This window comes from Pseudomonas sp. SDO52101_S400, assembly GCF_054071635.1.
Genome location: NZ_JBSVWF010000007.1, coordinates 115,344 through 173,014 on the forward strand (window position 1 = coordinate 115,344; position 57,671 = coordinate 173,014).

The 57,671-nt window shown below is 60.9% G+C and carries 45 protein-coding genes and 1 pseudogene (1 of these 46 only partly in view); 21 read left to right on the forward strand and 25 right to left on the reverse strand.

Going from position 1 to position 57,671, the window contains the following annotated elements; all coding sequences use genetic code 11:
* On the reverse strand, positions 1-143 hold the 5' end (the start) of the coding sequence (locus ACW9HX_RS05410; protein ID WP_457379781.1) for a DUF2780 domain-containing protein. 415 nt of this gene lie to the left of the window's left edge; the window shows 143 of its 558 coding nt (coding positions 1-143); its start codon is at positions 141-143; the stop codon falls past the left edge of the window.
* 148 nt (positions 144-291) lie between these two features.
* On the opposite strand from ACW9HX_RS05410, the gene ACW9HX_RS05415 reads away from it, so the two are divergent.
* The 3 genes from ACW9HX_RS05415 to ACW9HX_RS05425 all read left to right on the forward strand — a co-directional run bounded on the left by ACW9HX_RS05415 (position 292) and on the right by ACW9HX_RS05425 (position 2,224).
* The gene (locus tag ACW9HX_RS05415; protein WP_457379810.1) at positions 292-918 is read left to right on the forward strand and encodes a sigma-70 family RNA polymerase sigma factor; all 627 of its coding nucleotides are present in this window, start codon (positions 292-294) and stop codon (positions 916-918) included.
* Positions 915-1,589: an anti-sigma factor gene (locus ACW9HX_RS05420; RefSeq protein WP_457379782.1), complete on the forward strand. Its 675-nt coding sequence runs from the start codon at positions 915-917 to the stop codon at positions 1,587-1,589. The genes ACW9HX_RS05415 and ACW9HX_RS05420 overlap by 4 nt, the downstream gene beginning before the upstream one ends.
* A gap of 128 nt (positions 1,590-1,717) precedes the next feature.
* Entirely contained in the window at positions 1,718-2,224 is a 507-nt protein-coding gene (locus ACW9HX_RS05425) for a hypothetical protein (protein ID WP_457379783.1), read from the forward strand.
* Positions 2,225-2,281: 57 nt separating this feature from the next.
* Here ACW9HX_RS05425 and fdhA read toward each other — a convergent pair whose 3' ends face one another.
* The 8 genes from fdhA to ACW9HX_RS05465 form a co-directional block, all read right to left on the reverse strand.
* On the reverse strand, positions 2,282-3,481 hold the full coding sequence (fdhA, locus tag ACW9HX_RS05430; RefSeq protein ID WP_085688554.1) for a formaldehyde dehydrogenase, glutathione-independent: 1,200 nt from the start codon (positions 3,479-3,481) through the stop codon (positions 2,282-2,284).
* 205 nt (positions 3,482-3,686) lie between these two features.
* Positions 3,687-4,544, reverse strand: coding sequence for a formyltetrahydrofolate deformylase (gene purU, locus ACW9HX_RS05435; protein WP_103521270.1), 858 nt, complete (start codon positions 4,542-4,544; stop codon positions 3,687-3,689).
* Positions 4,545-4,794: 250 nt separating this feature from the next.
* Positions 4,795-5,427, reverse strand: a complete 633-nt coding sequence (locus tag ACW9HX_RS05440) for a sarcosine oxidase subunit gamma (protein ID WP_096817792.1) — start codon at positions 5,425-5,427, stop codon at positions 4,795-4,797.
* A gap of 55 nt (positions 5,428-5,482) precedes the next feature.
* Complete coding sequence (locus ACW9HX_RS05445; RefSeq protein WP_457379784.1) at positions 5,483-8,500, reverse strand: sarcosine oxidase subunit alpha; 3,018 nt, start codon at positions 8,498-8,500, stop codon at positions 5,483-5,485.
* Positions 8,497-8,826, reverse strand: a complete 330-nt coding sequence (locus ACW9HX_RS05450; RefSeq protein WP_011336273.1) for a sarcosine oxidase subunit delta — start codon at positions 8,824-8,826, stop codon at positions 8,497-8,499. Before ACW9HX_RS05450 ends, ACW9HX_RS05445 begins: the two co-directional genes overlap by 4 nt.
* Positions 8,827-8,839: 13 nt before the next feature.
* Positions 8,840-10,090 (reverse strand): sarcosine oxidase subunit beta, encoded by a 1,251-nt coding sequence (locus ACW9HX_RS05455; RefSeq protein ID WP_003206307.1) that lies wholly within the window; start codon positions 10,088-10,090, stop codon positions 8,840-8,842.
* Positions 10,091-10,110: 20 nt separating this feature from the next.
* A complete protein-coding gene (glyA, locus tag ACW9HX_RS05460) occupies positions 10,111-11,364 on the reverse strand; it encodes a serine hydroxymethyltransferase (RefSeq protein ID WP_457379785.1) in 1,254 nt (417 codons plus the stop codon).
* Positions 11,365-11,649: 285 nt separating this feature from the next.
* Positions 11,650-12,360, reverse strand: a complete 711-nt coding sequence (locus ACW9HX_RS05465) for a TraX family protein (protein WP_457379786.1) — start codon at positions 12,358-12,360, stop codon at positions 11,650-11,652.
* A 128-nt stretch (positions 12,361-12,488) separates the two neighbouring features.
* On the opposite strand from ACW9HX_RS05465, the gene ACW9HX_RS05470 reads away from it, so the two are divergent.
* Together ACW9HX_RS05470 and ACW9HX_RS05475 are read left to right on the forward strand one after the other, a co-directional pair.
* The gene (locus tag ACW9HX_RS05470; protein WP_457379787.1) at positions 12,489-13,529 is read left to right on the forward strand and encodes a threonine aldolase family protein; all 1,041 of its coding nucleotides are present in this window, start codon (positions 12,489-12,491) and stop codon (positions 13,527-13,529) included.
* 124 nt (positions 13,530-13,653) lie between these two features.
* Entirely contained in the window at positions 13,654-14,478 is an 825-nt protein-coding gene (locus tag ACW9HX_RS05475) for an SDR family oxidoreductase (RefSeq protein ID WP_457379788.1), read from the forward strand.
* A gap of 229 nt (positions 14,479-14,707) precedes the next feature.
* Here ACW9HX_RS05475 and gbcB read toward each other — a convergent pair whose 3' ends face one another.
* Positions 14,708-15,808: a glycine-betaine demethylase subunit GbcB gene (gbcB, locus tag ACW9HX_RS05480; protein ID WP_457379789.1), complete on the reverse strand. Its 1,101-nt coding sequence runs from the start codon at positions 15,806-15,808 to the stop codon at positions 14,708-14,710.
* A 301-nt stretch (positions 15,809-16,109) separates the two neighbouring features.
* Here gbcB and gbcA point away from each other — a divergent pair, with 301 nt between their 5' ends.
* Positions 16,110-17,402 carry a glycine-betaine demethylase subunit GbcA gene (gene gbcA, locus ACW9HX_RS05485; protein WP_457379790.1) on the forward strand — a complete coding sequence of 431 codons (1,293 nt, stop codon included), beginning with the start codon at positions 16,110-16,112 and terminating at the stop codon, positions 17,400-17,402.
* 63 nt (positions 17,403-17,465) lie between these two features.
* On the opposite strand, the gene ACW9HX_RS05490 is transcribed toward gbcA, so the two are convergent.
* The 10 genes from ACW9HX_RS05490 to ACW9HX_RS05535 all read right to left on the reverse strand — a co-directional run bounded on the left by ACW9HX_RS05490 (position 17,466) and on the right by ACW9HX_RS05535 (position 35,010).
* Positions 17,466-19,136 (reverse strand): hypothetical protein, encoded by a 1,671-nt coding sequence (locus tag ACW9HX_RS05490; protein ID WP_457379791.1) that lies wholly within the window; start codon positions 19,134-19,136, stop codon positions 17,466-17,468.
* Between the two features lie 146 nt (positions 19,137-19,282).
* On the reverse strand, positions 19,283-20,527 hold the full coding sequence (locus ACW9HX_RS05495) for a metallophosphoesterase family protein (protein WP_457379792.1): 1,245 nt from the start codon (positions 20,525-20,527) through the stop codon (positions 19,283-19,285).
* A gap of 25 nt (positions 20,528-20,552) precedes the next feature.
* Complete coding sequence (locus ACW9HX_RS05500) at positions 20,553-22,421, reverse strand: c-type cytochrome (RefSeq protein ID WP_457379793.1); 1,869 nt, start codon at positions 22,419-22,421, stop codon at positions 20,553-20,555.
* A 165-nt stretch (positions 22,422-22,586) separates the two neighbouring features.
* Positions 22,587-26,039, reverse strand: coding sequence for an alpha/beta fold hydrolase (locus tag ACW9HX_RS05505; protein ID WP_457379794.1), 3,453 nt, complete (start codon positions 26,037-26,039; stop codon positions 22,587-22,589).
* Between the two features lie 1,197 nt (positions 26,040-27,236).
* Positions 27,237-28,007 carry an electron transfer flavoprotein subunit beta gene (gene etfB, locus ACW9HX_RS05510; RefSeq protein WP_457379795.1) on the reverse strand — a complete coding sequence of 257 codons (771 nt, stop codon included), beginning with the start codon at positions 28,005-28,007 and terminating at the stop codon, positions 27,237-27,239.
* Positions 28,008-28,016: 9 nt separating this feature from the next.
* Positions 28,017-29,237, reverse strand: coding sequence for an electron transfer flavoprotein subunit alpha (gene etfA / locus ACW9HX_RS05515; RefSeq protein WP_114885994.1), 1,221 nt, complete (start codon positions 29,235-29,237; stop codon positions 28,017-28,019).
* Positions 29,237-31,186, reverse strand: coding sequence for a dimethylglycine demethylation protein DgcB (dgcB, locus tag ACW9HX_RS05520; RefSeq protein ID WP_457379796.1), 1,950 nt, complete (start codon positions 31,184-31,186; stop codon positions 29,237-29,239). The genes etfA and dgcB overlap by 1 nt, the downstream gene beginning before the upstream one ends.
* Before the next feature lie 162 nt (positions 31,187-31,348).
* Complete coding sequence (gene dgcA / locus ACW9HX_RS05525; protein ID WP_007959780.1) at positions 31,349-33,409, reverse strand: dimethylglycine demethylation protein DgcA; 2,061 nt, start codon at positions 33,407-33,409, stop codon at positions 31,349-31,351.
* Between the two features lie 15 nt (positions 33,410-33,424).
* The gene (locus tag ACW9HX_RS05530; RefSeq protein ID WP_007926354.1) at positions 33,425-33,955 is read right to left on the reverse strand and encodes a DUF5943 domain-containing protein; all 531 of its coding nucleotides are present in this window, start codon (positions 33,953-33,955) and stop codon (positions 33,425-33,427) included.
* Positions 33,956-34,032: 77 nt separating this feature from the next.
* Positions 34,033-35,010 (reverse strand): dipeptidase, encoded by a 978-nt coding sequence (locus ACW9HX_RS05535; RefSeq protein WP_007959776.1) that lies wholly within the window; start codon positions 35,008-35,010, stop codon positions 34,033-34,035.
* Positions 35,011-35,244: 234 nt separating this feature from the next.
* Between ACW9HX_RS05535 and ACW9HX_RS05540 the strand changes: the two genes are divergently transcribed.
* The 3 genes and pseudogenes from ACW9HX_RS05540 (at position 35,245) to ACW9HX_RS05550 (ending at position 36,330) form a co-directional block, all read left to right on the forward strand.
* Positions 35,245-35,646, forward strand: a complete 402-nt coding sequence (locus tag ACW9HX_RS05540) for a lysozyme inhibitor LprI family protein (RefSeq protein WP_457379797.1) — start codon at positions 35,245-35,247, stop codon at positions 35,644-35,646.
* A gap of 16 nt (positions 35,647-35,662) precedes the next feature.
* Positions 35,663-35,881 (forward strand): annotated as a pseudogene (locus ACW9HX_RS05545) (helix-turn-helix domain-containing protein); the annotation flags it as partial.
* Between the two features lie 32 nt (positions 35,882-35,913).
* Positions 35,914-36,330 (forward strand): DUF3010 family protein, encoded by a 417-nt coding sequence (locus ACW9HX_RS05550; protein ID WP_457379798.1) that lies wholly within the window; start codon positions 35,914-35,916, stop codon positions 36,328-36,330.
* On the opposite strand, the gene ACW9HX_RS05555 is transcribed toward ACW9HX_RS05550, so the two are convergent.
* Positions 36,331-37,503, reverse strand: coding sequence for a hypothetical protein (locus tag ACW9HX_RS05555; RefSeq protein ID WP_457379799.1), 1,173 nt, complete (start codon positions 37,501-37,503; stop codon positions 36,331-36,333).
* 68 nt (positions 37,504-37,571) lie between these two features.
* The gene (locus tag ACW9HX_RS05560; protein ID WP_457379800.1) at positions 37,572-38,516 is read right to left on the reverse strand and encodes a GlxA family transcriptional regulator; all 945 of its coding nucleotides are present in this window, start codon (positions 38,514-38,516) and stop codon (positions 37,572-37,574) included.
* 192 nt (positions 38,517-38,708) lie between these two features.
* On the opposite strand from ACW9HX_RS05560, the gene ACW9HX_RS05565 reads away from it, so the two are divergent.
* The 6 genes from ACW9HX_RS05565 to ACW9HX_RS05590 all read left to right on the forward strand — a co-directional run bounded on the left by ACW9HX_RS05565 (position 38,709) and on the right by ACW9HX_RS05590 (position 44,252).
* Positions 38,709-39,653 (forward strand): choline ABC transporter substrate-binding protein, encoded by a 945-nt coding sequence (locus tag ACW9HX_RS05565; RefSeq protein ID WP_457379801.1) that lies wholly within the window; start codon positions 38,709-38,711, stop codon positions 39,651-39,653.
* Positions 39,654-39,771: 118 nt separating this feature from the next.
* Positions 39,772-40,659, forward strand: coding sequence for a BKACE family enzyme (locus ACW9HX_RS05570; RefSeq protein WP_011336296.1), 888 nt, complete (start codon positions 39,772-39,774; stop codon positions 40,657-40,659).
* A 70-nt stretch (positions 40,660-40,729) separates the two neighbouring features.
* Positions 40,730-41,695: an L-carnitine dehydrogenase gene (locus ACW9HX_RS05575; protein WP_007959763.1), complete on the forward strand. Its 966-nt coding sequence runs from the start codon at positions 40,730-40,732 to the stop codon at positions 41,693-41,695.
* A 227-nt stretch (positions 41,696-41,922) separates the two neighbouring features.
* Positions 41,923-42,399, forward strand: a complete 477-nt coding sequence (locus ACW9HX_RS05580; protein WP_457379802.1) for a thioesterase family protein — start codon at positions 41,923-41,925, stop codon at positions 42,397-42,399.
* A gap of 24 nt (positions 42,400-42,423) precedes the next feature.
* Entirely contained in the window at positions 42,424-43,587 is a 1,164-nt protein-coding gene (locus ACW9HX_RS05585; RefSeq protein WP_457379803.1) for a gamma-butyrobetaine dioxygenase, read from the forward strand.
* Between the two features lie 401 nt (positions 43,588-43,988).
* Positions 43,989-44,252, forward strand: coding sequence for a hypothetical protein (locus tag ACW9HX_RS05590; RefSeq protein ID WP_457379804.1), 264 nt, complete (start codon positions 43,989-43,991; stop codon positions 44,250-44,252).
* Between the two features lie 77 nt (positions 44,253-44,329).
* Here ACW9HX_RS05590 and gbdR read toward each other — a convergent pair whose 3' ends face one another.
* Together gbdR and ACW9HX_RS05600 are read right to left on the reverse strand one after the other, a co-directional pair.
* The gene (gbdR, locus tag ACW9HX_RS05595) at positions 44,330-45,433 is read right to left on the reverse strand and encodes a choline metabolism transcriptional regulator GbdR (protein ID WP_065260190.1); all 1,104 of its coding nucleotides are present in this window, start codon (positions 45,431-45,433) and stop codon (positions 44,330-44,332) included.
* A 445-nt stretch (positions 45,434-45,878) separates the two neighbouring features.
* Positions 45,879-47,255 (reverse strand): L-serine ammonia-lyase, encoded by a 1,377-nt coding sequence (locus ACW9HX_RS05600; RefSeq protein ID WP_102619740.1) that lies wholly within the window; start codon positions 47,253-47,255, stop codon positions 45,879-45,881.
* A gap of 433 nt (positions 47,256-47,688) precedes the next feature.
* Here ACW9HX_RS05600 and ACW9HX_RS05605 point away from each other — a divergent pair, with 433 nt between their 5' ends.
* The 3 genes from ACW9HX_RS05605 to choV all read left to right on the forward strand — a co-directional run bounded on the left by ACW9HX_RS05605 (position 47,689) and on the right by choV (position 50,737).
* Positions 47,689-48,639, forward strand: a complete 951-nt coding sequence (locus tag ACW9HX_RS05605; protein ID WP_305835769.1) for a choline ABC transporter substrate-binding protein — start codon at positions 47,689-47,691, stop codon at positions 48,637-48,639.
* A 77-nt stretch (positions 48,640-48,716) separates the two neighbouring features.
* Complete coding sequence (choW, locus tag ACW9HX_RS05610) at positions 48,717-49,562, forward strand: choline ABC transporter permease subunit (RefSeq protein ID WP_104450084.1); 846 nt, start codon at positions 48,717-48,719, stop codon at positions 49,560-49,562.
* Entirely contained in the window at positions 49,559-50,737 is a 1,179-nt protein-coding gene (gene choV, locus ACW9HX_RS05615) for a choline ABC transporter ATP-binding protein (RefSeq protein WP_096817748.1), read from the forward strand. Before choW ends, choV begins: the two co-directional genes overlap by 4 nt.
* A gap of 265 nt (positions 50,738-51,002) precedes the next feature.
* On the opposite strand, the gene betT is transcribed toward choV, so the two are convergent.
* Positions 51,003-53,000, reverse strand: a complete 1,998-nt coding sequence (gene betT, locus ACW9HX_RS05620) for a choline BCCT transporter BetT (protein WP_457379805.1) — start codon at positions 52,998-53,000, stop codon at positions 51,003-51,005.
* Between the two features lie 426 nt (positions 53,001-53,426).
* On the opposite strand from betT, the gene betI reads away from it, so the two are divergent.
* The 3 genes from betI (at position 53,427) to betA (ending at position 57,465) form a co-directional block, all read left to right on the forward strand.
* The gene (gene betI, locus ACW9HX_RS05625) at positions 53,427-54,020 is read left to right on the forward strand and encodes a transcriptional regulator BetI (RefSeq protein WP_085688616.1); all 594 of its coding nucleotides are present in this window, start codon (positions 53,427-53,429) and stop codon (positions 54,018-54,020) included.
* An 88-nt stretch (positions 54,021-54,108) separates the two neighbouring features.
* Positions 54,109-55,581, forward strand: a complete 1,473-nt coding sequence (betB, locus tag ACW9HX_RS05630) for a betaine-aldehyde dehydrogenase (RefSeq protein ID WP_457379806.1) — start codon at positions 54,109-54,111, stop codon at positions 55,579-55,581.
* A 180-nt stretch (positions 55,582-55,761) separates the two neighbouring features.
* Positions 55,762-57,465, forward strand: coding sequence for a choline dehydrogenase (gene betA, locus ACW9HX_RS05635; RefSeq protein ID WP_457379807.1), 1,704 nt, complete (start codon positions 55,762-55,764; stop codon positions 57,463-57,465).
* Positions 57,466-57,671 lie beyond the last annotated feature (206 nt).

Consider the following 57,671-nt stretch of genomic DNA (forward strand, 5'->3'; position numbering starts at 1 on the left):
GTCGGCGCCGCTGCCGCTGCCTTGTCGCCACCCTGCATGCCCGATACCGCACCGGCGACATCGTTCAGGCTGAAACCGGCAAACACCGGGCCTGCCGCCAGGGTCAGGAGCGATGCCAGGGCAAAACCGCGTGAAATCTTCATTCAGACATCCTCTTGTGGCATGAAACCCTTCGTCGACGAAGGGGAAAACTGCCGGTTTGACCGAGTATCCGCCGGCATGTTCCGAGCGTAGCGCATCCATTCTGAACCCGGCCGCGTATATGAAACGTGAAACCCCGGATACCCCATGATGAATGGCACGAGCGCTGTAGCTGAACTAGCCTGTGAACTACCCGAAACCAGCGCCTGCCCTGTCTGGAGACTTGTCATTACCCTCGCCGACACCGATCAGCTCCGGCAACTGCTGGCCCAGTGCTCACTGGGCGACCGCCGTGCCTTCGAAACGCTGTACCGCAGCGCTGGCCCGCGCTTGCACGGTGTTGCCCTGCGATTCATGGGGCGCCCGGATCTGGCCGAGGAAGTGTTGCAGGAAAGCTTCGTGCGGATCTGGAACAACGCCTCGCGCTACGAATCGCACCTGTCGGCGCCAATGACCTGGATGATCAACATCACCCGCAATCAGGCCATCGACCAGTTGCGCAAGCACCGCGACCGGCCCTTGAGTGATTTCGAGCAGGAAGCCTTGGTGGATGAAAATCCCTCGGCCCACGACCAATTGAACAGCGCCCGTGAAGCCAGTGCATTGAACCGCTGCCTGGAAACCCTCGAAGGCATGCAGCGTCAGTCGATTACCGTGGCGTACTTTCAGGGGTTGTCTTGCTCCGAGCTGGCCGAACATCTGGCGGCGCCGCTGGGCTCGGTCAAATCATGGATTCGCCGGGGCATGGAACGCCTGCGCCGGTGCCTTGAATCATGAACTACCAGACCCCAGCCCTGCGCCGCGCCCTCGCCGCCGATTACGCCATCGGCTTGATGGCTGCGCCGGCCCGTCGGCGCTTCGAGCAGTTGCTGCTGGAAGACGCAGCCCTGCGCGCCGAACTGGCGCACTGGCAGGAAAGCCTCGCCAGCCTTACCGAAACATTGCCGGAGGTTCAGGTGCCGGAGCGCGTGTGGCACGGCGTTACCGCACGGATCGAACCGCAGGTCCTGCATGTGCCCGAGAAGCGTCCGTTCTGGAACTGGCTGCGGGTAACGGCGGCACTGGCTTCAATCGTGGTGCTGGTGTTCCTCGGCTCGCTGTACACCCACGACGATGCCCGCTACCGCGCCACCCTGCTGAGCGCCGACGCGCAACCGGCGCTGAAGGTCGAGGCGCATGATGATTACCTGCAAGTCGAGCCGCTGACACTGGCGGCTGTCGATCCTCAGCGCAGTCTGGAGCTGTGGGCGATTCCGGCTGATGGCAAACCGATCTCGCTGGGTGTGATCCCGGCGGGCGGTAAAGGCAAGGTTGAATTGAGCGCTGCGCAGAAAGCGTTGATCGGCAAGCCGATTGCCTTGGCAGTCAGTCTTGAGCCGAAGGGTGGATCGCCGACCGGGCAGCCGACGGGGCCGGTGCTTTATCAAGGGGCGTTGGCGGCGTTGTAATTCCAATCAGTATTAAGAAAAGGTAGAACCATATTGAAGTAACATAAACAACTGTCACTTATGACAGGTGTCAAAATAACTACCGAGTCATAGCATGGGCACTCCAATTACTAAACAAGGAGCTTCCCATGCAAATTTCCAACAAAAAAACCAGCGCATTGAAAGTCATATCGCTAAGCGTCTTCACCATGTTCACAATGATGGCTGGCACTTATACACTTGCGGAGAATTGCCCCCCATTAAGCTCGGTATCATCACAGGATATTAATGGTACCTTTCACTACTCTGCTGGTGCATTCAAGGGGTCCAATGCGGATACAGGTGTGGAACCAGAGAATGTCGACTACTCAAAGAAAAGTGGAGTCAAGTTCACAACTGCAACCCTCGCACAGCGTAAAGTAGGATCAGAGGGTGAAGATCCAGCAGATAAGCCTGGCAGCATTATCAGCTATGTAAAATGTGATTACGAAGGTTCGGGGGCCGATGACCGCGTACGTCTTTCCCAAAGAACGAAAGCATTTGCTACCGAAGGCAAAGGCACTTGGGAAAAAGACAAAAATGAAAACAGTGCTAAAACTCATAACAAGAAGTGCAGTGCATCCAATGTAACCGACTGCGAGTTCAATCTTCCTTAATCACCACTAGAAATAAAAGCGGCGCCTTACCAGGCGCCGCTTTTTTAGTTTTGAGTCTTACGCCGCACTAAACAACTTATGCGGATCAATCACAAACTTCTTCGGCACACCGGCATCGAACTCGCCGTAACCTTCCGGCGCCTGGTCGAGGCTGATGACCTGCACGCCCACCACTTCGGCGATGTTGATGCGGTCCCACATGATCGCCTGCATCAGCTGGCGGTTGTACTTCATCACCGGGGTTTGCCCTGTGTGGAAGCTGTGGGATTTGGCCCAACCGAGACCGAAGCGGATGCTCAGGCTGCCCATTTTCGCGGCAGCATCCACAGCGCCCGGATCTTCGGTCACGTACAGGCCCGGGATACCGATCTTGCCGGCGACGCGCACCACACCCATCAGCGAGTTGAGCACGGTGGCCGGGGCTTCGGATTTGACGCCGTCATGGCCATGACCACGGGCTTCGAAGCCGACGCAGTCGACCGCGCAATCCACTTCAGGCTCGCCCAGCAACGCGGCGATCTGTTCATGCAGCGGAGTGTCTTTCGACAGGTCGACGATTTCGAAACCCTGAGCCTTGGCGTGGGCCAGACGGATGGTGTTGACGTCACCGACGATAACCACCGCAGCGCCCAGCAGACGGGCGGATGCCGCAGCGGCCAGACCGACCGGGCCGGCGCCGGCAATGTAAACGGTGCTGCCCGGACCAACGCCAGCGGTAACTGCGCCGTGGTACCCGGTCGGCAGGATGTCGGAGAGGCAGGTCAGGTCACGGATTTTCTCCATGGCCTTGTCGCGGTCCGGCAGTTTCAGCAGGTTGAAGTCGGCGTATGGCACCAGCACGTATTCGGCCTGGCCACCGGTCCAGTCGCCCATGTCGACGTAACCGTAGGCGCCGCCGGCGCGGGCCGGGTTGACGGTCAGGCAGACGCCGGTGTGTTGCTCTTTGCAGGAACGGCAGCGCCCGCAAGCCACGTTGAACGGAACGGACACCAGGTCGCCGATCTTCAGGTTCTCGACGTCGGAGCCTTTTTCGATCACTTCACCAGTGATCTCGTGGCCCAGCACCAAACCGACCTGGGCAGTGGTACGGCCGCGCACCATGTGCTGGTCGGAGCCGCAGATGTTGGTTGAAACCACACGCAGGATGACACCGTGCTCGATCTTCCTGCCGCGCGGATCCTGCATTTTCGGATAGTCGATTTTCTGTACTTCGACCTTGCCAGCGCCGAGATACACCACACCACGATTGCCAGACATGCTTTCACCTCGCTGTTGTTTTTATGGAACCGCGCCGCCCAGGCAGGCAGCGCGTTAAGTGCTCGGGTTATTGCTTGTTGGTTTTGCGTTGTCAGTTATGGCCCCTTCGCGGGCAAGCCCGCTCCCACATTGGCTCTCCTGTGTGCATGCCATTTTGCTCACACCACAAATCCTCTGTGGGAGCGGGCTTGCCCGCGAAAGCGATCTAGAGAACGACCGTGCGATTGGCGTTCAAAAACACCCTCCGCTCAATGTGATACCCGACGGCCCGGGCCAGCGTCAGACCTTCGATGTCACGGCCCTTGGCGATCAGGTCTTCAGGGTAATGACTGTGATCCACCGCCTCGACGCCTTGAGCGATGATCGGCCCCTCGTCGAGATCGTTGTTGATGTAGTGCGCCGTGGCCCCCACCAGTTTCACGCCCTTGTTGTAGGCCTGGTGATACGGCTTGGCGCCCTTGAAGCCCGGCAGCAACGAGTGATGAATGTTGATCGCCTTGCCATCGAGCTTGCGGCACAGCTCCGGCGACAGCACCTGCATGTAGCGGGCGAGGATCACCAGTTCGGCGCCGGACTCTTCGATCACCTGCCACACCTGCCGCTCCTGGGCCGGCTTGTCGTTGGGATCGAGCGGGAAATGGTAGTAGGGAATCTGGTGCCAGTCGGCCAGCGGCTTGAGATCCGGGTGGTTCGACACCACCGCCGCCACGTCCATCGACAACTGACCGATGCGCTGGCGGTAGAGCAAGTCGTTGAGGCAGTGATCGGCCTTGGAAACCATGATCACCACTTTTGGTCGGTAGTTCGGCGCCGTCAGTTCGAAGATCATGCCGAATGCCTGACCGCGTTCGGCGAGGCCGGCGCGGAAGGATTGCTCGTCAAAACCGTCGGGCTGACGGAATTCCACACGAATGAAGAACCGGCCCGAGAGCCGGTCATCGAACGAGTGGTGCTCGGTAACGTAGCAGCCCTGCTCGAACAGAAAACGCGTCACCGCGTCCACGGTGCCGAGAACGCTGGGGCAGTCGGCGGTCAGAATCCATGTGTCTGGGGCGCGGCTCATGGTGCGGTGACTCCTGTTCTTTGTGCGGGGTGTCAGGGGGTTTTCCCCTCACCCTAGCCCTCTCCCGGAGGGAGAGGGGACTGACCGAAGTGTCTGCAGAGCTACATCGACCTGAAATTTCGCGGGTGAATGTAGATCGCAAGAACAACCGAGATCGGCTCCCTTTCCCCCTCTCCCCCCTGGGGGAGAGGGTTGGGGTGAGGGGGTAGGATCTCGAGCCCTCCTCACAAGCCGTTGCAACTCAACTTGTTTAGGCCTGAACACTAAGGCCGTATTCGGCGGACGCATCCTGCAACCACAACCACCAGTAATCCGAGAAGCTGCGACGGATCAGCAGTTCCCAGGTGTCTTCGGCGGTGTGGCGAATCATCAGCTGCGACTTGGCGAACACCGTGCCGACGGCCTTGCCGACCGGGAAGTTGTTCGGGTGCACGTCGTAGCTGGTGGACTTCATCAGCACCTGGCGCACGTTCGGGCCGCTCAGTTCGAGCACCTGTTGGCCGCCGCTGACGTTGACGATTGCGATGTGCAGATCGCCCAGCGCCTCGCGCAGCTTCTGCTCGGCGGCGAACTCTTCACCACTCGGCACAATCAGCAGCCACTCGTCCGGGCCCATCCATTGCAGGCTGGTTTCGCCTTTGACGATCACGCTCAGGGCACCCGGCAACTCGATACCCAGGGCTTTGTGCACGCCGGCGGCAAACGCGGCATCGTGACCGTCGCCACGAATGGTCAGATGGCCGAGAAGTTTCTTCTCGCGCACGGTCACGCCGGCGCTTTTGCGGCCCTTGCCCACCAAGCTGGCGAGGTCGGCGTGATGCAGCGACGACTCGGCCTTGGCCCCGGTGGTCGGGCGTTGTTGGTAAACGTTGGCTGCGGTCATAAAGCACCCTTCCTGAATTCTGTGCCGCCCCCGCGCCAGGCGCGGGGGCGATCAATTAGATGTTCTGGCGATCGCCTTTCGGATCGAAGAACACCGAAGAAACGATTTCCGCCTCGATCACGCTGCCGTCAGCCAGCGGTGCGAACACCCGCTCGCCCAGACGCTTCAGACCGCCCTTCACTACGCCCATGGCAAACGAATAACCGAGGGAGTTGTGCGCGTAGCTGGAGGTCACGTGGCCGACCATGGTCATCGGGATCGACTGCTTGGTGTTGAACACCAGCTGTGCACCTTCCGGCAGCCATACGTTCGGATCGATCGGCTTCAGGCCGACCAGCTGTTTACGCTGGTCACGCACGCAGTCTTCACGGTTCATGCCGCGCTGGCCGATCCACGAGAACGGTTTGGTGCGACCGACGCACCAGCCCATATTCAGGTCGTCCGGGGTCATCGAGCCGTCGGTGTCCTGGCCGACGATGATGAAGCCCTTCTCGGCCCGCAGCACGTGCATGGTTTCAGTGCCGTACGGCGTCAGGTTGTACTGCTTGCCGGCCTCGACGATCTTCTCCAGCACGCCCATCGCGTAGTCAGCCTGGACGTTGACTTCGTACGACAGCTCACCGGTGAACGAGATGCGGAACACCCGCGCCGGAACACCGCCGACCAGACCTTCTTTCCAGGTCATGAACGGGAACGCTTCGTTGGCCAGGTCGATGTCGGTCACGGCGCTGAGCAGCTTGCGGCTGTTCGGGCCGGACAGGGTCATGGTCGCCCAGTGGTCGGTGACGGAAGTGAAGTAGACCTTCATTTCCGGCCATTCGGTCTGGTGGTACAGCTCCAGCCACTGCAGTACGCGAGCCGCGCCGCCGGTGGTGGTGGTCATGACGAAGTGGTTGTCGGCCAGACACGCCGTCACACCGTCGTCGAAGACCATGCCGTCTTCCTTGCACATCAGGCCGTAACGGGCCTTGCCCACGTCAAGCTTGGTCCAGGCGTTGGTGTACACGCGGTTGAGGAACTCGCGGGCGTCCGGGCCCTGGATGTCGATCTTGCCCAGGGTCGAAGCGTCCAGCAGGCCAACGCTGTCGCGCACAGCCTTGCATTCGCGCTTGACGGCGGCGTGCATGTCTTCGCCGTTTTTCGGGAAATACCACGGACGTTTCCACTGACCGACGTCTTCGAACTCGGCGCCGTTTTTCAGGTGCCATTGATGCAGTGCGGTGTAGCGCACGGGTTCGAAGATGTGCCCGCAGTGACGGCCCGCTACTGCGCCGAAAGTGACCGGCGTGTAGTTCGGACGGAACATCGTGGTGCCCATCTGCGGGATGGTCACGTTCAGCGAACGGGCGGCGATCGCCAGACCGTTGACGTTGCCGAGCTTGCCCTGATCGGTGCCGAAGCCCAGCGCGGTGTAGCGTTTGACGTGCTCGACCGACTCGAAACCTTCGCGGGTCGCCAGTTCGATGGCGGCGGCGGTCACGTCGTTCTGCAGGTCGACGAATTGCTTCGGCGCCCGTGCGGTGGCTTTTTCGTGCGGCACCTGGAACAGCGCCAGGGTCGGTTCTTCGTGACGGCTCAAGGCTTTCGGCAACACGCCTTCAACGGTCTGGAACCCGGCTTCGGACGCAGCGCGCACGCCGCCTTCAAAACCGTCGGCCAGGGAATCGCCGAGACCGTAGACGCCGTTGATGCCACCGACACACACGCGTTTCTGCGGCGCTTCGCCCGGTACGAAACCGAGGATGTCTTCGCGCCAGATCGGCTTGCCGCCGAGGTGCGACGCCAGGTGAACCACCGGGCTGTAACCGCCGGAGCTGGCGATCAGGTCGCAGTCGAGCCATTCGCCCGGGCTGGTGACCTTGTGACCTTTGACATCGATCGCCGCCACGCGGGCAGCAGTCACGTGCTTGCTGCCACGGGCCTCGATCACGGCGCTGCCGGTGAGGATACGAATGCCTTTGGCGCGAGCTTCTTCCACCAGTGCGCCACGCGGATTGCTGCGGGCGTCGGCGATGGCGACCACTTGCAGACTGGCATCGAGCCAATCCAGCGCCACGCGGTAGGCGTGATCGTTGTTGACTCCCAGCACAAGCTTTTTGCCCGGTGCCACGCCGTAACGGCGCACGTAAGTCGACACAGCGCCGGCCAGCATGTTGCCCGGTACGTCGTTGTTGCCGTAGACCAGCGGACGCTCGTGAGCACCAGTCGCCAGCACCACACGCTTGGCGCGGACGCGGTGGATGCGCTGACGCACCTGGCCGATTGGCGCGCGGTCGCCGAGGTGATCGGTGAGGCGTTCGTGAATGGTCAGGAAGTTGTGGTCGTGGTAACCGTTGACCGTGGCGCGCGGCAACAGCAGCACGTCCGGGGTGTTTTTCAATTCGGCAACAACACTGGCGACCCATTCCATCGCAGGCTTGCCGTCGAGGCTTTCGCGGGAGTCGAGCAGGCTGCCGCCGAACTCTTCCTGTTCATCGGCGATGATCACCCGGGCACCGCTGCGCGCAGCTGCCAGTGCAGCGGCCAGACCGGCCGGGCCGGCGCCGACGATCAGCACGTCGCAGTGCTGGTTCATGTAGTCGTAGGTGTCCGGATCGACTTCGGTCGGCGAACGGCCAAGACCTGCGGCCTTACGAATGTACTTCTCGTAAGTCATCCAGAACGATTGCGGGTACATGAAGGTTTTGTAGTAGAAACCCGGCGGCATCAGCTTGCCGCCGACCTTGCCGAGAATCCCCATCATGTCGTTGTTGACGCTCGGCCAGCCGTTGGTGCTGGTGGCGACCAGGCCTTGATACAAAGCCTGTTGCGTGGCACGCACGTTAGGAATCTGGGTGGCTTCGGTGGCACCGATCTGCAACACCGCGTTCGGCTCTTCGGCACCGGCGGCGAAGATGCCGCGCGGACGCGAATACTTGAAGCTGCGGCCGATGATGTCGACGCCGTTGGCCAGCAGTGCAGCGGCCAGCGAATCGCCTTCGAAACCTTTATAGACCTGGCCGTTGAAGGTGAAGCTCAGCACTTTGTTGCGGTCGATCCGTCCACCGTTGGACAGGCGATTGGTCTGGCTCATACCTTCTCTCCCAGCGCCGTCGTGGCTGTTTTCGCAGTGTCAGCCTTGTCGGTGAATTGCGGCTTGGTGCCGATCTTGTAGGTTTCGAGAATCTCGTAGGTCACGGTGTCGCGGGTGACGTTGAAGTACTGACGGCAACCGGCGACGTGATCCCACAACTCGTGGTGCAGACCGCGCGGGTTGTCGCGGAAGAACATGTAGTCGCCCCACTCCTCGTCGGTGCAGCTGTTCGGATCCAGCGGACGCGGGATGTGCGCCTGGCCGGATGCGTGGAATTCCTCTTCGGAGCGCAGTTCGCCGCAGTGAGGACAGAAGATATGCAACATGGGATTTCTCCTGTTAGTGGGCGACAGCCGCAGCGCCGTGTTCGTCGATCAACGCACCGTTGTGGAAACGGTCGATGGAGAAAGGTGCGGCCAGCGGGTGCATTTCACCCTTGGCCAGGCTTGCGGCAAACACGTTGCCCGAGCCAGGTGTCGCCTTGAAGCCGCCGGTGCCCCAACCGCAGTTGAAGAACATGTTCGGTACCGGGGTTTTCGAAATGATCGGGCAGGCGTCCGGCGTGGTGTCGACGATGCCGCCCCACTGACGGTTCATGCGTACTCGCGACAGCACCGGGAACATCTCGACGATGGCCTGGATGGTGTGCTCGATCACTGGATACGAACCGCGCTGGCCGTAGCCGTTGTAGCCGTCGATACCGGCGCCGATCACCAGGTCGCCCTTGTCGGACTGGCTGATGTAACCGTGCACGGCGTTGGACATGATCACGCTGTCGATAATCGGTTTGATCGGCTCGGACACCAGCGCTTGCAGCGGGTGGGATTCGATCGGCAGACGGAAACCGGCGAGCTTGGCCATGTGCCCGGAGTTACCGGCAGTCACTACGCCGACGCGCTTGGCGCCGATGAAACCCTTGTTGGTTTCAACACCGATGCACACGCCGTTTTCCTTGCGGAAACCGATCACTTCGGTCTGCTGGATCAAGTCCACGCCCAAGGCGTCGGCGGCACGGGCAAAGCCCCAGGCCACGGCATCGTGACGGGCCACGCCGCCGCGACGCTGAACGGTTGCGCCCATCACCGGGTAGCGAGTGTTTTTCGAGCAGTCGAGGTACGGAATCTCGTCCGCGACCTGCTTGGCGTTGAGCAGTTCGCCGTCAACGCCATTGAGGCGGTTGGCGCTGACCCGACGCTCGGAATCACGGATGTCCTGCAGGGTGTGGCAAAGGTTGTAGACACCGCGCTGGGAGAACATCACGTTGTAGTTCAGGTCCTGAGACAGGCCTTCCCACAGTTTCATCGCGTGTTCGTACAGGTGCGCCGACTCGTCCCACAGGTAGTTGGAGCGAACGATGGTGGTGTTGCGCGCGGTGTTACCGCCGCCCAGCCAGCCCTTCTCGACCACGGCCACGTTGGTGATGCCGTGTTCTTTCGCCAGATAGTAGGCAGTCGCCAGACCGTGCCCGCCGCCGCCGACGATGACCACGTCGTAGACCTTTTTCGGGGTCGGCGTGCGCCACATGCGCTGCCAGTTTTCGTGGTGGCTGAGGGAGTGTTTGAAGAGGCCGAAGCCCGAATAGCGTTGCATAGTCATGTACTCCAGAACGCTCAGCGATAAACCGGGAAGTCAGCGCACAGGGCCGAAACCTGCTGGGCGACGTTGGCCTCGACATCGGCATCGCCGAGGTTGTCGAGGATGTCGCAGATCCAGCCGGCCAGCGTCACGCACTGGGTCACCTTGAAGCCGCGCGTGGTCACCGCCGGGGTGCCGATGCGCAGGCCCGAGGTGACGAACGGCGACTGCGGGTCGTTCGGTACGGCGTTCTTGTTGACGGTGATGTGAGCGCGACCGAGGGCAGCATCCGCGTCCTTACCGGTGAGGCCCTGTCGGATCAGGCTGACCAGGAACAGGTGGTTGTCGGTGCCGCCGGACACTACATCGTAGCCACGTTTGATAAATACGCTCGCCATCGCCTGGGCGTTGTCGATCACTTGTTGCTGATAGGCCTTGAAGCCAGGCTCCAGCGCTTCCTTGAAGCACACGGCTTTACCGGCGATGACGTGCATCAGCGGGCCGCCCTGGGCGCCGGGGAATACGGCGGCGTTGAGCTTCTTCTCGATTTCTTCGTTGGCCTTGGCCAGGATCAGGCCGCCACGTGGACCGCGCAGGGTCTTGTGGGTGGTGGTGGTGACCACGTCGGCGTACGGCAGCGGGTTCGGGTACAGACCGGCAGCCACCAGACCGGCCACGTGGGCCATGTCGACGAACAGCAGCGCACCGACCTTGTCGGCGATCTGACGGAAGCGCGGGAAGTCGAGGGTCTTGGAGTAAGCCGAGAAACCAGCCACGATCATTTTCGGTTTGTGTTCGACGGCCAGACGCTCGACTTCGTCGTAATCGATCAGGCCGGTCTTGGTGTCGATGCCGTACTGCACGGCGTTGTACAGCTTGCCCGAGGACGAGACCTTGGCGCCGTGGGTCAGGTGACCGCCATGGGCCAGGCTCATGCCCAGAATGGTGTCGCCCGGCTGGATCAGCGCCAGATACACAGCGCTGTTGGCCGAGGAACCGGAGTGCGGCTGGACGTTGGCGTAATCGGCGCCGAACAGTTGCTTGGCGCGTTCGATGGCCAGGGCTTCAACCTTGTCGACGTGCTCGCAGCCACCGTAGTAGCGCTTGCCCGGATAACCTTCGGCGTACTTGTTGGTCAGGCCGCTGCCTTGCGCTTCCATGACGCGTTTGCTGGTGTAGTTCTCCGACGCGATCAGCTCGATGTGATCTTCCTGACGTTGCTCCTCGGCATTCATCGCCGCCAGCAGTGCATCGTCGTAACCCTGGATCTGGTCTTGCTTGCTGAACATCGCGTCTCTCCCAGCGGCATCTGTGCGCCATTCGTCTCGGTAAGGCACCGGCAATGACGGCAGTGCCCTTTGATGCCGATGGTATGGCCGGCGCAGGGAGGTCAAATGCCTACGGACGCCACGCAAAGGTGCGTTTACGACATAGACGTAAATGGCTTTGCCAGACTGCATCTCGGAAACACCGGAGAACCTTGTGGGAGCTGGCTTGCCAGCGATGGCGGTGGCACATCCGGCATTGATAGCGGCTGACCCACTGCTATCGCTGGCAAGCCAGCTCCCACAGGGTTATGTGAAGAGTTGGCGGACGGCGAGCAACAGCAGGAAATGTGCGGGATAGAGGGCATACGCCCAGCGGTGCATCGGAGGTGGCTGAAGATGTCGCCCATGTCGCAACAGGAACATTCCGAGCAGTGGCGCAATCAGGCATGTCGCAATGCCGAAGGTGGCGACCAGATTGCCGAACCGCGCAGATTCGTAGAGCACTTGCCACTGATTCGCGACCAGACACAACAACCCCGGCAGCAGGCTGAAATACCAGGGCTTGCGAAACACCAGCAACATCGCCAGCGGCAGCAGAACACCGAACAGACCGAACATCAGTTGCTCCGAAAACAACGCCGCCACCAGCAAAGCGCAGACGCCCAGCAATCGCGCAACCGGCGTTCGCTCCTGCCAGCCCCGCGCCACCAGCAAGCCCAGCGCCAGCGTGGGCATCACATTCAGTGTGTCGGGATCGGGAATGTACAAACGGTAGGGAATTTCGCTGAGCAGACTGAACAGCAGCAACCAGCCCAGATAGCGCCACTCGGTCTTTCGAGCCCCGCTACGCGCCAGGTTCGCCGCCATTGCCAGGCAGAACCACGGGAACGCCAACCGCCCCGGCACATACAGCCAATCGGCGCTGATCCCGACATATCGCAGGTGATCGAGCAGCATGCACACCAGCGCCAGCCACTTGAGCAGGTCGAGTGCGCCGTCACGCTGGCTCAGGTGCATAATCGGCTCGCATCCTTGTAAAGTTCTGACAGCGACATCCCGTGTGCTCCCCGGATGATCTTCGGTACAGTGCGCACCATCATTGACCCTACGAAGCGCCACAAGCGCCTCGATCACGGAAGCCGGCCATGACCGACAAGAGCCAACAATTCGCCAGCGACAACTACTCCGGTATCTGCCCTGAAGCCTGGGCTGCCATGGAACAGGCCAACCACGGCCACCAGCGCGCCTATGGCGACGATGAGTGGACAGCACGCGCCTCGGATGATTTCCGCAAGCTGTTCGAGACCGACTGCGAAGTGTTCTTCGCCTTCAACGGCACCGCCGCCAACTCCCTGGCGCTGTCGTCGCTGTGCCAGAGTTACCACAGCGTGATCTGCTCGGAAACCGCCCACGTCGAAACCGACGAATGCGGCGCGCCGGAGTTCTTCTCCAACGGTTCGAAACTGCTGATCGCCGGTACTGAAAACGGCAAGATCACCCCGGCCTCGATCCGCGAAGTCGCCCTCAAGCGCCAAGACATCCACTACCCGAAACCACGCGTCGTGACCCTGACTCAGGCCACCGAAGTCGGCAGCGTCTATACCCCTGAAGAAGTCCGCGCCATCAGCGACACCTGCAAGGAACTGGGCCTGAACCTGCACATGGACGGCGCGCGCTTTTCCAACGCCTGCGCATTCCTCGGCTGCTCGCCGGCGGACCTGACCTGGAAGGCCGGCGTCGACGTGCTGTGCTTCGGCGGCACGAAAAACGGCATGGCGGTGGGTGAGGCGATCCTGTTCTTCAACCACAAACTGGCCGAAGACTTCGACTACCGCTGCAAACAGGCCGGGCAACTGGCCTCGAAGATGCGCTTCCTGTCGGCGCCATGGGTCGGCATCCTGGAAAACGACGCCTGGCTCAAATACGCCCGCCACGCCAACCACTGCGCGCAACTGCTGGCCGAACTGGTCAGCGACATCCCGGGCGTGGAACTGATGTTCCCGGTGCAGGCCAACGGCGTGTTCCTGCAACTCTCCGAGCCTGCAATTGCCGCACTGACCGCGAAGAACTGGCGTTTCTACACCTTCATCGGCAAGGGTGGCGCGCGCTTCATGTGCTCGTGGGACACCGAAGAAGAACGCGTACGTGAACTGGCGCGCGACATCCGCGAAGTCATGTCGGCCTGATTCCCTCCCCGTGGCGAGGGAGCCTGCTCCCCCGCCACCGCTCACCTCTCCTTCCCGCTTCAGCTCCATCGTCTACATTGTTTGTCGAGCCATCGCTCACATAACAACAAGCAGGAGCTTGCGCATGTCGCTAAAAGGCAAAACCTTGTTCATCACTGGCGCCAGCCGTGGCATCGGGCGCGAGATTGCGCTGCGGGCCGCGCGGGACGGGGCCAATATCGTGATCGCCGCCAAGAGCGCCGAACCCCACGCCAAGTTGCCCGGCACCATCCACAGCGTCGCAGCGGAAGTCGAAGCGGCCGGCGGCAAGGCCCTGGCGCTGCAACTGGATGTGCGCGAGGAAGACGCCGTGCGTCAGGCGCTGGCCCAGGCCAATGAACATTTCGGCGGGATCGACGCACTGGTAAACAACGCCGGGGCGATCAAGTTGACCGGTGTGCAACACATCGAGCTCAAGCGTTTCGACCTGATGCACCAGATCAACACCCGCGCGGTATTGCTGTGCAGCCAGGCGGCCCTGCCCTATCTGAAAAAGTCCTCCGGGCACATCCTCAACCTGTCACCACCACTGAATATGGCCAGCAAATGGTTCGCCCAGTACAGCCCGTACACGGTGACCAAATACGGCATGAGCATGCTGACGGTGGGCATGAGCGAGGAGTTCGCCAACTACGGGATCAGCGTCAATTCACTGTGGCCGCAGACCATGATCGCCACGGCGGCGATCGAGTTTCAGCTGGGCAATCGGGAGTCGTTCAAGCATGCGCGCACGCCTGCGATCATGGCAGATGCGGCACATGTGATTCTGGACAGCAGCGGACGGCGGATTACCGGGCGGTTGTTGATTGATGAGGATATCTTGCGGGAGAGCGGTGTGACCGAATTTGATCGTTACCGCTTTGAACCGGGGAGTGATGCGAAGTTGATGACGGATTTGTTTGTGGATTGATCAGTGTGTCTGTGAGCCCCCCTCACCCTAGCCCTCTCCCGGAGGGAGAGGGGACTGATTGGGGGATGCTCAAGAAATACGCCGACCTGAATCTGCTTTGCCGAATCCATAATCGCCACGTTTCATCAGGTCGATGTATAGCGCAAGACACCTCGGTCAGCTCCCTCTCCCTCCGGGAGAGGGCTGGGGTGAGGGGCAAGCCTGGCGCAGGGGGCTGCCCCACCTCCGATCAGTAGTCGATCCGAACATCCCCCTTCGGCACACTGCAGCAAGAAAGAATGTACCCCTCCGCCTCATCATCCTCGGTAATCCCGCCGTTGTGATCCATCTCCACCTCGCCGCCGAGCTTGAGCACCTTGCACGTCCCGCAGATCCCCATGCCGCAGGCTTTCGGGATCATCAGGCCGACCTTGGCAGCCGCCGCATGCACGGTCTCGCCCGGCGCAACGCGGATGCTCTTGTCCGATGAGGTGAATTCCACCAGGTGCAGATCCGCTGCCGGCACTTCCGGTGCTTCCGCCGCCTGTTCGGCCTGTTCCACCGCATCGGCACGGGCCTCCGGTGGCGTGGCGCCGAAGGATTCCTCGTGATAGCGCTTCATGTCGTAGCCGGCGTTTTCCAGCAGGCGCTTGACCGCGGTCATGTACGGCGTCGGGCCGCAGCAGAACACTTCGCGCTCGAGGAAGTCCGGCACCATCAGTTCCAGCATTTTGTGGTTGAGGTAACCGCGATAACCGGCCCACGGCTCGCCCAGCCCGTGTTTCTCGCAGATCAGGTGCAGGCTGAAGTTGTCGATCCGCGACGCCATGTGCTCCAGCTCACGGTGATAAATGATGTCTTTCGGCGAGCGGGCACTGTGGATAAACGTCATGTCGACGTTGCCGTTGGTGTCGTAGAACCAGCGCGCCATGGACATCACCGGGGTGATGCCGACGCCACCGCTCAGGTACAGCACTTTCGGGCTCGGGAAATCGATAGCGTTGAACAGCCCGACCGGCCCGTGCACCGCCAGCTCCTGGCCTTCGTGCAACGTGTCGTGCAGCCAGTTGGACACCTTGCCCCCCGGCACCCGCTTGATGGTCACCGAAAAGCTGTACGGCACCGAAGGCGAGCTGGAGATCGTGTAGGAGCGCATGATCGGCTGGCCGTCGATTTCCAGCTCCAGGGTCACGAACTGCCCGGGCTTGAAGAAGAACAGGATCGGCTGGTCGGCCATGAAGCAGAAGGTGCGCACATCCCAGGTTTCCTGGATGACTTTGACGCAACGGACGATGTGTCGGCCATTGGCCCAGGTCTGGGTGGTGACCGGATTCAGGAAGCTGTTCGACATGCTGTTCTCCACGGCCGACTGTCGGCCTTCATGTGGCGATTCTGCGTATAGCGCAGACGGCCCGTTTACCTATCCGCGACATTGACATACTTATCGCGACCAGCCCCCAACCACCGGGGGTTGCGCGTCGGGAACAGATTGCACCATGTCGCCCATGGATAAGGTTCTCGCCTGCGCCGGCCCCACACTCGCCTCACACAAAGACGATTCCTTTACACCTTGCGTTGCACCTCTATTTAGCAGCAGACCCGGATTAGCCACTTTTCACCGGCCACACAGAATGGCCCAGAGGATCACATCGATGGACACCGCAAAAATCAGCCTGGGCGACCCGCTGGAACCCGCACGCAAGGCCACCGCACAAATGCTGCAGGAGCGCGAGCGCACCTATTCGCTGCCGCAACCGTTCTACAGCGATGAGCGCCTGTTCGATATCGACATGCAGGAGATCTTCCAGAAAGAGTGGTTGATCGCCGGCATGACCTGCGAGATCCCGGCCAAGGGCAACTACATCACCCTGCAGATCGGCAAAAACCCGATCATCGTCATTCGTGGCGCAGAGGGCGTCGTGCACGCGTTCCACAACGTCTGCCGCCACCGTGGTTCGCGCCTGTGCACCAGCGACAAGGGCAAGGTCGCCAAACTGGTCTGCCATTACCACCAGTGGACGTATGAGCTGGACGGTCGCCTGCTGTTCGCCGGCACTGAAATGGGCGCCGACTTCGACATGAAGCAGTACGGCCTCAAACCAGTGAACGTGAAGACCGCCGGCGGCTACATCTTCATCAGCCTGGCGGAGAACCCACCAGCCATCGATGACTTCCTGTCGACGCTGAACCACTACATGGAACCGTACGACATGGAGAACACCAAGGTGGCGATTACCACCACCTTGATGGAAAAGGCCAACTGGAAACTGGTGCTGGAAAACAACCGCGAGTGCTACCACTGCAACGGCTCGCACCCGGAATTGCTGAAAACCCTGCTGGAGTGGGACGACGTCACCGACCCGCGCGCCGACCAGGCGTTCAAGGATCACGTCGCCGCTTCTGCTGCCGCGTGGGAAGCCGAAAAAATCCCTTATGCCCACGCCAGTTTCGGCCTGCGCAACCGCATCGTGCGCATGCCGCTGCTCAAGGGCACCGTCTCGATGACCATGGACGGCAAACAGGGCTGCGCCAAACTGATGGGCCGGATCAAGAACCCGGACCTGGGCTCGATGCGCATCCTGCACCTGCCGCACTCGTGGAACCACTGCATGGGCGACCACATCATCGTGTTCACGGTGTGGCCGATCAGCGCCCAGGAAACCATGGTCACCACCAAGTGGATCGTTCACAAGGATGCCGTCGAAGGCGTGGACTACGACGTCGAGCGCATGCGCAAGGTGTGGGACGCGACCAACGACCAGGACCGCCGTCTGGCCGAAGAGAACCAGCGCGGGATCAACTCCACGGCGTACCAGCCAGGCCCATACTCCAAGACCTATGAGTTCGGTGTGGTCAACTTCGTGGACTGGTACAGCGAGCGGATGCTGAGCAACCTCGGTGCCGAGCCTGCGCCCTACCTGAAAGGCGTCCCTGTTCAGGGTTAAGCCCGCGCCGTTCAGCAAAACCCGCAGACGTCGTCCGACGCTGCGGGTTTCTTTTTTCATGCCTTACTTCGCCATGATTCTCATGCTCGAAACCTTGCCATCCAGAGTATTGCTCGGACCACCTCGAATAACGCGGTAGGCACCCGCGTCATAGCTCCTTTCGAAGCTGCCAATGACCACCGGCGTAGTAATGTCGCTTATAAAATCAACCCGTGCGTAGCCCTGGTTTTCATTCACATCTTTATTTCCATAGACCATGAAACTGGAGCCTGCCTTGGCTTTAAGAACCTTCGCGGAGCGCGCTTCATCGTTATCACAGTCACCGCCGAAGTTGAATGTCCGGGTAGTCGCAAGGTTCACCGTACACACAACATTCTGAGTGGCGGAATTCCCCTCGTAGAACACCACGCTCGCGTCACGGAAGTCTCCTGGCGCCGGCGTTTTACCTATCGAAATACGCGAGATCTTTCCATCCAGACCGTTATTACGAACATGGGTTACTTTGATATCGGCGCTTTCAAAGTTAGCCTCGAAACTGTCGAGCTTTACTGACTCATTGATCCCGATATCACGCTTCACATCAACAAAGGTGTAATCATCACTTGTATTGCCGCCGGGCGAGTCATAAACACTGAGACGCGTACCTTTGGCGATCCCGCGCAACTCAAGCGAGCGCGCTTCATCGTTCTCACAGCCCCGTGCAGGCAAGCTGAAATCAAGATTCTGCCCCGCCGGAATCACGCAGACAGTGTCGCCGGTTCTATCGGCGCGGTTTTTCTCATAAAAGTAGAAACCACCCTGGGTCAGCGCTGCCGCATAGGGGAACGCATCACCGGTCTGGTTGAAGTCAATCGTCAGGAAGCTCGGTGCCGTGCGCTTGCCCAACGCGCTTGCGCAATGGTTGTCGACCCGACGCTCGAGCCACGTCAGGTTGTTATCCATGTCGCCTGCGTGCGCCGCCGTTGCACCCCAGGAATGAAACTGGTTCATCACGAACAGCCGTGGCCATTTTTCAAATCCGCTCGCCGCTACCGTCGGATAATAATTCGTCCAGCGCGATGGACAGCTCCAGTCATGCTTGAGCGAAGTAATGCCCAAGTCCCAGTAGTTCTGGCTTTCCCACTTGTTATCAAGCAGGACATTGACGGTTTTGCCATTGACCGGATACTCGCCGTCGTGTCGGTCAGTAAGGATCACCAGACGCTTGCCGCTGCCGATCATTTGCTCCAGGGTCGGCCAGGTGGCCGAGTTCTTATGGGCCGCTGGATCAAATACCCAGTCCGCCAGACCCGGTACCTGACTGATCGCGCGAGTCAGGCTGGCCCTTTCCACGCGGGTTTCCAGCAACAGCGTCACCACGGCGTTGGGGTTGCCGCGCAGGAAAGGCAGGAACACGTTGTTCAGTGCATCGGCAAACTTCGTGTTAGTGCTGACATTGCAAGCACCTGGATCTTTCGGGGTATGGCACAGATAAGCATCTGCCTCACCACCCGAAGTACCGGGGTGCAAGTCCAGCATGAAACCACGGACGCCCCGGTTGAGCTGTGTGCGCATGTCATCCAGATAACCATTGTGAGCCGTTACCCACGAATATTCGTTAAAAGGTTTCTCGAAGTTATTGATACCCGGCGCCGTTTCAGCAGCGGACACTAAGGACAACGAACCAACCTGGGCACTCAACAACCCCAGCAACAATACTGTTTTCTTGATAGTAAACATCGTTAAATCTTCCATGATACAAGTCCCGACAACCGAATGACTGCCGGCAACTTATTAACCGAAAAATTAAACGATCCGTATATCGATTATGTAGTTCCGAATGTTGTTATCAGTTGGAAAAACAAAAGTGCGCCCACCAGGGCGCACTTTAGTTAAATACACTAAATTGATCGCCAGCGAACTTCTCCGTTCTCGGCGATAAACTCTTCGACGATATTTTCCCCGTCCAGCTGAATTTTCGCGTACCCATTCAATACCCGCAGCGGATAGTCCGGATCCTTCGCATCTTTCGTCTCCGAAAACAGTACCCGCGAATGCCCGTTCAGCTCGCTGGTGGTGCCATAGGGAATCGCCCCGTGCCCGGCACATCGTGCGTGCAAACCGCCCTGGGGCGCGTAGACGATGCCGTTGTGCAGATGCCCCCAGTACCAGTAATCCGGCTCGCGCCCCAGCGCGTCGCACACCGGTTGATACAGCGCGGTCTTGTTGTGGCCGGTAATGTCGAAGCCCTGATGGTGGCTGAGCACCATGATTTTTTTGCGTTTCGGCAGACCTTTCATCCACTCGATCTGCGGCTTGTTCAGGGTGCCGTCCATGTACAGGTTCATCACGTCAGAGGCATACGCGGTGTCCAGCCCGACGATCAGCCAGTCATCATTGATCAGGGCAAAGTAGCTGGTGCCCTGCTGCCCCGGAAAACGCGCGGCCAGTTCCTTGAAATAACCATGGGCGCCGCTGTACATCTCGTGATTGGAGTTGAGGGTGAACGAGCCGTGGGTGCCCATCGGCCAGCCGGCCATGTCGGTGTCTTCCTGGGAATGTGTACCGGCGTAATAGACATCCCCCAAGTGAATGGTGAAATCGGCATTGGCCAGTTGCATCTGGTTGGCCACCGACACCGCTGGCGCATGGCTGTTGAACGGCCCGGTGCCCCAGTCGCCGGCAATTGCCAGCGTCACTTTGCGGTCCATTTGCACCAGCGCAGGATCAGTGCCGAAGCTCGCGTGATGACGCAGGTTTTCGATCCACTTGAGCAGCGCCTCGCTCCACAACAGATCCAGCAGCTCCCACTTGCGACATCCCAACAGCGTGCCGTCCTTGAGTACCGTGGTCTGCAATTGATCGGGTGATTGCGGTAACGGCGTCGCGTTGCCGATGCGCAGGATCGACAAACCGTGGGACAGCTCCCACGGCACCGCCGGCTCATCGTCCGGCAACTCGCCGTGCTTGAGCACGTACTGCGCCTGATCGTGACCGCGCTGAAGCAACTTGATGATGGCCTGGAACTCCTCGGGATCCAGTTCGCTGATGAGCTTCATCCAGGCCATTTCCACTCGCGTGAACAGGCCGTGCAGACGCACCTTTACCTTGTCGTATTCATGCTTCAGATGACTGACCGCTGACATGGCGTAATCCTCTATCCGTAAGGGTTCACAGGGTTTTCATGAATTCGATCAGCGCGCGCTTGTCGTCGTCCGACAGCGTCGTGCCATACAAGTGACCGGTGTTGTGATTGCCCTCCAGGCGCGTGTCGTACTTGAAGTCCGCCGAGGCTTTGGCCTGTGCGCCGCTGGTCACGAAACCGACGTTGACCGGGTCATAGACATCGGAGCCGGTGACGAACACCTGCGGACGCTTTTCCGGCGGCTGCAGCAAATCCCACAAGGTCGGCACCGAACCGTTGTGCAGGTACGGCGCACGCAGCCAGATCCCGTCGGTGGGCGTGTTGCTGTAGCTCTGGGTCTTGCGGTAGGCGCCAAAATCGAACGGCGGTTTCTTGAAGGTATGGAACGCCGCCACCAGCCCGGTGGTGAACGAGTCCAGCCGATGTGGATCGGTGCCGAGCTGGTCGATGTTGGTGGTGACCTGCCCGGTGTCGGCGCGACCGAAGTCGTGGCAACCGGCGCAATTGGTTTCCCAGATCGGTTTGCCCCGGGCGACCTTGGCCTGATCCAGTGCCCATGGCCACGCCGGCGCCTTGTGCCCGAGCAGCCAGTTGGTCACCCGGTTGAAACTCGGCGGCAGTACCGATTCCGGCGTCGCGCCCACGGCCATGGCAGCGGCGTAGTTGCGCTCGTGGATCTTGTTGTTATTGCCGTCCCAGTGCAGGTACATCGATTCCCGGGGTTTCTGGTTCCACACTTGTGGCAGGTCGACGGTGCCGATGGTCGAGTCATCCGGGAAGCCGAACACCACCATTTTCGTCGGGTTGAAGGTGTCGGTACGCCCCGGCCCCTGTGGCGGCCGCAGCTTCTGCCAGGCGTAGGCCTGTTTCTGCTTGAGCAGCGCGGTCTTGGCCATCGGGATGATCAAATAGCGGTTGTAGATCCGCTCGAAAAAGCCGAGCTGGAACTTGCTGTTGATCGCCGCCATCACCGCGTCGGTGGTGAATTTCGGGTCGCTGGCGCAATCGTAGGCGAACCACTGGAAGGCTTGCAGTTGCAGGGTGTTGGCCGGTGCGCTCGGCACATTCACGGCGACATCGCTGGCATTCGCCCGGTAGGAGCCGGTGTGGCACAGCGCGCAGTTCGGCTCGACGGTCGGGTAGCCGATCTGCCGCTTGGCCATGCCGATCGGCAGGTCCTTGCCGTTCTCGAACAGGAAACCGAAGACTTCCCAGCCGCCGGGTTTCGGCATTTTCTCAGGACACATCTGCGGCAGTACGGAGAACAGGTAATACGGGATCCGCGCTTCGATGCCCAGGCCAATGGCGGCGTACTTGTAGTGATCTTCGTCGGACGCATATTCCTGCTCCGGCACCACGCGCAACATCTGATACCAGGTCTCGTAGCCGATGAACCCGAGCAAAGCGACCACGACCAGCGTGCCGACCTTGAACGCGTGGCTCTGCCAATGCCGCGCCCACGCCGCCCGCCATTCGCGCCAGCCGTCACAGAGCAGCGCCAATGGTCGATTTTCAGGGGTGGTGCCGAGATACAGCAGGATGCCGAGGATCAGGAAAAAACTCAGGTCGCCCATCAGCATCGGGACGAACACCGAGCCCTGGCTGCTGGTGTTGATCAGGTAGATCCAGAACGCCACGGCGATCAGCCGCGTCAGTACACACAACCAGGAATGCACCACGTAGCGCGGCGCGTTGAAGCCCGACGGCATATAGAACACGCTGATGCCCACCAGCAGCATCCCGGCGTTTTCCAGCCACGGGTCGGAGAGTTGCGGCGGCAGGCCGACCACTGATGTCAGCAACCCCGGCGCGAACAGCGCCGGGATCGCGAACACCATGTTCATTGCAATGCCGAGCCAAATGAAACGTTGAAACCAGCGGATGTAGCTGTCCATGTCATCCATTTCCTTGTGCAAACCCGAGAGATGTATTGCCTGACCTGCCGCCTTCGCGAGCAAGCCCGCTCCCACATTGGACTGGGGGGTGTCTGCTGATTTTGTGACGGGCACAAAACCCTGTGGGAGCGGGCTTGCTCGCGAAGCGGACGACTCGATCCGAGATCAACCGAGGGCCGTCTTCTCCAGGTGTTCAAGGATGATCGGATACACATCGACCACCGCGTTCTTGCCGAACATGCAATCGATGTGGCCGTAGCCCGGCACCACATGCCGGCTGTAGCGCTCCGGCCCATGCTTCTCGCAAACCTTCTGATAGGTCTTGAGCGTACTCTCCGGCAAGTAGCACTGGTTTTCCGCGCCGCTGATGAAGCAGATCGGCATGGTCAACCGGTCGAAGTGCGGCATGTACACATCGTTACCCTTGAAATCCACCAGATGCCCTTTGCGCACGATCAGCGCCAGGTGCTCGAAGGTCTCGATGTTCGACTCGCCGAACAGCTCGTGCAGGTTGTCATGCAGCGTCTCGTTGAGAGTGTCGTGGCGGTAAAGCGAGGCATACATGAAGGTGATGCGGTGACACACCGGGTTGGTGCAATACCCCTGGGCCTCGATCCGCGCGTAGCCGTTGAGGGCCTTGTCGTAGAGTTTGTTGAACCAGTTTTCCTTGCTGTCGGCGTAGGCCGTCATCGACTTCACGCCAATCGCATCGAGCATGCCCGGCAGATGCAACCCGGCCTTCAGCCCCGTTGCGGTCGCCACCACCGTGTCGGCGGCAATCTGCGAGCAGACCACCGAACGCACGCCCTGCAAACCGGCGAGCAACGACATGAAGAACGTCGTCGCGCCATAGCAATGCACCACGCATTGCACGTCCTTCGCGCCGGTCTGCTGCTGGATTTGCCCGATGGCGGCTTTGAAGTCGTACTGGGCGATCTGGTCGCCGTTCCATTCCTTCTTGCTCGCCGGCAGCAGGATGCTCACGCGGAAATCCAGCAGCCAAACGTCGTAGTCGTGCTTGCACAGAAATTCGAGAAGGTTGGTCTGGATCGTATCGGTGGAAAAGATGTTCGAGCCCACACCCAATCCATGCACCAGCATCACCGGGCCTTTGCTGCCGGCCTGATAGCGGGTCAGGCGCAACTGCACGCCATCTTCGGTGGAGAAGAAATGCACGGCGGGTGTCGGCGCATCCAGCGGCCGTTTCAAACGTGGCGGCGCATCGGGATTGAAATACTTATCCCCTGCAAACACCCCGCCGTAACTCTCCCAGAGGATCCCGGCGAAGAACTTGCCGAACCGCGCCAGCCCTTCGATGCGCTCACGCTCGTTGCGCGCATTGAGGACTTTCATGGTGGTCATCTGTTTGGCGAAATCTGCCGGTTTGATGTGCATCACCCCGGAGCCGATCACCTCGCCCGTCTTGTCCGGTCCCCTATACAACGTCACGTAAAGGGTGCTGGTGTCATGCCAGATGTTCAGCACGCCGTTGTCTTCCGGCACGGTTTTGAACGCGCTGAAGAAATAGTCGCTGCCATCCTCGGCGGTCAGTTTCATGTCGTATTTCATGTGGCGCGTATCGACCTGCTGCTCGAATTGTTCAAACAGGTTGAACACGCCGTTGCTGGCGGTCAGCGGTTCTGGCGACAGAGCCGGGGCGATCACCGTACCGACGATGGTTGCCGCGTGCTCCGGCTCCTTGATCATCCGGTTGAGGTCGTTGGCGGTGATGGTCAGGGTGAAGTCGATCGGCGAGTTGTCTGCCTCGCCGCGTTTGGCCGCTGCTTCGTAGACCTTGAGATCAGTGCTCTGCGCGGCGGTGAAGGCCCGGGAGAAGTAGCCCTTCATGGTTTCGGTGAACTGCACGCCAAGGGTTGGCGGCGCGGTCTGTTTACGCGGCGCCGACGGCAGCGTGTAGTCGATCTTCCAGCCCCGGTCGGCCGCCAGCAGGCCCATGTTGCGCTCGCTGACGGCGGAGATGGTCAGCAGCGGATTGACCGCCAATGAGGTCGGAATCACCGCACCGTCGGTCACGTACAGGTTGGCGTAGACATCGGTGCCACTGGCGCCACTGAACACCTGGCCCTTGTGGTTGACCACACCCTGCGCGGCGTCTTCACCCATCACGCAACCGCCCAGCGGATGCACCGAGACGATGCTGTGCTTGAGCAGCTTGGTCCAGATCGGGTTTTCAACCCAGATCCCGCCCAGTGCCTTGGTGCTCTGGTGCAGGCGTTCGTTGCCGATCTTGAAGTTTTCCTGCTCGCCGACGCCCGGCCAGTCGATGCGCAGTTGATCCTTGTTGTCGAGGACCATGCGCCCCTGGCCGCTGTCGTGGCTCATGATCAGGTACGTCTGCATGTTGTGCAGCGCGCCATAGTACGGGCCGCGCAGGAAGCTTTCGGCCTCGCGCTCCTTGTACTTCACTTTGCCGCTGAAACTGTCGTCGGTGGGTACGCCGATCATCTCGGCGAACCCGGCCATCGCCGGCACCATCGGCCGCCCGAGGGCGCCGGGAATGGAGCCTTCCTCGATGACCATGCGACTGCGCCAGTCGCCTTCGGTGCGCATGTCGATGATCGAGGTGATGCACGGGCCGACCGGTTTCATTTCCTTGGCCGGGTGCGTGCCGAAACCGATGCCGTTGATGGTCTGCTCGCAGTTGTGGCCGAAGCCGAGGATGTCGCCGTTGCCGCTCATGTTCTCGCCGAGCTGCCCGGACATTGAAAGGCCCTTGTCCCGCGAACGCAGCAGAATTTCGGTGGAACCGAGGGTGCCGGCGGACACCACGACGATGTCGGCTTTCACGAACAGCGTCGGCGCGTCGAACTTCTCGCGACCACTGTCCAGGTATTGAAAGTGCACGATCCAGCCATTGCCGTCACGCTCCAGATGCCGCACCTGGGCCTGGCAGAAAATTTCCGCGCCGTGATTGGTGGCGTCCGGCAAATAGTTCATCAGCGTGGTGTTCTTGGCCTTGTTGTTACAGCCCGAAACGCAGTCGCCGCAGTGGTTGCACGGCAGTTGCTCGACACCCACGTGGTTGAGGTTGTTCGGCAGTTTGTCGAAGGTCACATTGATCGGCGGCTTGTAAAAATGCGCGCCTTGTTTGAGGAAATCCGCGGATTTTTTGTTGGCGTCGAGCTTGGGCAAATTCGGCGCGGTATTGGGGTAAGGGTTGGGTTTGAGCATTTCCCGGGCTCGCGCATAGCCTTCCTTGAGCAGGGTGTCGCGGTGTTCGCGCACCTCCTGTGGCCAGCGCGGGTCGTCGAACACTCCGGGTTCGGGCTCCAGAGAAACGTTGGCGTTGATCAGCGACGTGCCACCCAGGCCACAGCCGATCACTACGTTCTGCTGCGCGTTGACGTGCAGATCGAACAACCCGGTGCGCGAGCCGATATGGCCGTCCGGATCGTGTACCTGCAACTCTTCAGTCGCGGCGATCATGGTGTTGGGATATTCACCGGGCTGGATTTCCCGACCGCGTTCCAGCAGACACACCTTTTTGCCGGCCCGGGACAAGCGCGAAGCGGCAATACCGCCGCCATACCCGGAGCCGATGACGATCACGTCGTAGTGTTCTTTGATTTCGCTGATGGGCGTTGCGATCCGTGTCATGAGGTGGTTCCTCTCTCAGGCAGATGGGGCAACTCTGCGGTTGCCTGCAATCAATGGGCGAACGGGCACCTGGCCTCCGGTTTCGGCGGCAGTACAGCGATGTGGGCGATATCGACTCGCTAGAGACGTGCGTGCTGATTGGCGGCACGACGCAAGGTGCGTTTGCGCGGCGTCGGAGCCGACTGCGCGCGGAGCATGCGGGGATTGAGGGGTGAGCGATGTGGCTGGGTATCCATCACGCGTTCTCCCTGAACCAGATGTGGATAAGTGACGGCGATCCTTGTGCCATTGGAGTGAAGACAGCGGCCGGATTGAAGTCAAGGCAAGCTCTTAGAACTGTATGAAATCTGATCAATTGCCGTTTGGACTATAGCCGGCGGGGCTTGCAGGGTTTGGCGAACAAGTTATCCACATAGCCACCCACAGCAAATGGGGACAACTGTGGATGACCCGGAAAAATATCGACGGTTTTGTGAAGAAATACCGTGACTTATCCAGAAGCAGGGTTTCCGGTGACGATTGTCTGTTTTTTGATCAACACCCTGAAGAGCACGGAATACATGGCTTTCAGAGGATGGCGAACACCTTATCCACAGAAGCGCCAACAGAGTTCGGGGGTAACTTGGCGGATGCTGTGGAAAAGCGCTGGAGGCCTTGATAAATCTTGGTTTTCGAGTGGATCGGTGGGTTGAAACGCTGAAATGATCGTTTTTTGATCAAGCCCTCGTAAGCCACGTTTTACATGGCTTGCAGCGGATAGCGAACATCTTATCCACAGAAGCGCCAACAGAGATTGGGGGCAAGTTGGGGAGTTGTCCTGGGGAAAAACTCAGAAAAAACCGCGAGTTAGGCTGGTTGTTTTTTGATCTTAGGGCTGGAGGGCTTGATTGGTATGGGGTTCGGAGAGGGGCGAACATGTTATCCACAGAGTGGTTAACAGGGATTGTGGGTAAACAGCCCTCCCTCACCCCAGCCCTCTCCCGGGGGGAGAGGGAGCCTACGGTGGTGATCTTGCGGGATACATCGACCTGAACGATCACAGTGACCTCTGGTTTGATCAAACTGCGGCAAGACAATGCGATTGATGCTTGGCGAACCAAGGTCACCGCTGAAGTCGCAGGTCGATGTAAGAGGCCGGCCCAACTCGGTCAGTCCCCTCTCCCCTTGGGAGAGGGCCAGGGTGAGGGGCTTTGGCTTTTAGCGGACAACACCTTCTTCAATCAGCAACTTCAAAATCGCTTCCGCACCAGCCTGCGCCGTCACACCTTTAAGCACCTGCCCCCCACCCCCACTCGCCTTGGCCGTCGCCGCCTTCATCCGGTCCGCCCCGCTCTTGGCCTTGATCACTTTCAACCGTTTCGGCCGGGGCTTGGCCGGTTGCAGGGTCGACACCGCAAGCAATTCGTCATCCACCACTTCCACATCTTTTGCCTGAAGAACGCCACGCCGCGCCGGCCCGTAAGCGCTTTGCCGAGGTTTGGGCGCGGCGTTATCCACAGTCGCCAGAAACGGCAAGCGAACCTTCAACCGGCGCCGCTGCCCACGGGGCAACGCCTGCAACACCAGCGCCGAACCGTCGTTGATCGACTCGACCTGCGCCAACCCCACCACCAGCGGCCAGCCCAGGCCTTCGGCCAGCAGGAACGGCAGCATCCCCGAGCCTTCGCCGGTTTCCGCCTGGCTGCCGGTCAACACGACCTGGGCACCGGCATCACGCAGATAGTCGGTCAACGCCGGCAACGCGTCGGCGCCAGCCGGTTGTTCCAGCACATGCATCTGTGTAAGTCCCATGCCCAGATAAGCGCGCAGAGCAGGTTCGCCAATGTCCCCGGCATGCAGCACTTGCAGGTTATCCCCCGCCAGTTGCAGACCGAGTTCCACCGCACGGGCGTCCTGTTCGGCGCGGCGCGGGCGGCCGGAGGTCGGGTGGGCGCCGATTGAAACCAGACTGATGATCTTTGTGCTCATAACCGTTCCTTAAGCCGCATCGCGCTTGGCTTCGTTGCGGTAAGCCTCTACCGCTGCGATCAAGGCCTGAAGAATTTCTGCGCTTTCGCCGATCACCGACAGATCGGCGCGCTTGATCATGTCGCAACCCGGATCGAGGTTGATCGCCACCACCTTGTCGCAGGCACCGATGCCTTGCAGGTGCTGGATCGCCCCGGAAATCCCCACGGCCACGTAAACCCGTGCCGTAACCCAGGTGCCGGACGCGCCGACCTGGCGGTCGCGGGTCATGAAGCCGTCGTCCACGGCCACCCGCGAGGCGCCTTCGGTGGCACCAAGGGCGGCGGCGGTCCTGTGGAAAAGCTCCCAGTCCTTGACCCCGTTGCCGCCGGAGAAAATGAACTCGGCTTCCGCCATCGGAATCGCCGCCGGGTCCACCGCTACGGCACCCAGATCCTCGATCCGCGACAAGCTGCGCGCCACGGGTGTGGATAACTCCACCGGCAGCGCTTCGTGACGGGTTTCGCTGACCGGTTCGGCGCATTCGGCGGACGCCAGAATCAGCCGTGCGACCGGACGGGCAAGATCCTGCAAGCCTGCACCGGCGCGGCCGATGCACTCCTGATCCTTGACCTGCCACACCCGTGTGGCCGGGCGCTCGCCCAATGCAGCGGCAAAGCGCCGACCGAGTTCACCGCCACCGCTGCGACTGTCTGGCAGCAGCCAGTGACGCGGGTTGAATTGGTTATCCACAGCCCGCAGGCCCTGGATCCGTTGCTCCGGTGCATAACCGCTGAATTCTTCGCCTTCCAGCACCAGCAAGCGGTCAACGCCCGCCGTGGCGAAAGCGTTTTCCTTGTGCTCGCCGAACACCACGGCCAGCACCGCGCCGTCGCTGCCGGCCAGTTGATGGGCCAGGCCAAGCAAGTCGCGGTCGTGGCTGCTCAGGCGGCCGCCGACCATGTCCGGCACCACGCTGATATAGAACGCCGGGGCCGGCACCTGGTGCAGCGGCAATTGCACTTCGACCGCTGCCGAGCGTTTGACCGCCCCGCCCTGCTGGGCGCCGCTGCGGTCAATGCGCTTGATGCCGTTCGGTCCGATGAAGCCGATGCCGTGCAGGTTCTTGCGAATGATCCCGTTGGGGCCCATCCAGCTGTGTTGCGCCGGTTGCATGGCCGCGTGCAGCGGGTGCAGGCGGTTGCGTGCGATCCATTCGGCGCGGGGGTCGCGGCGGATAATGTCGCTCATCAGTGGGCCTCCGCAGGTTCACGTTTGGCCGGAGTGGCAGGCTTGTTCGGCGCGGCGTCTTCAAGCAGCGCATCGGCCACCAGCTCGGCGATGTCCTTGATCAGGGGACGCGGTTCGACCACGCCTTCGAGCATCGCCGTGCACTGTGGACAACCCACGGCCACCAGTTCGGCACCGGTCTCGCGGATGTCTTCCATGCGCATGTCGGGGATCCGCTGCTTGCCCGGAATGTCGGTGATCGGCGCCCCGCCACCACCGCCGCAGCAGCGAGAGCGGAAGCCGGAACGTTGCATTTCCTTGATCTCGATACCGAGGGCGCGCAGCACTTCACGCGGCGCCTCGTACTCGCCGTTATAGCGGCCGAGGTAGCACGGATCGTGATAGGTCACGCTGTTGCCTTTGTGCTGACCGAGGTTCAGCGCTCCGGCCTGGATGATTTCCGCCATATAAGTGCTGTGGTGCTGCACGAGGTAGTTGCCATCGAACGCGCCGTACTCGTTTTTCAGCACGTGGAAGCTGTGCGGATCGCAGGTGACGATGCGGTTGAAGCTGTATTTGGCCAGGGTCTGGATATTGCGCTTGGCGAGCAACTGGAAAGTCGCTTCATCACCCAGACGTCGGGCCACGTCACCGCTGTCGCGCTCTTCGAGTCCGAGCACCGCGAAGTCGACTTTGGCCGCTTTCAGCACTTTGACGAAAGCACGCAGGGTGCGCTGGTTGCGCATGTCGAAGGCGCCGTCGCCGACCCAGAACAGCACGTCGGTGGACTGCTTTTCGCTGAGCAGGTTGAGGTTCAGGTCCGCCGCCCAGTTCATCCGCCCGCCCGGGGCGAAACCGCCAGGGTTGTCGGTGGCAATCAGGTTTTCCAGGACTTCGGCGCCCTTGTTCGGGGTCGCGCCTTTTTCCAGGGTCAGGTGACGGCGCATGTCGACGATGGCATCGACGTGCTCGATCATCATCGGGCATTCCTCGACGCAGGCGCGGCAAGTGGTGCACGACCACAGGGTTTCGGCATCCACCAGACCGTTGACGATCGGTTGATGCGGATTGCCGCTGTGTTCGCCGATCGGTTTGCCGGGATAAGGGCTGCCGGCGAACTTGGCATCGGTGCCGCCGGCGAGGCCGACGACCATGTCCTGAATCAGCTTTTTCGGATTCAACGGCTGGCCGGCGGCGAACGCCGGGCACGCGGCTTCGCACTTGCCGCACTGCACGCAGGCATCGAAACCGAGCAACTGGTTCCAGGTGAAATCCTTGGGTTTTTCCACACCCAGCGGCGCGGTCGGATCATTCAGGTCCAGCGGTTTCAAACCGGTGGAACGACCACCACCAAAACGTTCGGCGCGACGGTGCCAGGCCAGGTGCAACGCACCGGCGAAGGCGTGCTTCATCGGGCCGCCCCAGGTCATGCCGAAGAACAGCTCCGACACGCCCCACAGCACGCCGATCCCGAGAATCGCTGCGAGCACCCAGCCACCGAAGTTCTCCGGCAGGATCCCGGCCACCGGCAAGGTCACCAGGAAGAACGAGGCCGAGAACGCCAGCAGGCTTTTCGGCAGCCGCATCCACGGGCCTTTCGACAGCCGTGACGGCGGGTTGAGCCGACGCCGATAAACGAAGATTGCCCCGACGAACATCACCGCCGTCATCAGCAGCAACGCATAGCCGAGGAGGCGGTTATGCAGGCCGAAACCGTGGACCAGAATCGCCAGCACGATCGACGCCACCGCCCCGCCCGCCGTGGCGACGTGGGTGTTGGCGATGTATTTGTCCCGCGCCACCACGTGGTGCAGATCGACCATGTAACGCTTGGGCATGGCGAACAGGCCGCCGATCAGATCGACCTTCGAGGCCCGGCCCCGGCGCCACATGGCCACCCGCCGCAACGCCCCCAGCACCGCGAGGGCCAGGGCTGCGAACAACAGGATTGGAAGAAGGGTGTTCAACATAGGTGTTGCTCCCAAAGACCTCGGGTCTTGCAGGTCGAGATGCCTTACTCGGTCACTGTGGGAGCGGGCTTGCCCGCGAATGCATTCTGTCAGTCACATATTCATCGACTGACCCACCGCTATCGCGGGCAAGCCCGCTCCCACAGGGTCTTGTGCAAGCTTTTAGAAATCCTTGCAGAGGCGCAGGGCGTCGTAGATGGCGGCGTGTGTATTACGCTGCGCCACGCAGTCACCGATGCGGAACAGCAGGTAACCGTCGCCGTTGCTGCTCAACGAAGGTTGCGGCTGGATCGCGAACAGCGCCTCGACATCGATCTGGCCCTTGTTGCGCGAGCCGTCCTTGAGGGCGTAGTAGATTTCTTCGTCCGGGCGCACGCCGTTCTCGACCACCACCTGATCCACCACTCGCTCCTCTTTGGCGCCGGTGTATTCGTTCTCCAGCACGGCGACGAGCTTGTCGCCTTCGCGGTAGACCTTCTCCAGCATCATGTCGCCGGTCATGATCACTTCTTTCGGGTACATGCTGCGGTAGTAAGTCGGGAACGACGTACCACCGATGGCCACGCCCGGCTTGATGTCGTCGGTGACGATCTCGACCTGGCTGCCCTTGTCGGCGAGGAAGTCGGCCACCGACATCCCGGTGAACTCGCAAATGGTGTCGTAGACCAGCACGTTCTTGCCCGGCGCGACTTTGCCGTCAAGCACGTCCCAGCTGCTGACCACCAGCCCTTCGGCGGCGCCCCAGTGTTCGTTCTGTTCCAGGTACGGGTGACCGCCAACCGCCAGCACCACGATGTCCGGACGCAGATCCATGATGGTGTCGGCATCCGCTGCAGTGCCCAGACGCAGGTCGACTTTCAGTCGCGCCAGTTCCAGCTGGAACCAGCGGGTGATGCCGGCGATCTGGTCACGCTGCGGCGCTTTCGAAGCCGTGGTGATCTGGCCACCGATGAATTCCTTCTTCTCGAACAGGGTCACGTCGTGGCCACGTTCGGCTGCCACGCGGGCAGCTTCCATCCCCGCCGGACCGGCACCGACGATCACCACCTTGCGTTTCGGCCCGGTGGATTTTTCGATGATGTGCGGCACGCCCATGTATTCACGGGAGGTCGCGGCGTTCTGGATACACAGCACGTCCAGACCTTGATACTGACGGTCGATGCAGTAGTTGGCGCCGACGCACTGCTTGATCTGGTCGATCTGGCCCATCTTGATCTTGGCGATCAGGTGCGGGTCGGCGATGTGGGCGCGGGTCATGCCGACCATGTCGACGTAACCGCCCTCCAGAATCCGCGTGGCCTGGTTCGGGTCCTTGATGTTCTGCGCGTGCAGCACCGGAACCTTGACCACTTCCTTGATCCCGGCCGCCAGGTGCAGGAACGGCTCCGGTGGATAACTCATGTTCGGAATCACGTTGGCCAGGGTGTTGTGGGTGTCGCAACCCGAGCCGACGACGCCGATGAAATCGAGCATGCCGGTGTCGTCGTAATACTTGGCGATCTGCTTCATGTCTTCGTGGGACAGACCGTCCGGGTGGAACTCGTCACCGCAGATGCGCATGCCGACACAGAAATCGTCACCGACTTCGGCGCGTACGGCTTTCAACACTTCCAGACCGAACTTCATCCGGCCTTCAAAGGTGCCGCCCCATTCGTCGGTACGCTTGTTGACCCGCGGGCTCCAGAACTGGTCGATCATGTGCTGGTGCACCGCCGACAGTTCGACGCCGTCCAGACCACCGGCCTTGGCACGGCGCGCCGCTTGCGCGTAGTTGCCGATCACCCGCCAGATTTCTTCCGGCTCGATGGTCTTGCAGGTGGCGCGGTGCACCGGTTCGCGGATGCCCGACGGCGACATCAGGGTCGGCCAGTGGAAACCGTCCCAACGGGAGCGACGGCCCATGTGGGTAATCTGGATCATGATCTTGGCGCCATGCTTGTGCATGGCGTCGGCGAGATTCTGGAAGTGCGGGATGATCCGGTCGGTGGACAGGTTCACCGAACTCCACCATTGCTGCGGGCTGTCGATCGCCACCACGGACGAACCGCCACAGATCGCCAGGCCGATGCCGCCCTTGGCTTTCTCTTCGTAATACTTGACGTACCGTTCGGTGGTCATGCCGCCGTCGGTCGCGTAGACCTCGGCGTGCGCGGTGCTGAGCACGCGGTTGCGGATGGTCAGTTTGCCGATCTGGATCGGCTGGAACATTGCTTCGAAAGCCATGGCGGGTTCCTCGACTTACAACGGCTTGACGGTGAACAGGCCGTCATCGTGGCCTTCTTCGGAGCCACCGTAGACCTGCTCGGCCACAGTGCGGATCTTGCTGCCGCGCGCGGCGAGGATCTGATCCATCGCGCCGGCAAACCAGCCGGTGAACATGTAGTCGACCTTGCGCCCGACCTTGCCGTAGACGTAGACGAACGCCGAGTGTTCGAGCTTGACGCTGGCGGTGCCCTTGTCGAGGTCGATGTCCTGGATCTTGAACAGGCCCCAGCCGCGCTGCGACAGGCGCTTCATGTAGTGCTCGAACACCGCGACGCCTTCCAGGCCGTGGCATTCGGCTTCTTTTTCACACCAGTGCCAGGCGGATTTGTAGCCGGCCTTGTAGAGGATCTCGGCATAGGCGTCGGCGCCCAGCACTTCCTCGATGCCCATGTGGTTGTTGACGAAGAAGTGGCGCGGCACGTACAGCATCGGCAGGGCGTCGGAGGTCCAGACACCGGTCTCGCTGTCGACTTCGATTGGCAATTGCGGGGCGATCTTGGCCATGGAAACTTAACTCCAGAAAAATTTGGGTGTTGCCCCCGGCGCGGACGGCCGGGGGAAAGTATTCGGGAAGCGGCGGCTTATTCGCCCCAGACGTCTTTCAGGACGTTGACCCAGTTCTCGCCCATGATCTTGCGCACGACTCGCTCGGAGTGGCCGCGCTTGAGCAGGGTTTCGGTGAGGTTCGGGAACTCGCCGACGGTGCGGATGCCCAGCGGGTTGATGATCTTGCCGAAGTTGGTCAGACGGCGGGCGTAGCCCTTGTCGTGGGTCAGGTATTCGAAGAAGTCCTGGCCGTGACCCTGAGTGAAGTCGGTACCGATGCCGATGGCGTCTTCGCCCACGATATTCATGGTGTATTCGATGGCTTCGGCGTAATCGTCGATGGTCGAATCGATGCCCTTGGCCAGGAACGGCGCGAACATGGTCACGCCGACGAAACCGCCGTGGTCAGCAATAAACTTAAGCTCTTCATCGGACTTGTTGCGCGGGTGCTCTTTCAGCCCCGACGGCAGGCAGTGGGAATAGCAGACCGGTTTTTTCGATTCGAGGATGACTTCCTCGGAAGTCTTGGAGCCGACGTGGGACAGGTCGCACATGACGCCGACACGGTTCATCTCGGCAACGATTTCGCGACCGAAGCCCGACAGGCCGCCGTCACGCTCGTAGCAACCGGTGCCCACCAGGTTCTGGGTGTTGTAGCACATCTGCACGATGCCGACGCCGAGCTGCTTGAACACCTCGACGTAGCCGATCTGGTCTTCGAACGCATGGGCGTTCTGGAAGCCGAAGAGGATGCCGGTCTTGCCCTGCTCCTTGGCCTTGCGGATGTCGGCGGTGGTGCGGACGGGGATCACCAGGTCGCTGTTTTCGCGGATCAGCTTCTGGCTGGCAGCGATATTGTTGACCGTGGCCTGAAAGCCCTCCCACACCGACACAGTGCAGTTGGCCGCCGTCAGACCGCCCTTGCGCATGTCTTCGAACAGCTCGCGGTTCCATTTGGCAATGATCAGACCGTCGATAACGATGCTGTCGGCGTGTAATTCGGCTGGGCTCATCAGGCGTCCCCTTATTGGCGATTCATGCGCCGAATCGTCTGCCGGCGCTTTGGGGCCAGCATATGCCTCGGTGCGCGACCAGCCGGGTGCAAAAACGACAGGGGAATTGCCGAAAGCGTCAATCCGCGACAAAGGGTCGCCAACCGGTCCGACCAGCCACCTGTTCAAGCCCGCAAGCTTGAGCCAGAATCTGCCGCATCTTGGATACACCACTGGATTAGAGCGGCGACATCAATGAAATCGATCTTCCTGGCTTTGGCACTGATTGCGACCGGCGTACACGCCGCCGAAGAGTCCGACAACAACCCGTGCGACGCGGTGGAAAACGACGTCCAGACCCTGGAATGCTCGACCTACAGCCGCACCACCGCCGAAGACCTGCTCCAGGACAACTTCAAAAGCCTGAACGAGCGCATGCAATCGACCTACGGCAAGAACCCTGCGCAACTGGCCGACATCACCACCAAACTCAAGACCGCCCAGCAACAATGGCTGAAAACCCGCGACGCCGACTGCGCCGTCGAAGCCTTCCCGGCGACGGACGGCAGCAAGGCGTTCAAGATTGCGCAGAATGATTGCGTGGCGCGGATGAGTGACGAGCGGTCGGAGTTTTTGGAGTCGATTGGGCAGGAATAAGTCAAAGATGGAAAGCATGATTCCCCACGATGTCGTTAGCCGCATCGTTGATGGCGCCCTCCCGGTTCGCGCCTGGCGCGAACATCTCAACCTGACCCAGGAAGAAGTGGCGAAGCGCATGGGCATTTCGCAGCCGGCTTTTGCCCAGCAGGAAACCGTTGCGAAGCCGCGCAAGGCCACTCGCGAGAAGATTGCAGCGGCATTTGGCATCACCGCCAACCAGCTTGAGCTGTAAGCTGCACCTCATCAGCCAATCAAGGGATTCACATGAACATCTGCGGTATCGAAATCAAAGGCAGTGAAGCGATCATCGCCGTGGCGTCCCTCAACGGTTCGGTGCTGAGCCATGTCGCACTGAGCACCAAGAAAATCACGCTGGACGATGACGACGAGGCGGCCAACGTGAAGCTGTTCGCGGCTCAGGTGGCGTCGTTTGTGCGCGAGAACTCGATTGATCGCATCGCGATCAAGAAGCGCAGCAAAAAGGGTGAGTTTGCCGGTGGGCCGACCACGTTCAAGATCGAGTGTGTGTTTCAGTTGCTGGACGCTTGTGAGGTGACGCTGCTGTCGCCGCAGACGATCAATGCCCAGGCCAAAAAGCACAATTTCGAGCTGCCGGGGACGCTGAACAAGTATCAGCATGAAGCCTACAAGGCAGCGTGCTCGGCATTGATGAAGAAGTAACTAGCCTGCTTTACGCGCGCTCAGCCAGTCGCCGAAGGACTTGTCTTCCAGCGCATAGCCACCACGGCTCGACTTCCACACCAGCTCCTTGTCCCGCAGGGCATCGATACAGGCCTGAATGGTCTGGGTGCCCGGCACCACGTCGCTGCCCAGATTTTCCAGCGCCTTGCTGACCGCCATGAGCGTGCTGTCGGTGAACGGCGCAAATGGCTCGTTGTTTCGTGAGCGCTCCACCATCACTTCCAGCACGGCGCGCTGAGGAATTGTCAGGTTGTTCCAGGCGCTCTCGAACTCGGTCCACACGCCTGCGCGCAACAATTCGGCACGGCTCTGCAGCAGTTGGCCCAGATTACTGGCCTCGCCCAGCTCCAGTGCCACTTCACCAATGATGGTGCGCAACATTTCCGGGCGTCGTCCCACCAATTCAAAGGCGTCGTCGATATCGGCAGCACTGAACTGGTTGGTCTCGGCCAGATGGGCGTTGAGGTGCAAGGTGTACGCCTGGGTGAACTCTTTTCCCAACAACGGAAAGGGCGTGATGCTCGAGCCGAAGAACGGTTGGCTCTTGCCCAGCACCAGGTGGGCGAGTTTGTCGCGATTGGAACCGGTGAACACCAGATGCAAACCGCTGCCCTCGCCTTCACGTCCCTGGTTGAGTTGATCCCGTGCAGCCTTCAGGGCAAACATCGCGTTGATGCCCGCTGCGGTGGTGAGGGCGTGCTGGGCCTCGTCGATCACCAGCACCACGGGTTTTTCGGCGGCGCTGTGAAGCAGTTCCAGCGCTTGAGTCAGGGTCGCGCCCGCCGGCAGCTGCGGCTTGGTGAAATCCCAGGACAAGGTACGCAGAAAGCTGAGTTTTTCGATTCCGATGTTCTTTGCCAGTTTGCGGATGCCCTTTTCAAAGGGGACCAACGCACCTGCAATGGCACTGGCGATCAAATCAGCAGGGTCTTTTTCCTTGTCGGCCCACAGGTCGACGTAAACCGCCAGCCAGCCTCGAGACTGGCATTCCGGGATCAGATCCTCCCGCAGGAAGGTACTTTTGCCTGTGCGACGCGGTGCTGCCAGAAAAAGGCCTGAGGTGAAATCCTGCAGACCTGCTCCCACCAGACCATCGGCAACGCTGCGGGCCAGAGCAGGGCGGCGGAAAACGAAGCCGTTGTTTCGGGACATGGTTTTACACTCAATTATTCAAACGACTGTAATTTATACCACCAAGTATAATTAACTATAATCGTCCGTCAAACGGCCTCCCGTCTCCGGTCCTCTCGTGGACACCGGGCAAACTTCGCCCGGTAGCTGCGGGTGAAATACGACGGTGATTCAAACCCGCAGGCGATGCTGACTTCCAGCACGCTCATGTCGGTCTGGCGCAACAGTTGCCGGGCCTTTTCCAGTCGCAAGCGCAGATAGAAATTGCTTGGTGTGTCGTTCAGGTGCAGGCGGAACAGGCGCTCCAGTTGCCGCCGCGTCACCTTGATCGATTCCGCCAGTTCCAGGGTGGTCAGCGGCGGTTCGCTGTGCTGCTCCATCTCGCCGATCACATGCACCAGTTTCTTGTTGCTGATGCCGTAGCGCGTGGCGACTTCCATGCGCTGGTGGTCCTTGCGCGGGCGAATCCGCCCCAATACAAATTGCTCGCTGACCTGGATCGCCAGTTGCGGGCCGTGGGCCTGGGCGATCAGGTCGAGCATCAGGTCGATGGAGGCGGTGCCGCCGGCAGAAGTGATGCGCCGACGGTCGATCTCGAACAGCTCCTGGGTGACGCTGAGCTGTGGATAAGACTCCTTGAAGGCGTCGATGGCTTCCCAGTGCAGGGTCAGGCGATGGCCATCGAGCAGGCCCGCCTCGGCGAGGACGAAGCTGCCGGTGTCGATAGCGCCGAGGGTCACGCCTTCGTTGTCCAGCCGTCGCAGCCAGTGCCCCAGCGCCGGGGTGGCGAACTTCAGCGGTTCGAAACCGGCGACCACCAACAGCGTCGCCCCTTTCTTCAGCGGCTCCAGCGCCGCATCGGCGTTGACCGACATCCCGTTACTCGCCAGCACCGCCCCGCCATCGGCACTCAATACGTGCCAACGGTACAGCTCGCCGCGAAAGCGGTTGGCCACCCGCAGCGGTTCGATCGCAGAGATGAAACCGATGGCGGAAAAACCCGGCATCAACAGAAAGTAGAAATCCTGGGACATGGCGCGCACTCGAATCGCGGGTAGCGTGCAACGTTGATACGCCAGTTGTCGGCGGCATTCAAGAGCACAGGTCGCTGCAGTGCAAGAGCTGGTCGCCGCAGTGCGTTTTCAGCGGGGAGCAGCTGCGTAACTTGGCATCACCGGCGCATCAGACACCGGAACCCACAATAACGACCTGCCGAGGAACCCGACATGAAACGACTGATCAGCAGCTGTGTTCTCGCACTCAGTGGTACCGCGTTTTTAAGCGCCAGTGTCATGGCGGCCGAACCTGCCTCGTGCCAGAACGTGCGCATGGGCGTCGTGAACTGGACCGACGTGATCGCCACCAGCGCCATGGCCCAGGTTCTGCTCGACGGCCTCGGCTACAGCACCAAACAGACCAGCGCCTCCCAGCAAATCGTCTTCGCCGGGATCCGCGACCAGCGTCTGGATCTGTTCCTCGGCTACTGGAACCCGCTGATGACCCAGACCATCACCCCGTTCGTCGACGCCAATCAGGTCAAAGTCCTCCAGGCCCCGAGCCTCAAGGACGCCCGCGCCACCCTCGCCGTGCCGACCTATCTGGCGGACAAGGGTCTGAAAACCTTCGCCGACATCGCCAAGTTCGAGAAGGAGCTGGGCGGCAAGATCTACGGCATCGAGCCAGGCTCGGGGGCCAACACTCAGATCAAGGCGATGATCGCCAAGAACCAGTTCGGCCTCGGCAAGTTTCAGCTCGTGGAATCCAGCGAGGCCGGCATGCTCGCCGCTGTCGATCGCGCCGTGCGCCGCAAGGAAGCCGTGGTGTTCTTCGGCTGGGCGCCGCACCCGATGAACGTCAACGTGCAAATGACCTACCTGACCGGCAGCGACGACGCCCTCGGCCCGAACGAAGGCATGGCCACCGTATGGACCGTCACCGCGCCGAAATACGCCGAACAATGCCCGAACGTCGGTCGCCTGCTGAGCAACCTGACGTTCACCGCCGAAGACGAGAGCCGGATGATGCAGCCGCTGCTCGATCACAAGGACGCTTTCGAATCGGCCAAACAATGGCTCAAGGATCACCCGCAGGACAAACAGCGCTGGCTCGAAGGCGTGACCACCTTCGATGGCAAACCGGCGGCTGAAAACCTCCAGCTCACCAGCAAATAAACCTCGATTGAAAAGCCCCTCACCCTAACCCTCTCCCGGAGGGAGAGGGAACCGACCGACGTTTCGCAGCCCGCCACGGGCTGCGAACAGACCCATCACGCCTGAAGGAAAATGCACCATGAACCACGACGTCATCATCACCTGCGCACTCACCGGTGCTGGCGACACGACCGCCAAGAGCCCTCACGTGCCGGTCACCCCGAAACAGATCGCAGCAGCCGCCGTCGAAGCCGCCAAGGCCGGCGCCACGGTCGTGCACTGCCACGTCCGTGACCCGCAGACCGGCAAGTTCAGCCGTGACGTGGCGCTGTACCGCGAAGTCATGGAGCGCATCCGCGAAGCCGACGTCGACATCATCGTCAACCTCACCGCCGGCATGGGTGGCGACCTGGAAATCGGCCCGGGGGAGAACCCGATGGAGTTCGGCCCGAACACCGATCTGGTCGGCCCGCTCACACGTCTGGCCCACGTTGAAGAACTGCTGCCGGAAATCTGCACTCTGGATTGCGGCACCCTGAACTTCGGCGACGGCGACACCATTTACGTCTCCACCCCTGCGCAACTGCGGGCCGGCGCCAAGCGCATAACCGAGCTGGGCGTGAAGGCGGAGCTGGAGATTTTCGACACCGGTCACCTGTGGTTCGCCAAACAGATGATCAAGGAAGGCCTGCTCGACAACCCGCTGTTCCAGCTGTGCCTGGGCATCCCGTGGGGCGCGCCAGCCGACACCACCACCATGAAAGCCATGGTCGACAACTTGCCGGCCGACGCGGTGTGGGCGGGTTTCGGCATCGGCCGGATGCAGATGCCGATGGCCGCGCAAGCGGTGCTGCTCGGCGGCAACGTGCGGGTCGGTCTGGAAGACAACCTGTGGCTGGACAAAGGCGTGCTCGCGACCAACGGCCAACTGGTCGAACGCGCCAGCGAGATCCTCAGCCGCCTCGGCGCCCGCGTGCTGACCCCGGCTGAAGGTCGCAAGAAGATGGGCCTGACCCAGCGCGGCTGAAATCACCCTTTCCCCCGGTGGGCGGGCCATTGACGCCCACCGTTTTTTTGCCTCATTCCAGGAAGTGACCATGAGCTTTATCACCGAAATCAAAACCTTCGCAGCACTGGGCAGCGGCGTCATCGGCAGCGGCTGGGTCGCCCGCGCCCTCGCCCATGGCCTCGACGTGGTGGCCTGGGACCCGGCGCCGGGTGCCGAAGCGGCGCTGCGCAAACGCGTGGCCAACGCCTGGGGCGCGCTGGAGAAAAACGGCCTGGCACCGGGCGCATCGCAGGATCGCCTGCGCTTTGTCGCGACCATTGAAGAGTGCGTGCGCGATGCGGATTTCATTCAGGAAAGCGCCCCGGAACGCCTCGAACTGAAACTGGAGCTGCACAGCAAGATCAGCGCAGCGGCCAAGCCCAATGCGTTGATCGGTTCCAGCACCTCGGGCCTGCTGCCCAGCGAGTTCTACGAGAGTTCGACGCACCCGGAACGCTGCGTAGTCGGCCACCCGTTCAACCCGGTTTACCTGTTGCCACTGGTGGAAGTGGTCGGCGGCAAGAACACCGCGCCGGAAGCCGTGCAGGCCGCGATGAAAGTCTACGAATCCCTCGGCATGCGCCCGTTGCATGTGCGCAAGGAAGTGCCGGGGTTCATCGCCGACCGCCTGCTCGAAGCGCTGTGGCGCGAGGCGCTGCACCTGGTCAACGACGGCGTGGCGACTACCGGTGAAATCGACGACGCGATCCGCTTTGGCGCCGGTCTGCGCTGGTCGTTCATGGGTACGTTTTTGACCTACACCCTGGCCGGTGGCGATGCCGGCATGCGCCACTTCATGTCGCAGTTCGGCCCGGCGTTGCAGTTGCCGTGGACGTACCTGCCGGCACCGGAACTGACGGACAAGCTGATCGACGATGTGGTGGATGGCACCAGCGATCAACTGGGCCGGCACAGTATTTCGGCGCTGGAGCGCTATCGTGATGATTGTCTGCTGGCGGTGCTTGAGGCGGTGAAGACCACCAAAGAGAAGCATGGGATGAGTTTCAGCGAGTGATGTGTCTGGCTTGAAACCGCTGCCCTCACCCTAACCCTCTCCCAAGGGGAGAGGGAACTGACCGCGGTGAATGTACGAGCTACACCGACCTGAAAGTCCCGAGTCGAACTCAAGACCCGAAATACGTGCGATCGGCTCCCTTTCCCCCTCGCCCCCTTGGGGGGAGAGGGCTGGGGTGAGGGGGTAAATCTCACAACCACCAAACATCCAACTGCCGGAATTCAATAATGCCGTCTCTAACCACCTACCAAACCCGAATCATCCCCGACTGGGTCGACTACAACGGCCACCTGCGCGACGCCTTCTACCTGCTGATCTTCAGCTACGCCACCGACGCCCTGATGGACCGTCTCGGCATGGACAGCAACAATCGCGAAGCCAGCGGCCACTCGCTGTTCACCCTCGAACTGCACCTCAACTACCTGCACGAAGTGAAACTCGATGCCGAGGTTGAAGTGCGCACGCAGATCATCGGCCACGACCAGAAACGTCTGCACCTCTATCACAGCCTGCACCTGGCCGGCGGTGACAAGGAACTGGCCGGCAATGAACAGATGCTGCTCCACGTCGACCTCGCCGGGCCGCGTTCCGCACCATTCACTCCAGACACCCTGGGCCGCCTGCAAGCCATCGTCGCCGAGCAGGCCGACCTGCCCGCCCCCGTCTACATCGGCCGGGTCATCGCCCTGCCCCCAGCCCGGTAAATCCATCCAACGCAAGGAGCCGCCATGCAAACCGCCGTTGCTGTTGCCGATTTCCGTACTTATCCGTTGATCAGCGCGCTGAACGGCGTGCAGAACCTGGCGGATCGCGTCCTGATTGAATGGGCCGACGGGCGTGTCAGCCCGTTCCACCATGTGTGGCTGCGGGACAACTGCCCGTGTCCGCACTGCGTCTACAGCGTCACCCGCGAGCAAGTCTTCGAGATCGTCGATGTGGCGCAGGATCTGTCGCCCTCAGCCGCGCATATCGACACCGACGGTTGTCTGCGTATCGACTGGCAGGACGGCCACCTCAGCCGCTTCGATGCCGGATGGCTGCGGGCCCACGCCTATGACGACGAGTCCCGCGCCGAACGCCTGGCCGCCAAACCGAAAGCCTTTCTCTGGCGCAGCGATTTGCAGTTGCCGGTGTTCGACTATGCAGCGCTGATGAACGACAACGCCGCGCTGCTGCAATGGTTGCTGGCAGTGCGCGACATCGGCCTGACCCAGGTGCGCGGCGTGCCCACCGAGCCCGGCGCGCTGAAGTTGATCGCCCAGCGCATATCGTTCATCCGCGAGAGCAATTTCGGTGTGCTGTTCAATGTGCAATCCAAGGCCGACGCCGACAGCAATGCCTACACCGCTTTCAACCTGCCATTGCACACGGATCTGCCGACCCGCGAGCTGCAACCGGGGCTGCAGTTTCTGCATTGCCTGGTGAACGACGCCGAGGGTGGCGAGAGCATTTTCGTCGACGGCTTTGCAATTGCCGAAGCCTTGCGCCAGGAAGATCCCGCGTCGTTCAAGGCGCTGTGCGAGATCCCGGTGGAGTTTCGCAACAAGGATCGCCACAGCGACTATCGCTGTCTCGCCCCGATCATCGCCCTGGATGCCTTGGGCCGGGTTGTAGAAATCCGCATGGCCAACTTTCTGCGCGGCGCGTTCGACACGTCGGTGGAGCAGATGCCCCTGCTGTATCGCGCTTACCGGCGCTTCATCGCCATGACCCGCGAGCCGCGCTTTCGGCTGATGCAGCGGCTCAATCCGGGTGAGCTCTGGTGCTTCGACAACCGCCGCACCCTGCACGCGCGCAATGCGTTCGACCCGACCACCGGGGCCCGGCATTTTCAAGGCTGCTACATCGACCGGGACGAGTTGCTGTCGCGGATTCTGGTATTGCAGCGCTAGACCGCGTCATCATTCTTCGCGAGCAAGCCCGCTCCCACATTTCACCGCGTTCCCATGAATGAACGCGGTCACCTGTGGGAGCGGGCTTGCTCCGGGCGGCGTTCCGACGAAAGCGTCAGATCCAGCAACACACCTCTCCCGGATTCGCAGGCAAAAAAAGCCCCGATACAAGCCGTGACAGGATCGGGGCGAGGGTACTGTTGAGGAGCTGCCATGCCGAGGGTGACCAAACCTTCGTGAAGCGAGCTGAAGCCAGTGTGCCCACTCCCCTGACCGGCGAGTTAGCCGAAAACGACCTGTTCATAGCCGTCGCGGCCACTGCGACAAATCGCCCTTGCCGTGCCTGTGCAGGCCTACCAGAATCGAGTCACGACCTCCGTTGCCGAAGAAGGATTCGCGTCATGATGTATGCCGATTTGATCGATCAGGAAGACCTGTTGGGCCAACTCAAGTCGTTGGGATTCGAAGTACCGTCGGGCTCGTCTGCGCAGCAGGCCTGCGAGTGCGCCGTGCGGGGCCTGGACGATGTGCGGGCCAATACGCTGCGCACCATGGTCAAGCAGATGTACACCAGCAGCGCCAGCATTCAACCGACTGTGCGTGAAGCCATCGACAAGCAGTTGCTGCCGGCCCTGGCGCAGTATCAGCAAACCCGCAGCGCCTGATATCTGAACGAAAAAAAGATTGCAGCCTGCGACAGTGCCTTTCCTGAAGGCGCTGTCGCAGGCTGCGATCGTTCGTTTTAGAGACGCACGCTGGCGAAGGTCGACTCGTTGCGCGCCTGGCTCAGTGCCGACATCGGCCCGGACAGCGGCGACATCACGATGGCCTGTGGCAGCGGCAGCATCGCCACTTGTTGGGTGGTGTTGGAACCGACGCGCTCGTCACGCGGCGGAATGCCGAAGTATTCGCGGTAGCACTTGGAGAAGTGCGGCGTCGACACGAACCCGCAGACCGATGCCACTTCGATGATCGACATCGGCGTCTGCTTGAGCAGTTGCCGCGCACGGATCAGGCGCAGTTTGAGGTAGTAGCGCGACGGCGAGCAGTGCAGGTATTTCTGGAACAGGCGCTCGAGCTGGCGACGGGACACGGCGACGTACACCGCCAGTTCGTCGAGGTCGATCGGCTCCTCCAGGTTAGCTTCCATCAGCGCGACGATTTCCTGCAGTTTCGGCTGATTGGTGCCGAGCATGTGCTTGAGCGGCACGCGCTGGTGATCCTGCTCATTGCGGATGCGCTCGTAGACGAACATTTCCGAAATCGCGGCGGACAGTTCACGGCCGTGATCGCGGCTGATCAGGTGCAGCATCATGTCCAGCGGCGCGGTGCCGCCGGAACTGGTGAAACGGTTGCGGTCGAGGGTGAACAGACGAGTGCTCATCGCAACGCGCGGGAAAGCTTCCTGCATCGCCGCCAGACATTCCCAGTGCACGCTGCAATCGAAGCCGTCGAGCAGGCCGGCGCAAGCCAGGGCCCAACTGCCGGTGCACACGGCACCGAGGCGACGGGACTGGCGCGCCTGGCTCTGCAGCCACGAGACGTGTTCACGGGTAACAGTGCGTTGAATGCCGATCCCGCCGCACACGATGATGGTGTCGAGGGCCGGGGCTTTGTGCATGGAGGCGTCGGGGGTGATCTGCAGGCCGTCACTGGCCCAGACCTGGCCACCGTCGACGGTGAGGGTGGTCCAGCGATACAGCTCGCGACCGGACAACTGGTTGGCCATGCGCAGTGGCTCGACTGCGGAAGCCAGGGAAATCAGCGTGAAATTGTCCAGCAGCAGAAAGCCGATGGATTGAGGCGCACGGTTCTGGGGTTGAGCCCCGGAGTTGAACGACGTCATCGCGGTATCTCCTCACACAAAGCGGGTGATGGCCTCAGGCGGAGGCTCTTGTTATTGCCATCGTTCTCTTGCGTGAGACGGGGCTTTGTTATGACAGAGCAATTGCCATGCCTAAAATTGAATGGCCGTTCAATAACTCCTGAAAACGACGTCGCGACGCGTCTATACAAGCCGTCCGACGAAAGGTAATTCGAAGTGCCATCAGCGGCGGTGAAAGCCCTGCCCCGAAGCCCGTGAGCAAATCGGTAGCACTTGTGGGAACTGGCCTGCGCACGATTGTAGGACAGTGTCACCGCAGGCACGGGTGACGGACGGTCAGCAGCGCCCATCAGGCGCTGGAGGTGGGAAAGGCTCTTATCTGATTGCGACGCGCCAAAAGGTGGCGCGTTTTATATCGGGTGCTCACTTGGTGCGCAGTTTTGACTGGTCTGGCGTTATCGGGGAATCAGCACTCCACCGCACTGACCGCCAACCCGCCTCGCGAAGTCTCTTTATATTTGTCATGCATGTCGGCGCCGGTATCGCGCATGGTGCGGATCACCCGATCCAGCGAAATAAAGTGCTGACCGTCCCCACGCAAAGCCATCTGCGCCGCGTTGATCGCTTTCACCGCCGCAATCGCATTGCGCTCGATGCACGGCACTTGCACCAGGCCACCCACCGGATCGCAGGTCAGGCCAAGGTTATGCTCCAGGCCGATTTCCGCCGCGTTGCACAATTGCTCAGGGCTTGCGCCGAGGATTTCCGCCAGCCCCGCCGCCGCCATTGCACAGGCGGAGCCGACCTCGCCCTGGCAACCGACTTCGGCACCGGAGATCGAAGCATTCTTCTTGCACAGAATCCCTACCGCCGCCGCCCCGAGGAAATAATCGACCACGTTGGCGTCGGTCACCGCCTCGCTGAACTTCATAAAGTAGTGCAACACCGCCGGAATGATCCCGGCCGCGCCGTTGGTCGGTGCCGTGACCATGCGCCCGCCGGCAGCGTTCTCTTCGTTCACCGCGAGGGCGAACAGGTTGACCCACTCCATGGCGCTGAGAGTCGAGCCGATCACGTTGGGCTTGTTCAATTCCTGAAGGCTGCGGTGCAGTTTCGCCGCACGCCGACGCACATTGAGGCCGCCGGGCAGGATGCCTTCGTGCTTGAGGCCCTGCTCGACGCAATCCTGCATCGCCCGCCACAGCTTCATCAGCCCGGCGCGGATTTCCTCTTCGCTGCGCCAGACCTTTTCGTTGGCCATCATCAGCTCAGCGACACGCAGGTTGTTCTGCTTGCACAACTCCAGCAGCTCGACGGCGCTGGAGAAGTCATAAGGCAATTCGGTGCGATCCAGATCCACCACACCGCTGGACGCCTGCGCCTCATCGACAACAAAACCGCCGCCGACCGAATAGTAGGTGTCGCGATGAATCTCGCCGTGATCGCCTTCGGCAACCAGGGTCATGGCGTTGGGATGGAACGGCAGGTTCTCGTCGATCAGACGCATGTCGCGGGCCCATATAAAGGGCACCGACAAACGACCATCCAGTAAAAGAGTGTGGGTTTCGCGCAGGGCCTGGATCCGCGGGCCGATCTGCGACGGGTCGATTGCGTCCGGCCACTCGCCCATCAGGCCCATGATCACCGCGTTGTCGCTGCCGTGACCGACACCGGTGGCCGACAGTGAACCGAACAGCTGCACCTCGATCCGCCGCACTTGTTCCAGCAGGAATTTGTCGCGCAGAGACTCGACGAACAGCGCCGCGGCGCGCATCGGTCCGACGGTGTGGGAACTGGACGGGCCAATGCCGATTTTGAACAGGTCGAAAACGCTGATAGCCATTGATGCAGAGCTCCTGAGAGTGCCGTCCGGGGCGTGAAGCGCCCGCTGGCGGAGCTGCTACGCTCAAGCTGCGATCCGCCGGAATGCCCGCATCATCAGGCTTTTCCCGGGTCGCTCGGCGTCTGACACCGACGCACTCATGCCCACTAGCGCCGTGCCGGTTTGCGCCCGTGTTTTCGCCGTTTTTATGCGGTTCAGATGGCCAAACGGGGCTGAAAAAAGCTGTAAACGACGTCACCGACACTGGATGCGACCATCCCTGTACTGGATACGACGCACCCTGTAGGCGTCAGATTTTCACTGGTACATGATCGTATCGACTCGATTGCAAGGCGCCGTGGTAGAGCTGTCTCCAGAACGCCATCCAACCGCAACCTATAAGTGCGGTGGTCCAGTCGGAACACTGCCAAAAAAAACACCAAGGAGTCCATCCATGAAAGGTTCCCCGTCGTTGTTGTTGGCCGCCATGCTGAGTCTGCCGTTACTGGCTCAAGCCGCAGAACCGGCACAGTGCAGTACCGTTAACTTCTCCGATGTCGGCTGGACCGACATCACCGCAACAACCGCGACCACCAGCGTGGTGCTCGACGCCCTCGGCTACAAGACCAAGACCACCATGATCTCCGTGCCCGTGACCTACAAGTCGCTGGCCGACGGCAAGAACATGGACGTGTTCCTCGGCAACTGGATGCCGACCATGGAAAACGACATCAAGGCCTACCGTGACGCCGGCACCGTGGAAGTCGTGCGCACCAACCTCAAGGGCGCCAAATACACCCTCGCCGTACCCCAGGCGCTGTACGACAAGGGCCTGCATGACTTCGCCGACATCGCCAAATTCAAGAAAGAGCTCGACGGCAAGATCTACGGCATCGAGCCTGGCAACGACGGCAACCGCCTGATCCAGAGCATGATCGACAAGAACGCCTTCGGCCTGAAAGACGCCGGTTTCAAGGTCGTCGAATCCTCCGAGGCGGGCATGCTCTCGCAGGTCGACCGTGCGCAGAAGCGCGACACCGCCGTGGTCTTCCTCGGCTGGGCACCGCACCCGATGAACAAGCGCTTCAAGATTCAATACCTGACCGGCGGCGACGACTTCTTCGGCCCGGATTTCGGCGCGGCCACCGTCGCGACCAACACCCGCAAGGGCTACGTCGAAGAATGCAGCAACGTCGGTCAGTTGCTGAAGAATCTGGAGTTCACCGTCGACATGGAAAGCACCCTGATGGGCAACATCCTGGACGACAAGATGAAGCCTGACGCGGCCGCCAAGGCCTGGCTGAAAAAGAATCCACAGGTGCTCGATACCTGGCTCGCTGGCGTGACCACCATTGACGGTAAACCTGGCCTGGAGGCCGTGAAAGCCAAGCTCGCGCAGCCTTGAATTAAGGAGCATCGCTTATGCCGGGCGGCGTACGCCGTCCGGGCTGTTTATTTCCTTGCATGCGGACGTTCACTACCATGCTGATTGATCAGAAAATCCCTTTAGGCCAGTACATCGCGGGCTTCGTTGAATGGTTGACGCAACACGGCGCCAGCACCTTCGACGCAATCGCCGTGACCCTGGAAACGATGATCCACGGCGTGACGTTTGCGCTGACCTGGTTCAACCCGCTGGTGTTGATCGGCCTCATCGCTCTGCTCGCGCATTTCATTCAACGCAAATGGGGCCTCACCGCCTTCGTGGTCGCCTCCTTTCTGCTGATCCTCAATCTGGGGTACTGGCAGGAAACCATGGAAACCCTCGCCCAGGTCATGTTCGCGACCCTGGTCTGCGTGGTCATCGGCGTGCCGCTGGGCATCGTCGCCGCACACAAGCCGATGTTCTACACTTTGATGAGGCCGGTGCTCGATCTGATGCAGACCGTACCGACCTTCGTTTACCTCATTCCTACCCTGACCCTCTTCGGGCTGGGCGTGGTTCCGGGCCTGATCTCCACGGTGGTGTTCGCCATCGCTGCGCCGATCCGCCTGACCTACCTGGGCATCCGCGATGTCCCGGAAGAACTGATGGACGCCGGCAAGGCCTTCGGCTGCTCGCGTCGCCAACTGCTTTCACGGATCGAACTGCCCCACGCCATGCCAAGCATCGCGGCCGGCATCACCCAGTGCATCATGCTGTCGTTGTCGATGGTGGTGATTGCGGCACTGGTGGGCGCCGACGGACTCGGCAAACCGGTGGTCAACGCACTGAACACTGCTGATATCGCCCTGGGCTTCGAAGCGGGCCTGGCGATCGTACTGCTGGCGATCATGCTCGACCGTATCTGCAAACAACCCGACGCAAAAGTAGGGGGTGACGCATGAGCATAATCCGCTTCGATAACGTAGACGTTATCTTCGCCAAGGATCCACGCGAGGCACTCAAGCTGCTGGATCAGGGCATGACCCGTAACGAGATCCTGAAAAAGACCGGGCAGATTGTCGGCGTTGAAAAAGCCAGCCTGGATATCGAGAAAGGTGAAATCTGCGTACTGATGGGCCTGTCCGGCTCCGGCAAATCCAGTCTGCTGCGCTGCATCAACGGCCTCAACACCGTCAGCCGAGGCAAGCTGTTCGTCGAGCACGAAGGCAAGCAGATCGACATCGCGTCCTGCACCCCGGCCGAACTGAAAATGATGCGCACCAAGCGCATTGCAATGGTGTTCCAGAAGTTCGCCCTGATGCCCTGGCTGACGGTGCGCGAGAACATCAGTTTCGGTCTGGAAATGCAGGGCCGTCCTGAGAAAGAACGGCGCAAACTGGTGGACGACAAGCTTGAGCTGGTGGGCCTGACCCAGTGGCGCAACAAGAAACCCAACGAATTGTCCGGCGGTATGCAGCAGCGTGTAGGCCTGGCCCGTGCGCTGGCGATGGACGCCGACATTCTGCTGATGGACGAACCGTTCTCGGCCCTCGACCCGCTGATCCGTCAGGGCCTGCAGGATGAGTTGCTGGAACTGCAACGCAAGTTGAGCAAGACCATCGTGTTCGTGAGCCACGACCTCGACGAGGCGCTCAAACTCGGCAGCCGCATCGCGATCATGAAAGACGGTCGGATCATCCAGTACAGCGTGCCGGAAGAGATCGTGCTCAACCCTGCGGACGATTACGTGCGCACCTTCGTCGCCCACACCAATCCGCTGAACGTGCTTTGCGGTCGCAGCCTGATGCGCACGCTGGACAACTGCAAACGCATCAACGGTTCGGTGTGCCTGGATCCGGGCGGCGACTCCTGGCTGGATCTGGCCGAAGGCAACACCATCAAGGGTGCACGCAAGAACGGCTCGGTACTCGACCTGCAGAACTGGGTGCCGGGACAAGCTGTGGAGGGCCTCGATCGTCGTCCGACACTGGTGGACTCGAACATCGGCATGCGCGACGCGCTGCAGATTCGTTATCAGACCGGCAACAAGCTGGTGCTGCACGACAACAATCATGTGGTGGGGATTCTTGGGGATAGCGAGCTGTATCACGCGCTGCTCGGGAAGAACCTGGGGTAAGACGGGATGAAAAAAAGGGATCGCGGTGAGCGATCCCTTTTTTATTGGGTCAGGGAAAGCCCCCTCATCGGAACGCCGCCCGCCTAGCCCTCTCCCAGAGGGAGAGGGAACCTACCGAGTTGTCTTTCGCTATACATCGACCTGAAAGATCAGAGTCGATTATGGATTCAGTAAAACTCGTTCAAGTCGGCGTAGTTCTCAAGCATCCCCCAATCAGTCCCCTCTCCCTCCGGGAGAGGGATAGGGTGAGGGGGAGCTTTTGATCTTAGCTGTACACCCGGCCAAGGAGCTGCCGATGGCTTTCAAACTGATCGAGCACATCACGAGTGATCTGATCCTGTGTGAAACCCATCAGGTCGTAATCCTGGCTGCCGTTGTGCAGATACACCTCGGCGCGGTAGTAACGCTGGCGCGCTTCATCGGACTGGGCCGATTCGGTCGGAGTCGCCAGATAGCCGTCAAGGCTCACTTCGTAGACGAAAGGGTTGCCCTCTTCCATCTCGACGCGCACGCCCATGCAACGCTTGGATTTACCCAGCAGCGTCTGCACTTCCAGGCCTTGGGCACGCAGCTGGGCAGCCGCATCGTCCAGCGCCGGGGTGACGTGTTTGTCCATGAAGCGTTGCACCACCGACTGGCTCGGTTGCAGATCCAGCTGAGTCAGGCGCTCGCTGAAACCACGACGACCGCGTTCAGCCAGTTGCGCCTGCTCCTGTTCGATCTGCATGTCCTGACGCATGGCCTTGTGCAGGCCGAACATGAAGCACACCAGCACCACCGAGAACGGCAGACCGGCCAGCACCACCATGGTCTGCATGGCTTCGAAGTTGCCGGCGAACAGCAGGCCGATGGTCACCAGGGTAATCACGACCGACCAGAAGATCCGCAGCCAGTGCGGCGCGTCTTCATCGACGGTGCCGCCCTTGCAGGAAAGGTTGGCCATCATCACCGCGCCGGAGTCGGCCGGGGTCAGGAACAGCACGAAACCTACAAAGATCGACACACCGATGACGACTTTCGACGCCGGGTAGTGTTCAAGCAACTGATAGATCGCCATCGACGGCTGTTCCAGCGCCGTCTTGCCAAGCTCCACCGCCCCATGGTTCATCACCAGGTCCAGTGCCGAGTTACCGAAGATCGACAGCCACGCCAGGGTGAAACCCAGCGGAATCAGCAGCACGCCGGCCACCAGTTCACGCACGGTACGACCACGGGAAATCCGCGCGATGAACATGCCTACGAATGGGGCCCAGGAAATCCACCATGCCCAGTAGAACAGAGTCCACAGGCCCAGCCAGCGGTCGGACTTGGCACTGTCGCCTTCATAGACGTACAGGTCGAAAGTCTTCAGCACCACGCCGTTGAGGTAGTCGCCGATGTTCTGCACGAAGCCGTTGAGCAGGTGCAGGGTCGGGCCGAACAGCAGCACGAAAATCAGCAGGCCGCTGAACAAAATGATGTTGAGGTTGGACAGACGACGGATGCCGTTTTCCACACCGGACACGGCAGCGATGGTCGCCACCGTGCTCATCACGATGATCACGATCAGCAGGTTGGTATTGCTGTGCTCCATGCCGAACAGGTTTTCCAGGCCCGAGGACACTTGCAGCGAGCCGATCCCCAGGTTGGTCACCAGACCCAGCAGGGTCACGAACATGCCGAAACCGTCTACCGCATGACCGGCAGCGCCCTTGACCCAACGCTCGCCCACCAGCGGGTACAACGCCGAACGCAGTGCCAGCGGCTGGTTATGACGGTAAGCAAAGTAGGCAACGGCCAGACCGACCAGCGCGTAGATCGCCCAGCCGTGCAGGCCCCAGTGCAGGAAGGTCAACTGAACAGCCTGACGTGCCGCCAGGTTGGTAGCGGACGCACCTTCCGGTGGGTTGAAGTAGTGATCCAGCGGCTCGGAGGCGCCGAAGTACAGCAGCGAAATACCGATACCCGACGAGAACAGCATCCCCGCCCAGGCGCCGTAGCTGAAATCCGGGGTGTCGTCCTTGCTACCCAGTTTGAGCTTGCCGTAGGAGGAAAACGCCAGGCCCACCACAAATACCAGGTAAGCGGCGATCACCACCATGTAGTACCAGCCGAAGCTGCGGGACAACCAGGCCTGAGCCACTCCCAGCATTCTGCCGGCCTCTTGCGGGGCGATGATCAGAATGGCGGTCAACAACAGAATCAACGCGGTAGAGGTGTAGAACACCCAACCGTTGACCGTCACCTTCTCGGGCGGGGTCTTTATAAGCGAGGCAGAACTCATGGCACAAATGCTCCAGGCAGTGCGAGAGAAGAACACAAGGCAACACGGAACCCGACCAATCGGTTAGTTGGCAGCCGACCGGCGGGTGATATAAAGACACCCCGAAAAAAGCTTGAACCTGCAGAAATGGCACCGCGAATCGCCGTCGTGGCCGAAGGTCTGGACGTTCATCCGAAACCTGGCCGCGAGCGTCTTGCCCATTCAACACGTCCATCGAACGTCGAACCGCGCCTTGCCCCGCGCAGGTTTCGAGCATTTTCGGATGTCGGTTTATCGCCACTTACACGTAGGAAAAAGCTGTAGGCAGCGACGATTTGTCGCAGATCTTATTCTTTGTTGATTGAACGTTCAATCAAAACAAAATAGACTGGCCCTCAATCCGGCAGCCGTTTTTCGTCTGCCGGAAGGCCTAAGGAGATGTGCAAGATGCCCAAGGTCGGTATGCAACCCATCCGCCGCCAACAACTGATCGAAGCCACTTTGCAGGCCGTCGATCAGGTCGGAATGGGGGACGCCAGCATTGCGCTGATCGCCCGTTTGGCCGGTGTCTCGAATGGCATCATCAGTCACTATTTTCAGGACAAGAACGGCCTGATTGCCGCCACGATGCGGTATCTGATGAGTGTCCTCAGCGAGAATGTCACCGCGCGCCGTCAGGCGCTGGCAGACAGCAGCCCCCGGGCGCATCTGCAGGTGATCATCGAAGGCAACTTCGACGCCAGCCAGGTCAATGGCCCGGCAATGAAAACCTGGCTGGCCTTCTGGGCCACCAGCATGCACCAGCCGTCTTTGCACAGGTTGCAGCGGATCAACGATCACCGTCTGTATTCCAACCTGTGCTGCGAGTTCCGCCGTGTGTTGCCGCTCGAAGATGCGCGCACCGCCGCCCGTGGACTGGCAGCTCTGATTGACGGTTTGTGGTTACGCGGCGCGCTGTCGGGAGACGCTTTCGACACCGCGCAGGCGCAACAGATCGCTTACGAATACATGGATTTCCAATTGGCCAAGAAGGTGAGCTAGAGCACAGAGAAAACGCTCGGCCCCTGAACGCCACCGCAGCCTGATCGCGGTGGTCAACGCCAACCACTTATGCACTTGCGAGGACACTATGGCCCGTTTCGAACTGCAAAAACTCTACATCGATGGCGCGTACTCCGACGCCGGCAGCGATGCCACCTTCGAAGCCATCAACCCGGCTAACGGTGAAGTCCTCGCACACGTGCAACGTGCGACCAAGGAAGACGTAGAGCGCGCTGTCGTCAGCGCTGAAAAAGGCCAGAAAATCTGGGCCGCGATGACCGCCATGGAGCGTTCGCGCATCCTGCGCCGCGCCGTCGACATCCTGCGCGAGCGCAACGATGAACTGGCTGCTCTGGAAACCCTGGACACCGGTAAAGCGTTCTCCGAAACCAAGTACGTCGACATCGTCACCGGCGCCGACGTGCTGGAATACTACGCAGGCCTGGTACCCGCCATCGAAGGCGAGCAGATCCCGCTGCGTGACACCGCATTCGTCTACACCCGTCGCGAGCCGCTGGGCGTGGTCGCCGGTATCGGCGCGTGGAACTACCCGATCCAGATCGCCCTGTGGAAATCCGCTCCAGCCCTGGCGGCCGGTAACGCGATGATCTTCAAGCCAAGCGAAGTCACCTCGCTGACCACCCTGAAACTGGCCGAGATCTACACCGAAGCCGGCGTTCCAAACGGCGTGTTCAACGTACTGACCGGCAGCGGCCGTGAAGTCGGCACCTGGCTGACCGAGCACCCGCGCATCGAGAAAATCTCCTTCACCGGCGGCACCGACACCGGCAAGAAGGTCATGGCCAGCGCTTCGGCTTCGTCGCTCAAAGACGTGACCATGGAACTGGGCGGCAAATCCCCGCTGATCATCTGCGACGACGCCGACCTGGATCGCGCCGCCGACACCGCCATGATGGCCAACTTCTACAGCTCCGGTCAGGTCTGCACCAACGGCACTCGCGTGTTCGTGCCAAGCCACCTGAAAGCCGCTTTCGAAGCCAAGATCGTCGAGCGCGTTGCGCGCATCCGCGTTGGCAACCCGGAAGACGAAAACACCAACTTCGGCCCGCTGGTCAGCTTCCCGCACATGGAAAGCGTGCTGGGCTACATCGCCAAGGGTAAAGAAGAAGGCGCCCGCGTTCTGTGCGGCGGCGAGCGCATGACCGACGGCGAATTCGCCAAAGGCGCGTTCGTGGCACCAACTGTGTTCACCGACTGCACCGACGACATGACCATCGTCCGTGAAGAAATCTTCGGCCCAGTGATGGCGATCCTGACCTACGAAACCGAAGAAGAAGTAATCCGCCGCGCCAACGACACCGATTTCGGCCTGGCCGCCGGCATCGTCACCCGCGACCTGAACCGCGCCCACCGCGTGATTCATCAACTGGAAGCCGGTATCTGCTGGATCAACGCCTGGGGCGAGTCCGACGCAAAAATGCCGGTTGGCGGTTACAAGCAGTCGGGTGTCGGCCGTGAGAACGGCATCAGTTCGCTGAACAACTTCACTCGCATCAAATCGGTACAGGTCGAGCTGGGCGATTACGTCTCGGTGTTCTAAGACCCGATTCCTGTATTGCCTGCGAGGGCCTCTTCGCGGGCAAGCCCGCTCCCACAGGTTAGGTGACCTCCACCCAATCTGTGGCAGCCCCCAATCCTTGTGGGAGCTGGCTTGCCAGCGATTCGAGTGCGTAGCACTCGCCGAGGCCCGATCTGACCACATCTAAAGAGGGTGCATTCAATGTCCCAAGAATTCGATTACATCATCGTCGGTGCCGGCTCTGCCGGTAACACCCTGGCGACCCGTCTGACTGAAGACGAAGGCGTCACCGTCCTGCTGCTCGAAGCCGGCGGCCCGGACTACCGTTTCGACTTCCGCACGCAGATGCCGGCCGCACTGGCATTCCCGCTGCAAGGCCGTCGCTACAACTGGGCGTACGAAACCGATCCAGAGCCACACATGGACGGTCGGCGGATGGAATGCGGTCGTGGCAAGGGCCTCGGCGGTTCCTCGCTGATCAACGGCATGTGCTACATCCGCGGCAACGCGATGGACTACGACGGCTGGGCAAAACTGCCAGGTCTGGAAGACTGGACCTACCTCGACTGCCTGCCGTACTTCCGTAAAGCGGAAACCCGCGACATCGGTCCGAACGATTACCACGGCGGCGAAGGCCCGGTCAGCGTGACCACGCCGAAGGCAGGCAACAACCCGCTGTTCCACGCCATGGTTGAAGCCGGCGTGCAGGCCGGTTACCCGCGTACCGAAGACTTGAACGGCTACCAGCAGGAAGGCTTCGGCCCGATGGACCGCACCGTGACGCCGAAAGGCCGTCGTGCTTCCACCGCCCGTGGTTATCTGGACGTGGCCAAGAAGCGTTCGACCCTGACCATCGTCACCCACGCGCTGACCGACAAGGTTCTGTTCGAAGGCAAACGGGCCATTGGCGTACGCTACCTGGTCGGCGCTGCCGAAGAGCGCGTTGAAGCCCGTGCCCGTAAAGAAGTCATCGTCTGCTCCGGCGCGATCGCTTCGCCGCAACTGCTGCAACGTTCTGGTGTGGGTCCTGCGAAACTGCTGGAAAGCCTCGACATCCCGGTCGTTCACGATCTGCCGGGCGTCGGCGAAAACCTGCAGGATCACCTCGAGCTGTACCTGCAATACGCCTGCACCCAACCGGTCTCGCTGTACCCGTCGCTGCTCTGGTACAACCAGCCGGCCATCGGTGCCGAGTGGCTGTTCAACGGCACCGGCATCGGCGCTAGCAACCAGTTCGAAGCCGGCGGTTTCATCCGTACCCGTCCTGAATTCGAATGGCCGAACATCCAGTACCACTTCCTGCCGGTAGCGATTAACTACAACGGCAGCAACGGTGTGAAAGAGCACGGCTTCCAGGCGCACATGGGTTCCATGCGTTCGCCGAGCCGTGGTCGTATCCAGGTCAAATCCAAGGATCCGCGCCAGCACCCGAGCATCCTGTTCAACTACATGGCCACCGAGCAGGACTGGCAGGAATTCCGTGACGGCATCCGCCTGACCCGTGAAATCATGCAACAGCCTGCACTGGACGCTTTCCGTGGCCGTGAAATCAGCCCGGGCATCGAAGTGCAAACCGATGAGCAACTGGACAAGTTCATCCGCGAGCACGCCGAAACCGCGTTCCACCCGTCCTGCTCGTGCAAGATGGGCACCGACGAGATGGCGGTCGTGGACGGCCAGGGCCGCGTGCATGGCATGCAGGGTCTGCGTGTGGTCGATGCCTCGATCATGCCGATCATCACCACCGGCAACCTGAACGCGCCGACGATCATGATGGCCGAGAAAATCGCCGACAAGATCCGTGGCCGTCAGCCACTGCCGCGCAGCAAGGCGCCGTACTACGTCGCTGGCGATGCGCCGGTGAAAGGCAAGCCGATGCGTGATGTGAGCGCTGTTGCTCAGTAAACCGTAATACCGCGTCACGGCTAATCGCTGGCAAGCCAGCTCCCACAGGTTTTGCGTCGTTCACAGATTCTGTGACCACCAAAAAACCTGTGGGAGCGGGCTTGCCCGCGATGAGGCCATGCAACCCACTGCAAATTCTCCTGCTTCACAGTAAATCCCCCTACACCCCCTCTTCACTTGATCCTACCCCCACGCAGGCCTACTCT

Bases quoted from the DNA above. Each gene is read 5' to 3' on its own strand.
- ACW9HX_RS05415 (WP_457379810.1), top strand. From the start codon at position 292: ATGAATGGCACGAGCGCTGTAGCTGAACTAGCCTGTGAACTACCCGAA.
- ACW9HX_RS05420 (WP_457379782.1), top strand. From the start codon at position 915: ATGAACTACCAGACCCCAGCCCTGCGCCGCGCCCTCGCCGCCGATTAC.
- ACW9HX_RS05425 (WP_457379783.1), top strand. From the start codon at position 1,718: ATGCAAATTTCCAACAAAAAAACCAGCGCATTGAAAGTCATATCGCTA.
- fdhA (WP_085688554.1), bottom strand. From the start codon at position 3,481: ATGTCTGGCAATCGTGGTGTGGTGTATCTCGGCGCTGGCAAGGTCGAA.
- purU (WP_103521270.1), bottom strand. From the start codon at position 4,544: ATGAGCCGCGCCCCAGACACATGGATTCTGACCGCCGACTGCCCCAGC.
- ACW9HX_RS05440 (WP_096817792.1), bottom strand. From the start codon at position 5,427: ATGACCGCAGCCAACGTTTACCAACAACGCCCGACCACCGGGGCCAAG.
- ACW9HX_RS05445 (WP_457379784.1), bottom strand. From the start codon at position 8,500: ATGAGCCAGACCAATCGCCTGTCCAACGGTGGACGGATCGACCGCAAC.
- ACW9HX_RS05450 (WP_011336273.1), bottom strand. From the start codon at position 8,826: ATGTTGCATATCTTCTGTCCTCACTGCGGCGAACTGCGCTCCGAAGAG.
- ACW9HX_RS05455 (WP_003206307.1), bottom strand. From the start codon at position 10,090: ATGCAACGCTATTCGGGCTTCGGCCTCTTCAAACACTCCCTCAGCCAC.
- glyA (WP_457379785.1), bottom strand. From the start codon at position 11,364: ATGTTCAGCAAGCAAGACCAGATCCAGGGTTACGACGATGCACTGCTG.
- ACW9HX_RS05465 (WP_457379786.1), bottom strand. From the start codon at position 12,360: ATGCACCTGAGCCAGCGTGACGGCGCACTCGACCTGCTCAAGTGGCTG.
- ACW9HX_RS05470 (WP_457379787.1), top strand. From the start codon at position 12,489: ATGACCGACAAGAGCCAACAATTCGCCAGCGACAACTACTCCGGTATC.
- ACW9HX_RS05475 (WP_457379788.1), top strand. From the start codon at position 13,654: ATGTCGCTAAAAGGCAAAACCTTGTTCATCACTGGCGCCAGCCGTGGC.
- gbcB (WP_457379789.1), bottom strand. From the start codon at position 15,808: ATGTCGAACAGCTTCCTGAATCCGGTCACCACCCAGACCTGGGCCAAT.
- gbcA (WP_457379790.1), top strand. From the start codon at position 16,110: ATGGACACCGCAAAAATCAGCCTGGGCGACCCGCTGGAACCCGCACGC.
- ACW9HX_RS05490 (WP_457379791.1), bottom strand. From the start codon at position 19,136: ATGGAAGATTTAACGATGTTTACTATCAAGAAAACAGTATTGTTGCTG.
- ACW9HX_RS05495 (WP_457379792.1), bottom strand. From the start codon at position 20,527: ATGTCAGCGGTCAGTCATCTGAAGCATGAATACGACAAGGTAAAGGTG.
- ACW9HX_RS05500 (WP_457379793.1), bottom strand. From the start codon at position 22,421: ATGGACAGCTACATCCGCTGGTTTCAACGTTTCATTTGGCTCGGCATT.
- ACW9HX_RS05505 (WP_457379794.1), bottom strand. From the start codon at position 26,039: ATGACACGGATCGCAACGCCCATCAGCGAAATCAAAGAACACTACGAC.
- etfB (WP_457379795.1), bottom strand. From the start codon at position 28,007: ATGAGCACAAAGATCATCAGTCTGGTTTCAATCGGCGCCCACCCGACC.
- etfA (WP_114885994.1), bottom strand. From the start codon at position 29,237: ATGAGCGACATTATCCGCCGCGACCCCCGCGCCGAATGGATCGCACGC.
- dgcB (WP_457379796.1), bottom strand. From the start codon at position 31,186: ATGTTGAACACCCTTCTTCCAATCCTGTTGTTCGCAGCCCTGGCCCTC.
- dgcA (WP_007959780.1), bottom strand. From the start codon at position 33,409: ATGGCTTTCGAAGCAATGTTCCAGCCGATCCAGATCGGCAAACTGACC.
- ACW9HX_RS05530 (WP_007926354.1), bottom strand. From the start codon at position 33,955: ATGGCCAAGATCGCCCCGCAATTGCCAATCGAAGTCGACAGCGAGACC.
- ACW9HX_RS05535 (WP_007959776.1), bottom strand. From the start codon at position 35,010: ATGAGCCCAGCCGAATTACACGCCGACAGCATCGTTATCGACGGTCTG.
- ACW9HX_RS05540 (WP_457379797.1), top strand. From the start codon at position 35,245: ATGAAATCGATCTTCCTGGCTTTGGCACTGATTGCGACCGGCGTACAC.
- ACW9HX_RS05550 (WP_457379798.1), top strand. From the start codon at position 35,914: ATGAACATCTGCGGTATCGAAATCAAAGGCAGTGAAGCGATCATCGCC.
- ACW9HX_RS05555 (WP_457379799.1), bottom strand. From the start codon at position 37,503: ATGTCCCGAAACAACGGCTTCGTTTTCCGCCGCCCTGCTCTGGCCCGC.
- ACW9HX_RS05560 (WP_457379800.1), bottom strand. From the start codon at position 38,516: ATGTCCCAGGATTTCTACTTTCTGTTGATGCCGGGTTTTTCCGCCATC.
- ACW9HX_RS05565 (WP_457379801.1), top strand. From the start codon at position 38,709: ATGAAACGACTGATCAGCAGCTGTGTTCTCGCACTCAGTGGTACCGCG.
- ACW9HX_RS05570 (WP_011336296.1), top strand. From the start codon at position 39,772: ATGAACCACGACGTCATCATCACCTGCGCACTCACCGGTGCTGGCGAC.
- ACW9HX_RS05575 (WP_007959763.1), top strand. From the start codon at position 40,730: ATGAGCTTTATCACCGAAATCAAAACCTTCGCAGCACTGGGCAGCGGC.
- ACW9HX_RS05580 (WP_457379802.1), top strand. From the start codon at position 41,923: ATGCCGTCTCTAACCACCTACCAAACCCGAATCATCCCCGACTGGGTC.
- ACW9HX_RS05585 (WP_457379803.1), top strand. From the start codon at position 42,424: ATGCAAACCGCCGTTGCTGTTGCCGATTTCCGTACTTATCCGTTGATC.
- ACW9HX_RS05590 (WP_457379804.1), top strand. From the start codon at position 43,989: ATGATGTATGCCGATTTGATCGATCAGGAAGACCTGTTGGGCCAACTC.
- gbdR (WP_065260190.1), bottom strand. From the start codon at position 45,433: ATGACGTCGTTCAACTCCGGGGCTCAACCCCAGAACCGTGCGCCTCAA.
- ACW9HX_RS05600 (WP_102619740.1), bottom strand. From the start codon at position 47,255: ATGGCTATCAGCGTTTTCGACCTGTTCAAAATCGGCATTGGCCCGTCC.
- ACW9HX_RS05605 (WP_305835769.1), top strand. From the start codon at position 47,689: ATGAAAGGTTCCCCGTCGTTGTTGTTGGCCGCCATGCTGAGTCTGCCG.
- choW (WP_104450084.1), top strand. From the start codon at position 48,717: ATGCTGATTGATCAGAAAATCCCTTTAGGCCAGTACATCGCGGGCTTC.
- choV (WP_096817748.1), top strand. From the start codon at position 49,559: ATGAGCATAATCCGCTTCGATAACGTAGACGTTATCTTCGCCAAGGAT.
- betT (WP_457379805.1), bottom strand. From the start codon at position 53,000: ATGAGTTCTGCCTCGCTTATAAAGACCCCGCCCGAGAAGGTGACGGTC.
- betI (WP_085688616.1), top strand. From the start codon at position 53,427: ATGCCCAAGGTCGGTATGCAACCCATCCGCCGCCAACAACTGATCGAA.
- betB (WP_457379806.1), top strand. From the start codon at position 54,109: ATGGCCCGTTTCGAACTGCAAAAACTCTACATCGATGGCGCGTACTCC.
- betA (WP_457379807.1), top strand. From the start codon at position 55,762: ATGTCCCAAGAATTCGATTACATCATCGTCGGTGCCGGCTCTGCCGGT.